The following is a 56223-nucleotide window of genomic DNA, read 5'->3' as shown; positions in this document are numbered from 1 at the left end:
GAACGCATTTATAAGAACATAACGCTCTATGTAAATGGCGACGCATGTCTATGGGTGTCTTGTTTGAATTGTTGTTTAGTTGGCTATATTTCTCAATTTATTTTTATCTATAAAAAACAGCACCTTATGTTAATTTCGTGATATCTAATGAGGCATTGAGATTAGGTTGTTAACTTTTTGAGATACCTGTGAAGTATGGAAAAGAACTCAAACGATATTGGTCTATTAATTGCTATGTGTTCGATATTAGTACCAACAAAACGAAACACTGTCTTTATGCCCTGGGCAGGTACATAGGCATCGTGCCGACATGAACTGCTGTAGTTGCCGTGTTGTAGTTGCCGGGTAAAAAAATCAACGATAAAAACTAGCAATAGGGTTTCACCATGACCGTTAAAATCTTTGATACACCCGAGGTCCAAGACTTTCTCACTGCCATCGCAGGCCTGGATCAAGCCGGTGGTAACGACCGTGCCAAGCAGATTGTCCATCGCCTGGTCGGCGACCTGTTCAAACTGATCGACGACTTCGATGTTACCGAGGAAGAGTACTGGGCCGCCGTGAACCTGCTGAACGCGCTCGGCAGCCAGACCCAGTTCGGCCTCTTGTCCCCTGGGCTCGGGTTTGACCATTTCCTCGATATGCGTCAGGACGCCATCGACGCCGAAGCCAAGCGCACCGGCGGCACTCCGCGCACCATCGAAGGCCCGCTCTACGTGGCCGGCGCCCCCGAGGCGGAAGGCTTTGCCCGTATGGACGACGGCCAGGACAACGAGGGCGACACCATGTGGCTCACCGGCCAGGTGCGCGACGTGGACGGCACGCCGATTGCCGGCGCCAAGGTGGAAATCTGGCACGCCAACTCGAAAGGCGGCTACTCCTTCTTTGACCAGACCCAGAGCGAGTACAACCTGCGCCGCACCATTTATACCGACAGCGAGGGCCGCTACACCGCCCGCAGCATTATTCCCTCCGGCTATGGCGTGCCGGAAGGGGCACCCACGGACGTGGTGCTGAAGGCATTGGGGCGTCATGGCCAACGTCCGGCCCATATCCACTACTTTGTCTCGGCGCCAGGCCATCAGCACCTGACCACCCAGATTAACCTGGCCGGCGACCCCTATACCTTCGACGACTTCGCCTTTGCCACCCGCGAAGAGCTGGTGGTGCCCGCCGAGCGGATTGAAGACCCGGCCGAGATCGCCCAGCGCGCGCTGGAGGGCCCCTTCGCCCAGGTGGTGTTCGACGTAGAACTAACGCCCACCGAACAGCCCGAGCTGCAAGTCCGCCACGCCCGTCCCCGGGCCAAGGAAGACGAGCACGACCTGGCCAGCCAGCTGGCCGGCACCGCCAAGGTATAACCCTCACGCCTGGCGTCAAGGCGGGCCTGGCCCCTTGGCCCGTTGACGCCCTAACAGCGCGACAGAATAACGACGAGGAGAACGATCATGACCACACAGCTTGATCAACTCGAAGCCCGCGTGCGCGGTGCGGTACAAGACGACCCTGACAACGGCGTGTTCCGTTGCCACCGCAGCATGTTCACCGACCCTGCCTTTTTCGAACTGGAGATGAAACACATCTTCGAAGGCAACTGGCTATTCCTTGCGCATGAGAGCCAGGTCGCTGAACCAGGCGACTACATGACCGTCACCATGGGCCGCCAGCCGGTGATCATCACCCGCGACAAGCAAGGTCAACTGCACGGCCTGATTAACGCCTGTGCCCACCGCGGCGCCACCCTGTGCCGTCGCAAGCGCGGCAACAAAGGCACCTTCACCTGCCCGTTCCACGGCTGGACCTTTAAAAACGACGGCCAACTGCTCAAGGCCAAAAACGAAAAGACCGGCGCCTACCCAGATAGCTTTAAGCAGGACGGCTCTCACAACCTCAAACGCCTACCGCGCTTTGAAAGCTACAAAGGCTTCCTGTTCGGCAGCCTGAGCGACGACGTAAAGCCCCTCCAAGAACACCTCGGCGAAACCACCAAAGTCATCGACAACATCGTTGACCAAGCCCCCGAAGGCCTCGAGATCCTGCGCGGCACCTCATCGTACACCTACACCGGCAACTGGAAGCTACAAGCCGAAAACGGTGCCGACGGCTACCACGTCAGCTCCGTACACTGGAACTACGCCTCCACCATGGAGCGTCGCAACTACGACGCCGGCGGCACCAAAGCCGTGGACGCCGACGGCTGGTCGAAGAGCAAAGGCGGCTTCTACTCCTACGAAAACGGCCACATGATGCTGTGGACCCGGCTGCTCAACCCCGAAGTCCGCCCGGTCTACCAAGAAAAGGAGTGGATCCAAGAGCAGTTAGGGGAAGCCCGCGCCGACTCGATTGTGAATCAAACGCGCAACCTGTGCCTCTACCCCAACGTCTACCTAATGGACCAGTTCTCCACGCAAATTCGTGTGCTGCGCCCCATCGACGTCAATAAAACGGAAGTCACGATCTACTGCTTCGCCCCCAAAGGCGAGTCAGCGGAAAACCGTCGTGTGCGTATCCGCCAATACGAAGACTTCTTCAACGTCTCCGGCATGGGCACACCGGATGACCTCGAAGAGTTCCGTGCATGCCAGGAAGGCTACAACGGCGCCCTGGCCGAATGGAATGACCTCTCCCGCGGGGCCAAGCAATGGATCGAAGGCGCGGACGAAAACGCCCAGGCCATCGACATGAAACCGCTGCTCAGCGGCGCCTCTCCCGAAGACGAAGGGCTCTACGTGCTGCACCACAAACACTGGGTGACAGAAATGCTGCGCGCCATCGACAAAGAGCGCAGCCAGTTTATCGCCACCGCGTCTGCCTAAGCGCCCGATGTCTAAAGAAAGGAGAGAAAGGCCATGAGTATCAGCTATCACGACATCCAAGCCTTTTTGTACCGCGAAGCCCGTCTGCTGGACGACCGCGAGTGGGACGAATGGCTCACGCTGTATCACAAAGACGCCGAGTTCTGGATGCCGGCCTGGGACGACGACGACCAGCTCACCCGCGACCCCCATAGCGAGATCTCCCTGATCTACTACCCCAACCGCGAAGGGTTAGAAGATCGGGTGTATCGCATCAAGACCGAGCGTAGCGGCGCCAGTACGCCGGAGCCGCGCACCACGCATCAGGTAACGAACCTTGAGGTCTTGTCGCAGGAAGGAGACACGGTCGCGCTGCGGTTTAACTGGCACACGTTAAGTCACCGCTACAAAAAGACCGACAGCTTTTTTGGCACCTCGTTTTACACCCTGGACGTGTCGGGCGAGCGCCCGCTGATCACACGAAAGGTCGTGCAGTTAAATAACGACTACATCCATCAAGTTATTGATGTGTATCACGTTTGAGAACTAGCGGTGAAGACAAGGATGTCGCTTATTGTGCTTTTTATAAAACAGAAGCACGTTGGAAATAACAATCTAAAACAAAACAATCCTGGTGAAAATATAATGAAAACTTTCAAAAAGACTTCCCTCATTACGTTGCTGGGTACTACAGCCGCTTTGTCAGCAATGAGCGTTTCAGCTAATGAAGACCCTGTAAAACTTGGCTTAATGCTACCTTATTCAGGTACCTATACCGCCCTTGGAGAAGCCATCACTAACGGCCTGAAGTTGGCCATTGAGCAAGAAGGTGGCCAGTTAGGTGGCCGTGATGTGGAGTACATTGAACTTGATTCAGAGGCTGACCCTTCCAAGGCACCTCAGAACATGAGCCGTTTGGTCAATGGAGATAATGTTGACTTCGTAATCGGCCCGGTTCACTCCGGGGTTGCAATGGGAATGTTGCGTGTTGCCAAACAGACTGGCGCTATCACCATCATTCCGAACGCAGGGTTGGGTGCCGCCACCAATGAGCTGTGCATGCCGAATGTGTTCCGCACTTCGTTCAGCATGTGGCAAGACAGCTATCCAATGGGCAAGGTGGCGTACAATCAAGGGCATCGAAAAATTGTCACCATTACATGGGATTACGCTGGGGGCAAAGAAGACCTGGCTGGCTTTGAAGAGGCTTTCACCGCTGAGGGTGGCGAAATCGTTCAGCAGATTTTGGTGCCATTCCCAAGCACCGAGTTTCAGAGCTACTTAACCCAGATCGCCAGCCTAGAGCCGGATGCCGTCTACACCTTCTTTGCTGGCGGCGGCGGTGTCAGCTTCGTTAGAGATTATGCTGCAGCAGGGTTAAAGGAGAGCATACCCCTGCTGGGTTCAGGTTTCCTGACTGAAGGTAACTTGGAAGCGCTGGGCGAGGCGGGTGAAGGGGTAATGACGACGCTGCATTACGCTGAAACCCTCGAAAATAACGCCAATCAGTCTTTCTTGACCGCCTACGAGAATGCTTACGGAGAAACGCCTGATACCTATGCCGTGCAAGGTTACGACACAGGTATGATGCTGGCACAGGCGCTTAGCGTGCTGGGTGGTGATACGTCTGATCGGGAGCGTTTGATCGATGTGTTGGCCAACGTGCAACTGGCTAGCCCTCGTGGGCCGCTCAGCTTCTCTGCTTCCCATCATCCTATCCAGAATGTCTATCTGCGCGAGATTCGCGACGGCAAACATGAGGTCGTCAGTATCGCTGCTGAGAATCTTGAAGTCCCTGATGACGCTTGCCAGATGTAACGGCTTATCGCATCACCTTGGGGCGGGTATAGCCCGCCCCTCACTCGGATTCTCGGAGGGATCGTATGGATCTCGCATTTTTTAGCGTACAGCTTTTGAATGGATTGCAGTACGGGTTGCTGCTGTTTTTGATCGCCAGTGGGTTAACACTGATTTTTGGCATTATGGGCATCATTAATCTCGCCCATGGTGCCATGTACATGATTGGTGCCTATTTGGTGTATGACCTGACTCTGCGCTTTGGCAATTTCTGGCTGGCCATGTTGGCGGCCATTCCCATCGCGATTGCCCTGGGGCTCATCATTGAGCGCTTGTTTCTCGATACGCTTTACAAGCGTGACCATCTGTACCAGGTCCTGCTGACCTTCGGGCTGATTTTAGTGCTTAACGAAGCACAGCGAATGATCTGGGGAGGCGATGTGCATCGAGTGCCGGTACCCGCACCATTTGACGCCAGCATCCCACTGACAGACAACCTTCAGTACTCGGTCTACCGACTCTTTGTGATGGGCGTCTGCTTGGCCTTGGCCGGGGTGATCTATGGGGTGATTCGGCATACGCGCCTGGGCATCATCATTCGTGCTGGGGCTGTCAATCGCGACATGGTGGAAGGGCTGGGGATCAATGTTCGTACTCTTTTTACGCTCATCTTCAGTGTTGGTGTGGCGCTGACAGCCTTTGCGGGCATGATCGCCGCACCACTCACCTCTATTGCGCCGGGCATGGGCGACAGCATTTTGATCACGTGTTTTGTGGTTGTGGTCATCGGCGGGATTGGTTCCATTAAAGGGGCATTTTGGGGCGCCATTATCATTGGCATGGCCACCACCTTTGGGGCGGTGCTCATCCCCAGTCTCGCCAGCATGGTGATCTATCTGATCATGGCGGCGGTTTTACTGGTGAAACCGCGCGGTCTTTTCGCGTGAGGAGAATAAGCAATGTTACATAGATACCCCAAGCGCGTTGCCTACATCATGCTGGCATTGACGGCGCTGGTAGCTACTTTCCCGCTTTGGGGAGTGGCCGTGTTCGGTAGCCAAGCTAACTTCATGTTAGAGAAGCTGACGTTGATGCTGATTCTGGCGCTGTTTGCGATGAGCCTGGATCTGTTAGTGGGCATCGTAGGCCTAGTAAGCCTCGGGCATGCGCTCTTTTTCGGTTTAGGAGCTTACACGCTGGCCTTGGCCAGTCCTGATTTTAGCCCAGCGTCTATGTGGTGGATGTTACCACTGGTCATAGGTGTCTCGGCCTGCGTTGGGCTAATAGTAGGCATCTTGGTCATTCGTACTAAAGGCATCTTCTTTATTATGACCACCCTGGCATTTGGCCAGATGCTTTACTACTTCATTAGTACTTCCCAGTTTGCGGGTGGAACCGACGGCGTCTTTATTATGTTCCGACCCAGCCTCGCAATAGGCGATACCACGTTGGTGGACCTGGATAACTCTTATAGCTTCTTTTACTTCTGCCTGGGAATGCTGCTGGTCGGGTATCTCTTTCTACGCTGGCTGACCCGTTCCTATTTCGGCCAGGTGCTGGACGGTATCCACGACAACGAGCACCGCATGCAGGCTCTAGGCTATGCCACCAGTGGCTACAAATTGATTGCCTTTGTGATTGCCGGGGTCATGGCAGCCATTGCTGGCATGTTGGCGGCGATGCAGTACGGCTTCGCCAACCCGGCTCAGCTTGGCTGGCACACCTCTGGCGAAGTGTTAATGATGCTGATTTTAGGCGGCATGGGTACCATTTTTGGCCCCATCCTAGGCGCTTTTGCTTACGAGATACTGCTGTTTGTCTATGAACACGCCACAACGCACTGGCCGATCCTGATGGGCTTGACGATTATCGTCGCTGTCTTGGTTCTCCCTCGAGGTATTGCAGGTGTGATGATAGCGCCCCCCTGGCAACGCAAACGCACTACGGTTTCTAGCAACGAGGACGAGACAAAACAAGCATCTTCAGTCTCCGCTCAACCCGCTGCACAGAGTAAGGGGGACTAAACCATGCGCAATGATATCGTCTTAGCCACCCAGGGCCTGACCCGTCGTTTTGGTGGTCTGGTCGCCGTCAACGACGTTGATTTTGATGTAAAAGCTCACGAGATACATGCCATCTTGGGGCCGAATGGAGCTGGAAAAAGCACGCTGATCAATTTGCTTTCTGGCGAGATTCCACCCTCGGAAGGCGAGGTGCTATATCAACAGCAACCGATTCAAGGCAAAAATGCGCGTCAGATCGCACGCCTAGGTATCGGTCGCAGCCATCAAAAGACCAATATATTCCCCCGCCTTACATGCCTGCAAAACTGTGAGCTCGCAGCGCGTATTCATCTGGGCGGTGTGTTTGGCAGTTGGCGTTCACGGCATACCGCTCGACAGGTGAGCGAGCGGGCTCAAGAGGTACTGGAGACCTGTCAGCTGAACCATCGGGCGCATACGACCGCCTCGGACATGAGCTACGGTGAACAGCGCCAGCTCCAAATTGCCATGGTACTAGCAACTGCTCCGACACTAATGCTGTTGGATGAGCCGATGGCAGGCATGGGGCGTGAAGAGACTGCCCAGGTCACGGAGCTGCTCGCCAGTTTGACCGACCGCTACACCCTGGTGCTGATTGAGCACGATATGGACTCGGTCTTCCGCTTGGCCGACCGAATCACGGTCATGGTCGATGGCTGTGTGCTAGAAAGTGGCCCAACGGAGCAGATACGTAACAGTGAGAAAGTCCGTGATGTCTACCTGGGACGCCATGATGAGGGGGCAACCGCATGACCACAAACGCTACAGAGACGCCCTTGATTGATGCCCGAGGGCTGCATACCTACTACGGCGAAAGCCATGTATTGCATGGGGTCGATTTGACCCTAATGCCCGGAGAGACCCTCAGCCTGCTGGGCCGTAATGGCATGGGCAAGACCACCACGTTGAAGTCTATCCTCGGCTTTGTACCGCCACGCCGGGGGGAAGTCTTTATCAAGGGTGTGTCAACCGCGAAGCGTCGTCCCTGGCAGCTGATGCGTCAAGGGATCGGATACGTGCCGGAAGGGCGTGGGATATTCCCCGGCATCAGCGTGCGTGAGCACCTCATCATGGCGGCGCGCCCCAATGAGCGGGGAGAGACCCCCTGGACCATGGAGCGAGTTTTGGACACGTTTCCGCGCTTGGGGCAGCGCATTAATCATGATGGAGCGCTGTTGTCAGGTGGAGAGCAGCAGATGCTCTCGATTGGTCGCGCACTGACGACGAACCCAGATCTGATGATTCTCGATGAGGCAACGGAAGGGTTAGCGCCGCTGATCCGTGATGAAATCTGGAAAATCATTCGTACGATCAAGGCGACGGGCATTTCGACCATCATTGTCGATAAGAATATCGATAACCTGCTGGAAGTGGCCGAAAAACAACTACTGCTAGTCAAGGGTGAAGTGATGTACAGCGGCGATTCTCAGGGGCTAAAAGACAACCCTGCGCTCCTGGAAACTCACCTAGGCGTTGCCTGAGAAGAGAGCCCGGCAAGCCAATACTTGTCGGGCTATTGATGGCAGGCAGTGCAATTCAATGGCACTAGGAAGTTTGTTGCATGCAATTACATAAGGATTGGTCGGTTCCCGCGATCACCGCAGGCTTTGTGGCAGTGCTGGTCTCGTACTCTGGCCCGCTGGCTATCTTTTTTCAGGCGGCTCAGAGCGCTGACATCTCAAACACGATGATGACCTCTTGGGTCTGGGCCATCTCTATTGGGGCTGCTGTCTCGGGTATCTTGCTGAGCCTGTGGCTGAAAGTACCGGTCGTGACTGCCTGGTCTGCTCCGGGCACTGCCTTGCTGGTCACCCTATTTCCGGGATTATCTCTCAATGAAGCAGTGGGGGCGTATCTGACGGCAGCGATGATCATTTTCGTGATCGGTATAACGGGCTCTTTTGACCGTATTATCCAGATGATTCCGCCCGGCATTGCCAGTGCCATGATGGCGGGCATCCTATTTCAATTCGGTATTGGCGTCTTCGTTTCATTGGAAAGTGTGCCAGCATTGGCGATTGGTATGTTGATTGCCTACTTGGTATTTAAACGGCTAACACCGCGTTACAGCCTAGTACTGCTATTGGTGGTCGGCGTTGCCTTGGCGGTCTTATTAGAAGGTGCAAGTTTGGAAGGGGTTGCAGTGGAGTTTGCGCAGCCGCAGTTCATCCGTCCGGAGTGGACGTGGAACGCTACCTTGAGCTTGGCTATACCTTTGGTCTTGGTCAGTCTAACGGGGCAGTTCTTGCCCGGCATGGCCATTCTGCGTACCTCAGGCTATTCAACACCAGCTAAGCCAATTGTTACTGTGGCTAGTCTAACATCTTTCGGGACGGCCTTTTTCGGCGGTATTACCACTGTGATCGCCGCGATTACAGCAGCTATCTGTACCAGTAAGGAGGCTCATGAAGACCCCGATAAGCGTTACGTCGCAGGTGTAGCAAATGGAGTGTTCTATCTAGTTGGTGGCATTTTTGCGGGCACCATTGTGGCGCTATTTACCTCCTTGCCTAGCGAATTTGTTGCGGTACTTGCAGGCTTAGCACTGATTGGCGCTATCAGTAGCAATATCAGCGCGTTCGCTGCCGAGAAAAGCCATTTAGAGGCCTCTGTGATGACGTTCATTGCCACGGCATCGGGAATCAGTTTTTTAGGTCTTGGTTCAGCTTTCTGGGGAGTGATCGTTGGAGCGCTGGCGTATAACTTGCTGCACCGGCGTTTCACCCTACTTAACCACAAGGCTTAATAACAATAAGGACTGCTTAAACAGTCTTTGGAGAATAACTATGCATAATATAGTGGTTGCTATTGATGACAGCGAGTACTCACTGAACGCTGTAGAGTTTGGACAACGTCTCGCATCGCAGCTGGGCATAGAGGTAAAGGCTATCTCTGTGGTGCCAGAGCAAGATGCGGTAGCTTCACGCCGTGCTACGCTGAAAACACGCTTTGAGGCCCACCAACTCCATAACATAGCTATTGATGTTGTCGTTCATGACAGCGCTAAAGCTTACCTTGGTCAGCTTGCCAGTCGCGAGGATACAGGAGTGTGCATGATGGCACACGGGCGGCGCCCTGTACCGGAGATGCTGATCGGCAGCGTAACGGCAGGCGTTGTGCGGCGCTCTCAGCGGCCGGTGTTTCTGTGCGGGCCGCGCTATAATAACCGTCTTCACCAGCAAGTTGACGTATTGGCTGTTTGCGTTGATGGTTCTACGCTATCCGAACAAATACTGCCCTATGCCGCAGCGCTGGTGAAGCGATTAGGAGCGCGCTTACAGCTGCTTCAGGTAATAGATACGTTTGCTGTTAGCAAACCAACGTCGTTAGGTCATACCGACGTGTTAGAGTCGGCCTATTTGGCTGGATTGGCACGCCGTGTTGAAAGCGAGCAAGCGCTTGAGGTTGACTGGGAAGTGCTCCATGGCGATCCGGCTGACTCTATCGTGAATTACTTAGCAGATAGCCACAATACCATGCTGGCCATGACCACCCATGGCCGTAGTGGTATCACTCAGGTAGTCACAGGAAGCGTTAGCCATGAGGTCGTCCATGAAGCTCCTTGTCCGGTCGCTGTGCTCCGACCTTAAAACAGAACATTTCCACAATTATGGATACCGGCCTGAGCGCCGGTTTTCAACCAGCACATCTAAAATAGCATTGGCTGTTTGCATGAGGTGAGAAGGCTTTTCACCACGACGGCGGCTACATATAACAGGTGATGTGATACTGCTATCCGCTAGCGGTACATAGGTAATACCATCTCGCTGAACACGCTTGACCTGTTCTGGTACGAGTGTAATGCCTATACCTGAAGCTACTAGGCTCAGAGCGGTTTGTACTTCATTCGCTTCCTGAACAACCTGTACTTTCAGCCCCCTTCTACGAAAAATACCCAGCACCATATCAGCTAAGCTCGGGCGTGGCTTGGCTGGGAAGAGAATGAGAGGGTAGCAGGCCAGCTCTTCACAGCTTGGGGCTGTGCCTTCAAGTGGGTGCCCGCTGGGTAAAGCAGCAATAATTGGCTCATCGAAAAGAATTTCTTGCTCTACGTCTGGGTCATCAATCCGTATACGGCCAAACCCCATATCGATCCGACCTGCCTTCAAAGCCTGAATTTGCTGAACTGTCGTAAGCTCTGCTAAAGATAACTCGACATTGTCCATTTGTCGCAAGTCGCGAACCAGCATCGGAAGCTGACCGTAAAAGACGGAAGGAACAAAGCCAATACCAAATAGTTGACGCTTGTTACGGGCCATATGCCGTGTAGCTTCAATGGTGACTTCGACCTTTTCGAGTATCTGGATGGCGTGTTGCTGGAAGAAGATTCCAGAAGGAGTTAACTGTAGCCCTCGTGAGTTACGTTCGAAAAGCTCTGTACCCACCTCTTGTTCTAGCTGCTTGATTTGGCGAGACAGCGGAGGCTGAGACATGTGCAGCCGTTCAGCGGCACAGGTGAAGTTGAGCTCTTCGGCAACAACGCAGAAGTATCTGAGGTGGCGTAGTTCCATGATACCTCCAGAGTATAGTCAGTTATTCAAATAATATTGGAATTGTTGTATGAGAGGCCACAAGCTATCGGCTGTATGGTTTTAATACATAACTGTTTGGAATACTTAAAAAGTATAGCCTACCAGTTTTAAGAAACAAAACGCCTAATGCTTTAGTTGAATAGGAGACGAGGCCCTTATGTATACACGTATTTTGGTTCCCATAGATGGCTCTGCTCATGCACAGCATGCCCTGCGGATTGCTTGCCAGTTATTAGATAGCAACGATGCAACACTCCATCTACTGCATGTGCCCGAATCACTGATGTATGCAGCCACCTTGGTATGGGGGCTTGGTGCCGTTAATGCGGAAGCTTCCAATGCTGAGCGGGAAAAGTTGGGCAACGAGCTTTTAGAGCAAGCAGCAAAATCAGCCAAAGAGCATGGTGCTCAGCATGTGGAAAAGCAGCTTATCAACGGCGATCCAGTACGGGTGATATTAGCGACTGCAGAGGAGTGTGGAGCTGATGCCATTGTTATGGGGAGCCGTGGGCTAAGCGATTTAGGCGGGGTTGTAATTGGTAGTGTTTCACACAAAGTGAGCCACCTCGCTAAGTGCCATGTCATTACCGCAAGCCAGTAGCGCGCAACAACCAAATTGCGTCAACACTAAAAAAGGGTGCCCAATGATAGGCACCCTTCCTTAAGTTTAGAGCATAAGGTTAACGCTCGAAGATAGCGGGTTAGGCGCTTTTCTTCTGGTTTTCCTTCTGATCAACGGTTTTACCTTTCTGGTCGCTCTGCTTGCTGTCACTGGCGTCGCTGGGTTGTGGCAGCGACGGCAGTGACTTAGCTAGCATATCCACGCTATGGCGATAGTAGAGCTGGCTCTTGTTGTGCTCGCCTAGGCTTGCGTAAAGGCGGGCAAGCTCGGCGCACACTTCGCCATTGGGGCGCTGACGCTGGCTGGCTTCAAAGTACTCCAGCGCTTTTTCCCACTGGCCCACACGTAGCGATAGGCGGCCACAGGCGAGCAGTAGCTCGGGGTCGTTGGGGCGCTCTTGTAGCCACTTTTCGGCTTTGGCGAGCTGGCGGGCAGCATCTACATTAAGCAGGCCGTAGCGCTTCACTAGGCGGGCGTCCCAGTGGCTATCCAGCGAGTGGTTGAGCAAACGCTCGGCAATCGGCTCTTCGTTAGCGTGCAGCAGTGCCTCGGTGTAGAGCACGATCAGCTCGGTATTGCCGCGCAGGTAGTCAGGCATATCCGCCCACAGCCCGCGAACCCGCTCGATATTGGTGGGGTTTTTCGCCTCGAAGATAATCAGCTCGCGATACGCTTTGAGTTCCAGCTGTTCGCGCTCTTGCTGGGTAATCAGCTTTTGCGCGGCCAGGCGGGGGATCAAGCGGCGCAGGCCTTCCCAATCGTTCACGCTCAGGTGCACCTGCTTGAGCATCTTCAGCACCTGCGGGTGGTTGGTAAGCTGCTTATCCAGACGGTTAAGGATCGCCAGCGCCTCTTCCGGCTGCTGACGGTCAATCATCAGCTGCGCCTGCATGAGGCCAATGGCGGTATCAGCACCGTCGGTGGTGAGCTGAGCTTGGTGCAGATGCTCCTGGGACTTCTCGTGATGCCCCTGGTAGTGGGCCGCCAGGGCCGCCGAGAGGTAGTTCACCAGCGGCGTGCTGGAGTCATCGGCAGCGCGCACCAGGGTTTTCTCGGCTTTTTTCCAGCGGCCCTCAGTGAGTGCCACCAAGCCACGCACGGTACGCTTCATGGCACGGCGGTTACGGGCGCGGCTGTTCCAGGTGCGGAAGCGGCCAACCGGACGAATAATGCCGGTAAGCAGGCGCAATGCAAAGTGCAGCACGATAAACGCGCCCAGCAGCAGGACGAGACCGAACCAAAACGAGGTTTGAACCGAGGTGTCACCAACCCGAATCAGCCAGTAACCGGGCACCGACATCATCAGGTGCCCAAAGAGCGCGCCAACCGCAAGGCCCGCAACGATCAGCAGGACGAGTTTTCTCATGCATCACCTCCGCCTTGGCGGCGTGACTCAAAGCGGTTGTCGATAAAGCTGGCCAGTGCCTGCTGGGAGGCACTGATATCCGGTAGCTCAGGCTGTACCTGAACCTGCTTCAGCTCTTGTAGACGGGCAATAACGCTTTGGGTCTCTTCACGCTCGGTATCGTAGTAGCCGTTGAGCAGCTCTAGCGCCTTATCAAGGCTGGCTGCGTACAGCTCCTGCTCCTCTTTGAGCAGGGCTAGCTGAGACTGCTCGAGGATTAGGCGCAGGCTCTGACGCAAGTAGGACTCTTGCTCAGGTGTAATCAGGGCTTCTAGCGCTTCGTCGTGCTGGCGAATGACCACTAGGTCTTTTAGCTCCTGACCAAAGCGTGCCAGCTGGCGCTGGAAGGTGCCGGTAGGTGGCTGTTCGATACCAGAGGTAACCGCACGTTCTTCAATTTCTTGGGATAGGCGCAGGCCAGCAATACGCTCTTGCTGAGCGTTCAGGGCAAGGTAAATGCCGGTGCGATCCACTTGAGGGACGGCGTCCAGCGCGGCGAGTTCATTGGCAATTTCCCGGCGCACGGGCGTTAGCGCTGGGTTGTCGGCATCCGCTAGGCGGGCATCAGCGGTACGCAGCAGTGCAGCGGCACCTTCCACATCGCCTTCCAACTGCAGGCGCTGATTAGCTAGGCGTAGCAGGTAGGCTGCTTCGGCGTGTAGCCAATCGCGCTCGTCGGTATCCTGCTCTTGAGAAAGCTGAGCCAACACGTCATCCAAAGTGCTGTTCACTTCGCTGCGGTAGCTATCTAGCTCGCTACGCAGTTCGCTCATGGTGCTATCCAGCGCTTGGCCGCGTTCGGCTTCGCTCTCTGCGATGCGCGACTCAAGAGCGCTCACGGCCTGCTGAGAAGCGCTGTTTTGGGCTTGCTGTGCTAGTTCATCTAAACGTTGCTGCTGGCTATCCAGGCGCTGCCAGCCTTGCCAAGCGACTAGCCCTAGGGCGAGTGCCAGAATAACGACCGAGGCGATGGCAACGCCGCTGCCTTTACCACCGCCACCGCTGGTGGACGCAGCTGGGGGCGTCGGCTTACCTGTGCTGCCAGCGGAAGAAGAGCTACCACTTTTAGCGTGGTTGGACTCTGCCGCAGGCTTGGCATCGGTGGAGGGTTTGGTATCCGCGGCTGGTTTAGTATCTGCGGCCGATGCTTTCTCATCTTTTTGAGAATGACTGGACGCAGTGCTGGCGTTCGCTGCACTGCTGTTGGAAGCACCGTTATTGGAAGTGCTGTTGTTAGTAGCGCTGTTGTTAGAAGCACCGTTGCTAGAAGCAATGGTGTTAGAAACACTGCTATGAGAATGGCTACCGCCTGTTTTGTTGCGGCGGCGTGAACGGCTGTTTTTGGCCGCATAAGACGAGGAGGCGCTGCCTGCGGCCGGCTCTGTCGAGGCTGATGCGGCAGCATCGCTCGGTTTTGCACCGCCCTGGGATGCATCGGCAGACGTGTTGTTAACGCCTTCCTGGTCGTTTGGTTGTTTGCTCATCTGTCGCTAGCCCTTATTAAGTTCCTTGATCGACATCGGCACCCTTTGGGTTGCAGGACCGATCCAACGCGGCTACTAGCGCAGCCGGCGTTGCTCCCGACGCCACCTTGAAGTCACAAAAACCCAGTTTACCGGCCAGTGTAGCTAAACGGTGACTGGAAACGATTAGCGGTTGGTTCAACGCTGCTTGACCACACCATTTTGCCAGATATTCAAGCAGTTCGCCGCTGGTCACGACTAACGCCTGATAAGCGCCTGTGGCAAGGCGCTCTTGCATGGCCGCCGAGGGCGGCTGATAAATACGCCGATAAACTGCTAGTCGGGTGACTTGGGCTCCACGCGCTTCTAGGGTGTCGGCGATCACCTGGCGGCCGCCTTCTCCTGCCACTAGCAGTACCCGCTGATGCGCTAAGTGGCTAAGCGAAGCAAGCGATAACAGCGCTTCGCTGGTGTCTTCACCCTGCTGGGGCGGTGGAACGCGCACCCGTACCCCTAACTGGTCAAACAGTATGCGGGCAGTGCTACGCCCAACGCTATAGTAATTAATGCCGACCGGCAGCTGCGGCCAGTAGCGGTCAATCGCTTCGCTTAAACAGTAAGCGGCAAAGGGGCTGACCACCACTATCTTATGGTACTGATCAAAATCTAACCAGACTTGCCGCTGTGCCGCCTCTTCAGGCAGCGCTGCCAGGCGCATAACGTCCAGCTGTTCGACCTGGCTGCCGTTTGCGCGTATCGCATCGGCCAGCGCTTCGCCCCGCTCGCCTGGGCGGCAAATCAGTACTGGCTGGTTCATACGTTGCGGCCGTAAACCTCTGCCAGGATATCGCCAGCGCCTTGATCCAGCAGCTCTTCGGCTATACGAATACCCAATGCTTCCGGCTCGTGAATCGAACCACGCCCCTCTGCACGTAGAACTTCGGTGCCCTCTGGATTGCCCACTAGCCCGCGCAGCCAAAGGGTATCATTGGCTTTATCCAGTACAGCGTGCCCGGCAATCGGCACTTGGCAGCCGCCTTCCAGGCGTGTGTTCATGGCCCGCTCCGCGCGAACACGGGTAGCGGTATCCTGGTCGTCCAGCGGTGCCAGCAGCGTGATCAGCTCAGGGTCGTGCAGGCGGCACTCAATGCCCAGCGCCCCTTGGCCGCAAGCGGGCAGGCACACTTCGGGCGGTAGCGCCTGGGCAATACGCGCTTCAAGCCCCAAGCGCTGCAGGCCGGAGGTGGCTAAAATAATAGCGTCAAACTCGCCATCGTCGAGCTTGCCAAGGCGGGTTTGCACGTTGCCGCGCAGGTTGAGGATTTGCAGATCGGGGCGTGCCTCGCGCATCTGCAAACCGCGTCGCAGGCTGGCGGTGCCAATCCGCGCGCCTTCGGGCAGCTCATCAATGCTGTTATAGTGATTGGAAACAAACGCATCAGTAGGGTCGGCACCCTCCAGAATCACCGATAGCCCCAACCCTTCTGGGAAGTGCATCGGCACATCTTTCATGGAGTGCACGGCAATATCGGCGCGTCCATCCAGCATAGCGTCTTCAAGTTCCTTGACGAAAAGCCCTTTGCCACCAATTTTGGAGAGGGGCGTGTCGAGGATTTTGTCCCCCTTCGTAGAGAGAGGGACAAGCTCGACCTCCAAGCCGCTGTGTTCCGCCATTAAGCGGTCGCGGACGTACTCGGCCTGCCACATGGCCAACTGACTTTTACGCGTGGCAATGCGCAATTTAGTGATGGATGACACCTTATTCTCCCTTTGCCGCTGACACGGCGCGTCGAACTGTGATAAGTCTCATCATAAAGCACCCGGCCACACAGTAAAAATAACTGGCTAAATTTAAGGCCAGCGCTGAATACACTTTCACCCTTTAGGAAATGCTATGCCCCCTGTTGAACCGCAAGGCAAGCTAGATCAATTCTTTCTGCTTTCGCAGGATTTGTTCTGCTGCATTGACTTTGCGGGCACGCTGCTCAGTGTCAACCCCACCTTTGCATCGCTGCTGGGTTACCAGACAGAAACACTGCTCGGTAGACCCTGTGGGGTCGTCGTTGAGCCACGGGATCATCCCGTTATTGAAGCGGCGTTGGCAAGTGTGTGCCGGGGTGAAAAAATTAATGCGTTCGATATCTGTGCATTAGCGGCGGATGGCAAGCGCGTTTGGTTGGAAGTGACCGCTTCCGCCGGTGAACAGGTGATTTACGTGATCGCCCGGGATATCTCTCGTCGCAAAGCGGTGGAAAAGCAGCTAAGGCGTAATCAGCGGTTGTTTCGTATTGCCGGTGAGACAGCGCACATAGGCGGCTGGTATATGGATTTAGCGGTGGGGCTGCCGATCTGGTCGGAGGAGGTGTGTCGCCTGCACGATATGCCTGTTGGCCACCAGCCCACGCTGCAGGAGGCGATTGCTTTTTACACGCCAAACTCCCGGCCGCGTATTCAAACAGTCTTTACCGCCTGCTGTGAGCAGGGGGTGAGCTTTGATGAAGAGCTGGAAATTATTACCCGACAGGGGCGGCGGCGTTGGGTGCGGGTCATTGGCCGCGCAGTGCGGGATAGCCAAGGCCACCTGATCCAAGTGCAGGGCTCTACCCAAGATATTACCGAGCGCAAGGATACCGAACGCCAGCTGACGCTGTTGGAGCGCAGCGTGGAGTCCAGTACCAACGGCGTGGTGATTGTGGATGCCCAGCGCCCCGACCTGCCCATGGTATACGTGAACGCTGCCTTTGAGCGCATTACTGGCTACTCGCGGGAGGCGGTGCTAGGCCGCAACTGCCGCTTTTTACAAGGCTCAGACACCGACCCCTCGGCCTTAGTGCAGTTACGCAAAGGCATCCAGGAGCAGCGCGATGTGCACGTGGTCATTCGGAACTACCGCCGTGACGGCGCACCGTTTTGGAATGACCTGTATATCTCCCCGGTGCGCGATGAAACCGGTGTGGTTACGCACTTTATTGGCGCGCAAAACGATATTACCGCCCAGCGCGAGTACCAGGCCCAGCTTAGCCATAACGCCAACCACGATGCGTTAACTGGGCTGCCCAACCGGTTGCTGCTGGATCAACGCCTTGCCCAAGGCTGTTTGCTAGCCAGGCGCTACCGGCGTTATTTAGCGGTGTTGTTTGTTGATCTGGACGACTTTAAACCGATCAATGACACGCTTGGCCATGAAGTGGGCGACTACATTCTGACGGAAGTGGCTAAACGGTTGGAGGAGGAGCTACGGCCCTGGGATACCGTGGCCCGCTTCGGCGGCGACGAGTTTATCGTACTACTGCCGGACTTAGCCCAGGAAGATGACGTGCTGCAGGTGGTCGAGCGGCTGCTGGCGCGAGTGTCGGCGCCTTACTGGTATCGCGACAGTGAACTGCGTATTACCGCCAGTATCGGAATTGCCACCAACGATGGCACCATCAAGGCACCGCGCCAGCTCATTCAGCAGGCGGACCTCGCCATGTATAAAGCCAAACGCCGGGGGCGTAACACTTTTCAATGGTATACCGACGAGCTTAACCGCAAGGTCACCGAGCGGGTGAGCCTACGCCACGCGCTGCAGCAGGCCATTGAGCAGGGGCAATTTGAGCTCCACTACCAGCCGCAAATACACCACAGCGGTCGCGTCGCTGGGATAGAGGCGCTGATTCGTTGGTATCACCCTGAGCGTGGCAACATACCACCCGGGCAGTTTATCTCGTTGGCCGAAGATACCGGGCAGATTATCCCCATTAGCGAATGGGTGTTAGAAACCGCCTGCCGCGATGCAGTCACGCTCAATGCCGAGAGTTCGACGCCTATCACCGTGGCGATCAACGTGTCCCCCATGCAGTTCCAGCGGCCAGGCTTTTTAGACTCTGTAGAGCGGGTGCTAGCGAGCAGTGGCTTGGCGCCTGAGCTACTAGAACTTGAGCTGACCGAAGGGGTGTTGATGGATAGCACTGAACACACAATTCGGGTTCTGCAGGCGATTCGCCAACTGGGCGTGCACATTGCCCTCGACGATTTCGGCACTGGCTTCTCAAGCCTGAGCTATCTAAAACGCCTACCCATCAATAAGCTGAAGGTCGACCGCTCTTTTGTACGAGATGTAGCCAGTGATGCCCGCGATGCAGCCATTGTGGAGGGGGTGGTGACCATGGCGGATAAGCTGGGGCTTGAGGTGTTAGTCGAAGGCGTTGAAACCGTCGAGCAGCTCCGCTTCCTCCGTACTCTGCAGTGTGACCACTTTCAGGGCTATTACTTTGCCCGCCCCATGCCCCTGAACGACTTGACGGTGTTTTTGCACACGCCCTTGACGTTTCATACAGAGCCTACCGCATAGGGATCGCGCTAAGTAACGGGAACGGCAAAACGGCATGCCGCTCGACGCAATGACTCTGGTACACTTTCCGGTAACGAATCCATTAGTTTTGTCAGCAGGATATGCCTCCGATGAGCCAAGCTACGAACCAGTCTTGGGGCGGTCGCTTTAGCGAGCCCACCGATGCCTTTGTTGCACGCTTTACCGCGTCCGTAAATTTTGACCAGCGCCTGGCGCGTCAGGATATTCAGGGCTCGATTGCCCACGCCACCATGCTGGCGAGGGTAGGCGTGCTTACTGAAGAAGAGCGCGATGCCATTATCAACGGCCTGACCGAGATTCAAGGCGAGATTGAGCGCGGCGAGTTCAACTGGTCGGTGCCGCTGGAAGACGTGCACATGAACATCGAAGCACGCCTGACCGACAAAATCGGCATTACCGGCAAGAAGCTGCACACCGGCCGCTCGCGCAATGACCAAGTGGCCACCGATATCCGCCTGTTCATGCGCGATGAAATCGACGTGATCGAAGCGGAGCTGACACGCCTGCGCGACGGCATGATTGCGCTTGCCGAGCGCGAAGCCGATACCATCATGCCGGGCTTCACCCACCTGCAAACCGCTCAGCCGGTCACCTTCGGCCACCACCTGCTGGCCTGGCAAGAGATGCTGGCCCGCGACCACGAGCGGCTGTTGGACTGCCGCAAGCGAGTGAACGTGATGCCGCTGGGTTCCGCCGCCCTGGCAGGCACCACCTACCCGATCGACCGCCACGTAACCGCCGAGCTGCTCGGCTTTGACCGCCCGGCGGAAAACTCCCTGGATGCGGTGTCGGATCGTGACTTTGCAATTGAATTCACCAGCTTTGCCAGCATCCTGCTGATGCACCTGTCGCGGATGAGCGAAGAGCTAGTGCTGTGGACCAGTGCGCAGTTCAACTTTATCGACCTGCCCGACCGCTTCTGCACCGGCTCCTCCATCATGCCGCAGAAGAAGAACCCCGACGTGCCCGAGCTGGTGCGCGGTAAAACCGGCCGCGTGTATGGCCACCTGATGGCGCTGCTGACGCTGATGAAGTCGCAGCCGCTGGCCTACAACAAGGATAACCAGGAAGACAAAGAACCGCTGTTCGATGCCGTCGACACCGTGCGTGACTGCCTGAAAGCCTTTGCGGACATGGTGCCCGCCATCGAGCCGAAGAAAGAGAGCATGTATGAAGCGGCGCGGCGCGGTTTCTCTACCGCGACCGACCTGGCGGATTACCTAGTGCGCAAAGGCGTGGCTTTCCGCGATGCCCACGAAATCGTTGGTTTGTCAGTCGCCTACGGCCTGAAAACCAAGAAAGACCTCTCTGAAATGACCCTGGAAGAGCTCCAGCAGTTCTCCGATATCATCGAGCAGGACGTGTTCGACGTGCTAACGCTAGAAGGCTCGGTGGCCGCCCGTAACCACATTGGTGGCACGGCACCTGACCAAGTGCGCGCGGCCGCCAGCCGTGCCCGTGAAGCGCTGGCGGCGCTCAAGGGTGCGTCATGAAGCGCCACACGTTTGCACTCAGCGCGTTACTACTGGCCGCGTTGCTGCTAACCGGCTGCGGCCAGAAAGGGCCGCTCTATCTGCCTGATGACACATCCGATTCGGCCGCCGAGCAGGAGGGGTAATGGATCACTTTAACTACCGTGACGGCGTGCTCTATGCTGAGGACGTTCCGCTAACGCAGCTGGCTGCCGAGCTGGGGACACCCTGCTACGTCTACTCCAAAGCCACCCTAGAGCGCCACTTTCGCGCCTACACCGAAGCCTTGGGCGGCCACCCGCACCTGATCTGCTATGCGGTGAAAGCCAACTCCAACCTCGCCGTGCTGGGCCTGCTGGCTCGCCTGGGCGCCGGGTTCGACATTGTTTCGGTGGGCGAGCTGGAGCGGGTACTGAAAGCCGGCGGCGACCCTGCCAAGGTGGTGTTTTCTGGCGTCGCCAAGCAGCCCCAGGAGATGGCCCGGGCGCTGGAGGTCGGCATCAAATGCTTCAACGTCGAATCGCGCCCGGAGCTTGAGCGCCTGAACGCTGTGGCAGGCAAACTGGGGAAAATCGCCCCTGTGTCGCTTCGCGTCAATCCCGACGTGGATGCGGGCACCCACCCGTATATTTCCACCGGCTTGAAAGACAACAAGTTTGGCATTCCGGTGGACGAGGCGCTGGAGGTGTACCAGCTAGCTGCCAGCCTGCCCAACCTACGGGTCACTGGGCTGGACTGCCATATCGGCTCGCAGCTGACCGAAACCGCCCCGTTCTTGGATGCCTTGGAGCGCCTACTGGTGCTGATGGAGCGCCTGCGCGAGCGCGGTATTGAGATCGACCACCTGGATTTAGGCGGCGGCCTGGGCGTGCCCTACCGCGACGAGCAGCCGCCCCAGCCGTTCGACTACGCCAGCCAGCTGCTAACACGACTCTCCCGTTGGAAAGGTGGCGAGAACCTCACGCTGCTGTTCGAGCCAGGCCGCTCCATTGCGGCCAATGCGGGGCTGATGCTCACCCGCGTAGAGTTCTTGAAACCCGGCGAGACCAAGAACTTTGCCATTGTCGATGCGGCCATGAACGACCTGATTCGTCCGGCGCTGTATCAAGCGTGGCAGGCGATTGTGCCGGTGGATACCCGCCAGCCTCGGGAAAAAGCAACCTACGACGTGGTGGGGCCGGTATGTGAAACCGGCGATTTCCTGGGCAAAGAGCGCGAGCTTGCCATTGCCGAAGGCGACCTGCTGGCAGTCCGCTCGGCAGGCGCCTACGGTTTTGTCATGTCGTCGAACTACAACAGCCGCCCGCGCCCGCCTGAGGTAATGGTGGATGGGAGTACGTACCACGTGGTGCGTGCCCGGGAAACGCTGGAAAGCCTGTGGGCCGGCGAGGCGCTGCTGCCGGAAGGGGCGCGCTGATGCTGCTGCACTTCACCAAAATGCACGGCCTGGGCAACGACTTTATGGTGGTGGATCTGGTCACCCAGCGGGCACGCCTGCGGGACGAGCAGATCCGCCAGCTGGCGGACCGGCGCTTCGGCGTTGGCTTTGACCAGCTGCTGATCGTCGAGCCGCCCCGCGACCCGGACATGGACTTTCGCTACCGCATCTACAACGCCGATGGCAGCGAAGTGGAGAATTGCGGTAACGGCGCACGCTGCTTTGCCCGCTTCGTGCGTGACCAGCGTTTGACCCACAAGCATGAAATCCACGTCGAAACCGCCGGCGGCCCGCTGGTGCTCACCGTTCAGCACGATGGCATGGTGCGAGTGGATATGGGTAGGCCGCGCTTTAATCCCGCCACGCTGCCGTTTGAAGCGCCAGGCGACCAGCCGTTGCACGAGGTAGAGGTAGACGGTGAAACGCTGCCGCTGGGCGTGGTATCCATGGGCAACCCCCACGCCGTCCTTCAGGTGGAGAGCGTCGATAGCGCCCCGGTGGAGCGTCTGGGGCCGCTGTTGGAATCGCACCCGCGTTTTCCCAAGCGGGTCAACGTGGGCTTTATGCAGGTGGTATCGCCCAGCGAAATTCGCCTGCGAGTATTTGAGCGCGGCAGTGGCGAAACCCTGGCCTGCGGCACCGGCGCCTGTGCGGCGGTGGCCAGCGGTATTCGCCAAGGGCTGTTGAAAAGCCCGGTGAAAGTCCATTTGCCCGGCGGCCAGCTCAGTATCGAGTGGCCCGACCCCGAAGCGTCGCTCGTCATGGTGGGGCCCGCTACCCGAGTGTTTGACGGACGGGTATCACTCAACTAATTCGAGGAGAACGGCGATGTCTCAAGCTCCCGAGCCGCGCAAAACGCTCGACCCTGACCAAGTGGCGTTTTGGTTGGCCCGCCATCCCGATTTTTTTATTGGCCGTGAAGGTCTGCTGCAGCAGCTCAAAGTCCCGCATCCCCATATCGATGGCGCGGTGTCTCTGCTAGAGCGGCTGGTGATCGACCTGCGTCAGCGGGCCGAAACGGCGGAAGGGCGGCTTGAGCATCTGCTGGAAACCGCGCGCCATAACGAGGCTCAGTATCGTCGTCTGCGTGAAACGCTACTCAATTTAGTTGAGGCAGAAGATCGAGATGCCCTAGTCCAAGCGCTGGCGACTCAGCTTAGCGAGCGCTTTCAAACCCCAGCGATGGCTCTGTGGTGCCCAGCATCGTTAAGCGATGAAGAGCCCACACCGCCCCAACCACCGCGCCATATACTCGACCAGCACGCCAGCGCCCGCCTAGCGGCGCTGCTGGATGGCCGCACTAGCCGCTGCGCCAAGCTAAGCGTTAGCGACTGGAAGTGCCTGCTACCCCATATCAATCCGCCCCGCAAAGCCGGCTCCTGCGCGATTACCCGCCTCTCTGCGGGGGAGCAGTTGGGCTATTTGCTGCTCGCCAGTCCTGATCCTGAATGCTACCGCGCCAGTATGGATACGCTGTTTACCGAATACCTTGGCGATATCGTTGCGCGGCTGCTGCTGCGATTAGGGCCGCACGGTGTGGAGCACCATGGGTAGCGAAAGCCGACTGGCAGACACGGTGAATAACTACCTAGCGCAGCTTGCCACCCACGCCAGCCCCGCTACGGTGGCCGCCTACCGCCAAGACTTAGCCGCTTTTTGCCGGTTTGCCGAGCAGCGTGGCATCACCCAGGCAAGCGCGCTGGATACGGCGCTGGCGAGGGCCTTTTTAGGCGCCGAACGTAGCCGAGGGTTGGCGCCGAGAAGCCTAGCTCGCCGCCGAGCGGCGCTGTCACGCTTTGCTGATGCGCTGGTGCAGCGCCACGTGCTGGTGGATAACCCGGTCAGCCTGCTGCGTACTCCTAAACAGCCCAGCCATCTACCTAAGCCGCTGGATGTGGATGCGCTGGCACGCTTTCTGGACACGCCCCACGACGGCTCGCCGCTGGCGCTGCGTGATCAGGCCATGCTTGAACTTTTTTACTCTAGCGGTCTGCGCTTGGCCGAGCTGGCGGCGCTGGACGTGGGTCACTTAGCGGCGAATTATGTGCGGGTGATGGGTAAGGGTAGCAAACCCCGCCAAGTGCCGGTGGGCAGGCGCGCCCAACAGGCATTGGCAGCTTGGCTAACCTGCCGGGCCAACTTGGCGGCTAGCGGTGAAACGGCGCTGTTTGTCGGGCAGCGGGGGCGGCGTCTGGGGCATCGGGCGATTCAGAAGCGCCTCGCCCAGCTCTCGGTAGTGCGTGGCCTGCCCGAACATCTTCATCCCCATCGCCTACGTCACTCTTTTGCCAGCCACTTGCTGGAGTCAAGCCAGGATCTGCGCGCGGTACAGGAGCTACTTGGCCACGCCAACCTATCGACCACCCAGGTTTACACGCGGCTGGATTGGCAGCACTTGGCGGAAAGTTATGATGCCGCCCATCCGCGCGCCAAACGCCGCCCCAACGAGAGTTAGCCATGGTCACCTTAGACGCCATTACCTTTGATCTAGATGACACCCTATGGGACAACCAGGGCGTGATGCTGAAAACCGAAGAGGGCCACTACCGCTGGCTGCTGGAAGCGTTGGCGGCGTGGCGCGCGGCCCGTCGGGAAGCGCCGCTTTCATTAGCGTATGAGACGGGCGTGGCGGACTACTTGCAGCGTCGCCAACAGTGGGCCAGCGATGTACCGGAGCGGCGTGGCGACTTTACCTGGCTGCGGTTGCGGGCGTTGGAGGATCAGCTGGAAGCACACGGCCTGCCGCGCAGCGCCGCGCTGTTGTGGGCGGCAGCGGCGATGAATGAGTTCCACCGCCTGCGGGTGCAGGTAACGCCGCATCCAGAAGCCGCAGGGCTGCTATCGGCGCTGGCCGAGCGCTATCGGCTCGCAGCGATTACCAATGGCAATATCCACCTCAAGCGCCAGCCGTTGGCGGCCCATTTTCCGGTAGCGATTGCCGCCGGAGAGCTGCTGGCTCCCAAGCCTGACCCCAAGCCTTTTCTGACTGCCCTAGAGCGGCTGAATACCGTGCCCCAGCGTGCCATGCACGTGGGCGACTCTTGGAATGAGGACGTGCTTCCCGCCCAGCAGCTTGGCATGCACGCCGCCTGGGTAGCTGAACGTGGCGACCAAACGCTGCCCGAGCGGGTTCACCGTGTTGCCCACGTCAAAGAGCTGCCAGAGCTGATTGAGTGGCTGGAAAAACGTGCCTAAAGCACCAGCTTACTGATTTACTTCTTCTGGGGTGTGTAGCCACTGGTCAAGCTTTTGGGAGAGGGTGTCCACGCCGTCACGTTTTAGCGACGAGAAGAGCTGTACCGACACCAAATCTTCCCACTCTTTCAGGCGTGAGCGGACTTTTTGCAACGCCGCACTGGCCGGGCCTTTTTTCAGCTTATCGGCCTTGGTGAGCAGGATATGTACCGGCATCCCGCGCTGGTCCGCATAGTCGAGCATCATTTGGTCGAACTCAGTCAGCGGGTGGCGCACGTCCATTAGCAGTACAAGACCGCGTAGGCTAAAACGCCCGCGAAGATAGTCAGAAAGGTGTTGTTGCCACTCAATTTTGACCGCTTCCGGCACCTTGGCGTAGCCGTAACCGGGTAGATCCACCAAGCGGCGCGACTCATCGTTCATCACAGTGAAGAAGTTGATGAGCTGGGTTCGGCCAGGGGTGCGCGAGGTGCGCGCCAGCGCATTTTGTTGGGTTAACGCGTTAATGGCGCTGGATTTACCGGCGTTTGAGCGTCCTGCAAAGGCCACTTCTGCACCGGTATCATTGGGGCATAGCGCCAGGGTCGGCGCGCTGATCATAAAACGCGCTGTCGGGTAATTCAGCCGAGGGGCTGGGCTATCATGGGGGGTAGACATGGAATTTATCCTGAAAAACAAACGTATAACACGGCCCGCTAGCTCACCCTAGCGTGGGAGAGAGCGGTACCGCGACGAATTACCCCAAAAGCAGACCTGGACTTGCATTCCCGCCGCTAGGGTGATTCGTTATAATGCAAGCGGTTTATAACTGCGACCTGGGGCGCTAGTGTACCATCGCGCTCTAGCCAGCAGCGACCAACGCGACATGTTGTTCGTTTTGGCGGAGCTGACCCTGGTAATGTGCTGAACCTGGGCAGCGCCCAGGGTGCGTACCAGTCAATAATCAAACGGCATAGTGGATTAGCAATGAGAAAGTTACTGGCAAGCCTGGCAATTACCATGGGTGCCGTTGGCACCGCCCACGCCCAAGCGGACCTTCAAGCCGATGCTGACGCAGCGGCAGGACGTGAACTCGCGCAAACCTGTGCAGCCTGTCACGGCCAGCAAGGCATCAGCGCAGTGGGTACTTTCCCCAATTTGGCAGGGCAGCAAATGTCCTACCTCGCCAAACAGATCATGGATATCCGTGACGGCAACCGTGTAGTCCCACAAATGGCCGGTCTGGTAGATAACTACTCTGACCAGGACGCCTGGGATGTCGCCGCTCACTTTGCGGGTCAAGATGCTAACCTCGGCCAAACCAGCGATGAAAATGCTGAGCTGCTGGCCCGCGGTGAAGAGCTTTACCGCGCGGGCGATATGTCCAAAGGCATTCCTGCCTGTAGCGCCTGCCATACGCCCACCGGGGTAGGCATTGGCAGTGCGGTGTATCCCGGCCTGTCCGGTCAGCACCCACAGTACACCGTTTCTACGCTGCAAGCGTTTGCTTCAGGTGAGCGTGCTAACAGCCCGAACAACATCATGGGCGATATCGCTTCCAAAATGAGCGACCAGGATATGGAAGCCGTGGCCAACTACGTGTTAGGCCTGCATTAACTTCCCTGCCGCTGGCCTCCCCATCCTGTGAAATATCAGCAGGATGGGGAACCTGTTCACCGCGCTAACGGTCACACGCTCACTTCTATTGGCCTGCTTTTTGGAGAGTTCTCGCTATGTTGAAAACGTTGATGGTCGCATTGGCCGGTCTTGGCTTGTCTGCCGCAGTAAGCGCCCAAGAGCTGGTAGAAGGCCAGCACTACACGCTGATTGAACCGCCAGTGGCTACTCAGGTAGACGAGGGGCAGGTTGAAGTGACCGAAGCGTTCTGGTTTGGTTGCCCGCATTGCTATCGGCTACAAACGCCGGTGAATGAGTGGTACGAAACCCTCGATGACGACGTCAGCATTGTCAAAATGCCAGCTACCATGGGCGGCGATTGGAATACCCACGCCACAGCTTTCTATGCGGCCCAGTCGCTGGGCATTGAAGAAGAGCTGCACCAAGATTTCTTCGATGCTATTCACCAGGACGACCGTTCGCTGACCGAGGCGGACGACATCGCCGAGTTTTTCTCTAATTATGGCGTTAGCGAAGAGGAGGCCAAGCAGGCGCTCACCGCCTTCAGCGTGCGTAGCGATGTCAACAAGGCCAACAGCCGTATGCGTGAAATGCGCCTGATGGGCGTGCCTGCGCTGATCGTAGATGGCCGCTACTTAGTATCGCCGCAGACGGCCGGCAGCCTGGAAAACATGCCGCAAATCGCCGACGCGCTGATCGAAAAAGTCCGCAGCGAGCGCGCACAGTAACGGTGCTTGAACACGGCCACACGGGCAGACAACCGCGTTCGCCTGCGTCCCAACCCACCTCCGCGTTAATGGAGCGCGGCCACATCCGGCTGTTAACGTTTAATCTACAGGTGGGTATTCAAACATCTGCCTACCATCACTACCTCACGCGGAGCTGGCAGCATGTGCTGCCGCACCCCCAGCGGCTGAAGCGTTTAGCGCTGGTGGGGAGTGTATTAGAGCAGTTCGACGTGGTGGGGCTACAAGAAGTGGATGGCGGTAGCTTTCGCTCCAGCCGTGTGAATCAAGTGGAGTACCTAGCCACTCAGGCTGGGTTTCCCCACTACTTCCAGCAGCTTAACCGTAATTTAGGCCAATTTGCCCAGCACAGTAACGGGCTACTTTCACGTTTAACCCCAAGCTATATTGAAGAGCATCGGTTACCTGGTATGTTGCCAGGGCGCGGTGCTATTCATGTGCGCTATGGTGAAGGCCCCGATGCACTACATATTTTTGTCGCCCACTTGGCGCTTAGCCACCGTGGCCGCGTGCGTCAGCTCAACTACCTAAGCGAGATTATTGAACCGCTGCGCCATGTGGTGGTCATGGGTGACTTAAACTGCACGCCTGAGCAGCTCCATGCCCACGAGCGGTTTAGCACCTCGTTACCGCTGCACCCCGTTAAACCACTGCTTAGCTACCCCTCCTGGCAGCCGCGCCGTGCGCTAGATCATATCTTGCTCTCGCAAACGCTTGAGGCAGCGGATGTACGCGTGTTAGATCACCTATTCTCCGACCATCTGCCCATTGCGGTAGATCTACCACTGCCTGCAGCGTGTCTCGCTGCGATTCGCTCAAACGTTTAACAATAAGCCCGCCAAACGCTCGCTGGACGCTGCATTGTCGGCGCATATGCGCTATTGTCTGGGGCGCTGACTCCCCTTAGCTGTTTTACACGAGACACTTCCATGTCGGATACAACACAACTACCTGCGTTTATCGGGGCGCTGGATCGCGCTTCGGAGTGGTTCGGGCGTACCCTTGCGTGGCTGATCATCATCATGATGTTGATTCAGTTCGCGATTGTACTGCTTCGCTATGCCTTCAGTGTGAATAGCATTTTTATGCAAGAGCTGGTGATGTATATGCACGCCAGTGTCTTTATGCTCGCCGCTGCTTACACTTTTCGCCACGATGGCCATGTGCGCGTCGATATCTTCTATCGCGGTATGACGCCTCGTCGGCAAGCATTGGTGAATATTCTAGGCATCGTATTGCTGCTGATCCCGGTGATGCTATTTATCATTGCCTCGAGTTTTGGCTATGTCGTCAACTCTTGGCGAATTATGGAAACCTCCTCAGATTACGGTGGCATTCCTGCTGTTTACGCACTGAAAACACTGATTCCGGTGTTCGCGGTCTTGATGATTATTCAAGGGCTGATCGAAGTCGTGCGCAATGGCTATGTATTCACCGGGCGGATAACGCCGCCATCCGCTGAAGATAATCATCTTGAGGAGCGTGTTTGATGCTCGAATTTATGCCACTGATTCTGTTTGCCGCCATCTGCGTTGTGCTGATGTTCGGCTTCCCTGTAGCGCTTTCGCTGGCGGGCACCGCGCTACTGTTTGCAGGCATGGGCATGGGCCTGGAAGCGATTGGTGTAGATGCCAACTTTGATAGTGGGTATCTCGCCGCCCTACCGAACCGGCTCTACGGCATTATGACCAACCAGACGCTCTTGGCGGTGCCGCTGTTTGTGTTGATGGGCGTGCTATTAGAGAAGTCCAAGGTAGCCGAGACACTTCTGGATGCCATGGCGCTGCTGTTTGGCTCCATGCGCGGCGGCCTGGGCATTTCCGTGACGCTAGTGGGCATGCTGATGGCGGCCTCTACAGGCATTGTGGGGGCCACGGTGGTCACTATGGGCCTGATGTCGTTACCGACAATGCTGAAGCGTGGCTATAGCACGTCACTGGCTACGGGTACCATCTGCGCCACCGGCACGCTCGGTCAGATTATTCCGCCTTCTATTGCGCTAGTACTGCTGGGAGACGTGCTCTCTTCCGCTTACCAGCAGGCGCAGCTGGATATGGGCATTTTCAGCCCAAAAACGGTTTCGGTTGGCGACCTGTTTATGGGCGCGCTGGTACCGGGTTTGATTCTCGTCGTCATGTACATGATCTACGTGGGCTTGGTGGCGTTTTTCCGTCCCAGTATGGCGCCAGCAGCGGACCGCGAAGAGTTAATGGCCGAGCTTGGCCACACCTCGGGGTTGGGTATCCTGCTGCTCAAAGGCTTGGTGCCGCCGGTGGTGCTGATTGTTGCCGTGCTTGGCTCGATTCTTAGCGGCTTTGCTACGCCCACCGAAGCCTCGGCCGTGGGGGCCTTTGGCGCGCTGGTGCTCGCATTAGCCTATCGCCAGTTGGATTGGGCTACCTTGAAAGAGGTGCTGCGCTCGACGACTCACGTCACCACCATGGTGTTTTTGATTCTGATCGGCGCGGCGCTGTTTTCGCTGGTCTTCCGCGCCTACGGCGGTGAGCACATGGTCACCGAGCTGTTTGAGGGCATGCCAGGGGGTGTGGTTGGCGCGACGATTATCGTTATGCTGGTGATCTTCCTGCTCGGCTTTATCCTCGACTTTATCGAAATCACCTTTGTCGTGGTGCCGATTGTCGGGCCGATTTTGCTAGCGATGGGGCTAGATCCAATCTGGCTGGGTATTATGATTGCCATTAACCTGCAGACGTCGTTCCTGACACCGCCGTTTGGCTTCGCACTGTTTTATCTGCGCGGAGTAGCGCCGCCATCTGTGCCCACCTCGGCCATTTACCGTGGCGTTATTCCGTTTATTTTGATGCAGTTAGGTATGTTGCTGATGCTGACATTCTTCCCCCAGCTGGCGACGTGGCTACCGACGCAGTTTTAGTGTTGCTGGGTTGAAAAATAACCCTGCTATCAACGCAAGGGAGTGGCAACCTTAACTAAAAGGAGCCAAGCTGCAGTCATACAAGCTTGTAACAAAACCGCCTGACTTCCCGTTAGGCGGTGATTCCCTACCCATAACAGCAATAACTGAAGCAAGAGGGTTAATGCATGAAAGCTAACGCCTTACCTGTCGCCATCGCCATGACGACCGCTCTTTCCGCCAGCTTGCTGGTGGTTTCAAGCTTTGATAACCAAGCCCAGGCGCAAGATAACTTCCGTTGGAAGATGGTTACCTCCTGGCCGAAAAACTTCCCTGGTGTGGGCCAAGGTCCTGAGCGGCTTTCCCAGCTAGTGGAAGAGATGTCAGACGGCCGCCTGACGATCGAAGTCTTTGGCGCAGGCCAGCTCGTACCTGGGTTTGAAGTCTTTGATGCCGTGGCTGACGGCACTGCCGAGCTAGGCCACTCCGCCTCCTATTACTGGAAAGGTAAAGCGCCTGCGGCACAGTTCTTTGCTGCTGTACCGTTTGGTATGAATGCTCAAGAAATGAATGCATGGCTCAGCTACGGCGGCGGTATGGAGCTGTGGAACGAGCTGTACGATGATTTCGGTGTCGATGTACTGGTCGCCGGGGCTTCCGGTGTGCAGATGGGCGGCTGGTACAACAAAGAGATCAACTCAGTAGCTGATCTTGAAGGCCTGAAAATGCGCATGCCGGGCTTAGGCGGCGAGGTAATGAACCGCATGGGCGTGGCGATTGTGAACATGCCGGGCGGTGAGATCTTCACCTCGCTGCAGTCTGGCGCCATTGACGCCACCGAGTGGATCGGCCCTTACAACGATTTAGCTTTTGGCTTGCACCAAGCCGCTGATTACTACTACTACCCCGGCTGGCACGAGCCGACGGTAATGTTTGAGGCGATCGTCAATGAAGAGGCCTGGGCCGAGCTGCCCGCTGACCTGCAAGCGATTCTGCGTACGGCGATCAGCGATGTGAACCAGAGCGTCTTGGACGAGTACACCGCCCGTAACAACGACGCGTTGGAAACGCTGGTCAACGAGCATGAGGTGGAGCTGCGCCGCATTCCTGACGACGTGCTGGCCCAAGCCCGCGAGCACTCTGCAGATGTTGTGGAAGAACTCGCCGCTTCCAGCGAGCTAGCGACCCGGATCTACGACTCTTACCGTGCCTTCCAGGATAAGGTTGAGGATTACCACGCGATCTCCGAGCAGGCGTACTACAACGCCCGTAACCCGGACGGTGATACCACTCAGTAAGGAGTGGGGTCCTACATGCCCTCTGTGCTACACCCTGGCCGCCTTCGGGCGGCCTTCTTGTTAAGAAAGACTGGCTCAGGCGATAGGGCTGCGATTAAATCAGCGTGAACACCGCTGCTTGGGTATCCTAGAGCAGATACTGTTCTGCCTCGTAAGGAACTCTATGTCTACAAGCCCCGTGTCTACAAGCCTCATGTCTAGCCCTAGCTCTACCGAGCCCCGCCTGCGTAATGTGCTCACCATTGCAGGCTCTGACCCCTCCGGTGGCGCAGGCATTCAAGCCGATCTCAAAACGTTTTCTGCGCTCGGTACTTATGGCACCAGCGTAATTACCGCGTTAACCGTGCAGAACACCTGCGGTGTGGCGGCCGTGTACCCTGTTTCACCCCAGGCGATTCGCCAGCAGCTTGAACACCTGTTAAGCGATGTCACTATTGATGCGGTGAAAATCGGCATGGTGGCCAGCCGCGACGTGGCCGAAGTGATCGCCGACGTGTTGCGCCAGCAGCGCCCCCGCTGGATTGTGCTGGACCCGGTGATGGTGGCGAAGAGCGGCGATATCCTGGTAGATGATGCCGGTATCCGCGCCGTGAAGGATATCCTGGTACCGCTAGCGGATGTGATTACCCCCAACCTGCCGGAAGCGGCCGTACTGCTCGATTCACCACCTCCCGCCAGCTTGGACGATATGGAGGCACTGCTGCCCAAGCTGGTGGCACTAGGCGCCCCCTATGTGGTGCTAAAAGGCGGCCACTTACGGGGCGATACCTGCCCGGATTTGCTGGCCACCCCACACGGCCACCAGTGGCTGCCCGCCTCGCGCATTGCCACCGAGAACCTGCATGGCACGGGCTGCGCGCTCTCGTCGGCGATTGCTGCTTGCTTAGCAAAGCTACCGGAAGCGGCCGATGCGGCCGCACCAGAGCAAGCCATCACCGAAGCGAAGCAGTGGCTCTATGATGCCCTAGCGGCCAGCCACCGCTTAAGCGTTGGCAAAGGGCGCGGCCCAGTACACCATTTCCATGCCTGGTGGTAAAACTGCTGCCGCCGTATTAGCAAAAGTTGGAAAAAAGTGGGGAAAGGGGATTGAAGGGCAGGGCGAAGAGTCTCCTTGCGGGATAAGCAGACGGGCACCATGCTGAAGGGTGCCTGTTTGTTTGCCGTCTAGGCTGAACTGTTCGGCCAAGGAGCTGCCCATGTCCCGCACGCTGCTGTTTGCCACGGATCTCTCCCAGGAAAACCGCGCGGCCTTTGCCCGCGCGCTGCGTTTAGCCCACCAGCAGGGCGTCCAGCTCGACACTATCCACGTGCTTGACCCCTACCTGCCGCACCGTATGCTTCATGACCTAGAGCGTGCGGTAAATGACGACATTAGCGCGACGCTCACCGACCTACGGGAAGATTACGCCCTGGAGCTGCCACCACTGATGATTCAAACGGTGGTGGGGGAACCCCATACGGAAATTGTGCGGGAAGCCCACGAGCGGCAGGCCTCGCTTATCGTGTTGGGAATGCACCGCAAGCGCGGCCAAAAAGACTTGCTTTACGGCACCACCCTGATGCGTGTGTTACGTAGCGCACCGTGCCCTGTGGTGGTAGCCTCCTATCTGCCGACCCAGGCGTGGGAGCATATCGTAGTGCCTATCGACTTCTCGCTCACCGCCCGGCAAACCCTGAAAGAAGCGCTGATTCGCTTTCCTGAGGCAAAACTCACGCTGCTGCACGCCTGGAGTTTGCCCGGTGAGCGAGAACTAGGGAGCCAGGCATTTTATGCCCAATGGCGCGACCATGAAGTCGCCCGCCTGCGGGAAGCGCTGGATAACGAAGTGGAAAGCCTGTTACGGACGCTGGACGGCGTGCCGGAGATCGAGCTGGTGCTCGAACCGGGCCAGCCTTGCGATGTGCTGCACGACTACATCAAGCGACACTCGCCGGAGTTGGTCATGCTGGGCAGCCGCAGTCGGCCGCACCAACCTAATCCGTTAACCGAAATGCTGCTGAGCGAACCCCATTGCGATCTTATGTTTTGTCGCCCTTGGTGAAGGATGAGTTACCGACCACCTTGTTGTACGGAACTTTTATAAATGGCTTGGGTATGTATAGCGAAGGCCCTTCTATCCAAGTCAACGTGGGAGGTATCCACCGTGCAACGACGCAACACAAGGACGCTGCTGGTGGCGGCGCTGCTGCTGAGTGCTGCGCTTTCTGCCACTAGCGCCACCGCCAGTAGCGTCACCGAACGGGGCGAGCGCTTTGACCGCGTAGTGGAAGGGAACGGCCAGCGCTATACCCTGCTGGGGAGCGGCGTGTTTCGCTATATGATCTGGACCGCCTATGCGGGCGCTTATTATCAACTGGAAGGAGAGCGAGAGCCCCAACCGCTCAGCGATGTGCCTCGCCGGTTGGAGCTGGCCTACTTCCATGAGATTGCCGCCGAAGACTTTGCCGAAGCGACGGAGAAAACCCTTAGCGACTCGTTAACGCTATACGAATTCAATCAGGTGAAAGAGAACCTGGAGCAGTTGAATCAGCAGTATCGGGATGTGGTGCCCGGCGACCGCTACCTGCTGAGTTGGGATGGCGAGCAGCTGCGTCTCGCACTCAATGGCGAAACGCTCTATGAAGATAACAGCGCCGAGTTTGCCAGCGCGATGTTTGGTATCTGGCTTGGCGAGCGCCCGCTAGGCGAAGATTTCCGCGATGCATTGTTGGGATTAAACTAGTTGGGGTGAAACTAGCTGGGAGTGAGCTTGTTGGGATTGAACTCGCTTGGGCCAGCGCCCCCCTGCGGTTACACTTTGCCTTTTCAGCAACGCCTAATGAACGGACGAAGGGGCAAGCGTGAAAGCACTGATTCAACGGGTTAAGAGCGCCAGTGTCACGGTGGAAGGCAGCAGCGTCGGTGCCATCGAGCATGGGCTGCTGGCACTGATAGGAGTAGAGAAAGGCGACAACGAGGCGGACGCCGATAAACTGCTCCACAAGCTGCTGCACTACCGCGTGTTTAGCGACGAGGCGGGTAAGATGAACCACAACCTGCAGCAGGCCGAAGGCGGGCTGCTGCTGGTGTCGCAGTTCACCTTGGCTGCCGATACCCGCAAGGGGCTGAGGCCCAGCTTCTCTAGTGCCGCCCCGCCTGCCGAAGGGGAGCGGCTGTTTAACTACCTGGTAGTCCAAGCCCGTGCCGCTTGGCCCCATATTGCCACCGGGCAGTTTGGCGCGGATATGCAGGTTGCCCTGGTCAACGATGGGCCGGTCACCTTCCTACTAGAGAGCTAGGGCCCATCAGGCGTTTTCGCTGGCCAGTAGCTCGGCTTCCATGGTCTCTAACGCCTCTTCTGCGGCGAGCCACGTCTGCTCGGCGGCATCCAGGCGCGCTTTAATCTCCGCCTGCCTGGCGAGTGCTTGGGTCAGCTCTGCCTTACGGGCGCTGTCGGTATAGAGTTCAGGGTCAGCGAGGACGGCTTCGACTTCCTCAAGCGCCTGCTGCGCTTTTTCCATGCTCTTTTCAGCCTGGTCGCGCTCTTTTTTCAGCGGGCGCAGCTTTTCGCGTAGCTCTGCAGCAGCTTTGCGGGTGGCTTTGCGGTCGCCGCTGGGCTGCTGACCTTGGCGCTCGTTTTTTTCACTACGGGCGTCCCGGCGGTTCTCTTCCAAGCGCGCTTTCAACCAGGCCCGGTAATCCTCCAGGTCGCCGTCGAAAGGCTCGACCCGGTGGTCGGCTACCCGCCAAAACTCATCCACCGTGGCACGCAGCAGGTGGCGGTCGTGGGAAACCAGAATGACTGTGCCCTCGAAGCCCGCCAGCGCTTCGGTAAGCGCCTCGCGCATCTCTAAATCCAGGTGGTTGGTTGGCTCATCCAACAGCAGCAGGTTGGGCTTTTGCCAGGCCACCAGCGCCAGCGCCAGCCGCGCTTTTTCACCGCCGGAGAAGGTGGCGACTTCACCGAAGGCATCGTCGCCTTTAAAGCCAAAGCCACCCAGAAAGTTGCGGATCTCCTGGTCGCTGGCGGTGGGAGAGAGCCGCTGTACGTGGACAAACGGCGTGGTGGTGACGTCCAACCCCTCCAACTGATGCTGGGCAAAGTAGCCGATGGCGAGGTGCTCGCCGGGCACCCGTTTGCCGTTCAGTAGCGCAAGTTCGCCGGTTAATGACTTGATCAGTGTTGACTTGCCCGCGCCGTTGGGGCCCAACAGGCCAATACGGCTACCGGGTAGCAGCGTAATGTTCACGTGATCGAGCTGTGCTACGTCGCCAGCCTCGCTGCGATAGCCCAGGGTGGCTTGGTCTAGTACCAGTAGCGGATGGGAGGTTTTATCGGCGGCAGGCAGGGTAAAGTGGAAGGGTGAATCCACGTGGGCCATGGCAATATCTTCCATGCGCTCCAGCATCTTCACGCGGCTTTGGGCTTGGCGGGCTTTGGTGGCTTTGGCTTTAAAGCGGGCGATAAAGCGCTCGATCTCTTCGCGTCGTGCCTGCTGTTTAGCGGCTTCCGCCTGCTGCAGGGCGAGCTTTTCCGCCCGGGTGCGCTCGAAACGGGAGTAGTTGCCCCGATACAGCTCCAGCGTTTGGTGGTGCATGTGCACGATGTGGTCGCATACTGCATCCAGGAAGTCCCTGTCGTGGGAGATCAGCAGCAGCGTGCCGGGGTAGCGGGTTAGCCACTGCTCCAGCCACAGCAGGGCATCCAAATCCAGGTGGTTGGTGGGCTCATCGAGCAGCAACAAGTCTGATGGCATAAACAGCGTGCGGGCGAGATTGACCCGCATCCGCCAGCCACCGGAGAAGTCAGAAAGCGGGCGGGTCAGATCCGCCTGCACAAAGCCCAGCCCCACCAGCAGCTGCGCCGCGCGGGACTCCGCGCTGTAGCCATCCAGCGTTTCGATCAGCCCATGCAGCTCCGCCTCCCGGTGGGCGTCCCCGGCATCGCGGGCGGCCTGTAGGTCCGCTTCGGCCTGGCGCAGGGCGTGGTCGCCATCTAGCACGTACTCCACAATCGGGCGGTCTAGCGCCTCCACTTCCTGGGCCATGTGGGCGATCCGCTGGCCACCGCTCATCTCCACATCGCCCTGGTCGGGGCCTAGCTCGCCCAATAGAAGCTTAAACAGGCTCGACTTACCGGCACCGTTAGCCCCGATAATGCCGGCCTTTACACCGTTATGTAGCGTAAGGTCGGCGCTTTCTAGGAGCGTTTGCGTTCCCCGTTGCAGGGCGACTTGGCGCAGTGCGATCATGTTTTCTCCCGAAAAAAGTGGGTAAACCAATGCGCGATTCTAACCGATTGCAGCGCTTGCAGCAGAGACCGCTGTGGGATTTTGCGCTGGCGCTCTATGCTCAGCCCGGCGTTGAGCAGGCCTGTCTTACCCTGCAGGATGACGCGGGGGTGGATGTTTGCGAGCTGCTGTTTCACTGTTGGCTCTACCACCACGGCTTGCAGGCGGAACCTGGCGCGCTGGCAGCGATTCGTGAGGAACGCCACCGCTGGCAACAGCAGGTGACGGCCACGCTGCGCCAACTGCGTCGAGACTTAAAATCTCAAGCTGCCCATAGCGAATCCATCAGCACACTGCGTAAAACGCTACAAACTGCTGAAATACAAGCCGAACGTGAAAACCTTCAACGTTGGCAACAGTGGGCGTTAACGCTTTCTGATCAGGAGGAGCGATTAATAAAAAGCGACATAAGTCAGCATAATGTTGCTCAGTGGCTGCAAGATATGCTGTTTTCACGACCACTTGCCCCCCTTCCTAAGCAGGTAAGAGGCGTAGACAAGGAGGCCCAGAGGGCATTGACCGTCTTATCTGGTCAGCTTGACCGCTGTGAATCACCACGCTAGCCTGCAGTTAGGCTGTTTTTGCATTGCCCGCGTTGGTGCTCACCCGCTAACCTGCAGCAATGAAAAACGTTTCTGAGTGTTAGCGGCTGAGCTCAAGAGCTACTCATCAAGAGCTACTCAGCACGGGATAGACAAAAATTAGATCCTTGCGCACCCGCAAGGCGCGCGTACCACAGCTAGGGGAACTCTGCATGAAGGCAAGCAAGTTTGTTTCGACTCGTTCAATGACCACTAAGTTAATGACAACAGCGAGCGTCGGTGCTCTGCTGTTGGGTCTGAGCGCTACCGCTCAAGCGGATAACTGGCGTTATGCTCACGAAGAGTATGAAGGCGATGTGCAGGATGTGTTCGCGTATGCGTTCAAAGAGTACATCGAAGAGAACTCCGACCACTCGGTGCAAGTGTATCGCTTTGGCGAGCTCGGTGAGTCTGACGACATCATGGAGCAGACGCAAAACGGCATCCTTCAGTTCGTTAACCAGTCGCCTGGCTTCACTGGCGCGCTGATTCCAGAAGCGCAAATCTTCTTTATCCCTTACCTGTTGCCGACCGACGAAGACACCGTACTGGAGTTCTTCGACGAGAGTAAGGCGATCAACGAAATGTTCCCGGAGCTGTACGCGGAGCAGGGTCTTGAGCTGCTGAAGATGTATCCAGAGGGTGAAATGGTAGTCACCACCGACGAGCCGATTAGCTCGCCGGCAGACCTGGATAACAAGAAAATCCGCACCATGACCAACCCGCTGCTGTCGGAAACCTACGATGCCTTCGGTGCAACGCCGACCCCGCTGCCCTGGGGCGAAGTGTATGGCGGCCTGCAAACCGGTATTATCGACGGCCAGGAAAACCCGATTTTCTGGATCGAATCCGGTGGTCTGTATGAAGTGTCTCCGCACCTGACATTCACTGGCCATGGTTGGTTTACGACTGCCATGATGGCCAACCAGGACTTCTACGAAGGCCTGTCTGACGAAGATAAAGAGCTGGTACAGGAAGCGGCCAACGCGGCTTACGACCACACGATTGAGCACATCAAAGGCCTCGCCAATGAGTCGCTGGCTAAGATTCAGGAAGCGTCGGATGAAGTAACTGTGACACGCCTGAACGAAGAGCAGATTCAAGCGTTCCGTGAGCGCGCTCCGCAGGTGGAAGATGCGTTCCTTGAAATGACAGGTGAGCGTGGTGAAGAGCTTCTGCAGCAGTTCAAGGCAGACCTTGAAGCCGTCAGTAACAAGTGATGCACGGGTTAGCAGCTTTGCTGTAATGAAGTGACATCACAAAAGGGGGCAGCCAGCGCTGCCCCCTTTTTATTTTCAAGTGCTCATGGCAAGACATATAAACTGAGGGTACTCCGCCGGTTACAAAAAAATGCGCTTTCCGGCGGCATAACACAGAAAAATCTACGTATATCCAGCGTTGAAGCGAAAAGAGTCATTACCCATTACGCTACAAAATGAGCAAGGCCGAACATACTCCGTTCGGTAGTCAGTGAAGGGAAGAGCGCTATGCTAAACAGCTAGCGGCTACGCTGCATTAAGAGGAGAACGGCCATGTCCGAAGAAGAGTCCGAAAAGAACTACCGCTCCGGTTTACCCGGTATTCTAGGGGTGGTCGACACTGTAATTAGCAAAATCGAGGCCGTCATACTGGCGATGGGGGTTTTGCTAATGGCGCTGAATACGGTCACCAATGTTATTGCTCGCTTCATATTTGGCAATAGCATTATGTTCTCGGGTGAGCTGAACCGTATTTTGATCATCATGATTACCTTTGCGGGAATTGGCTACGCTGCCCGCCATGGCCGACATATTCGAATGTCAGCTATTTACGATGCACTTCCGGTAGGTGGCCGCAAAGTGCTAATGATCGGCATTGCGTTCTTTACCTCGCTAGTGATGTTTTTCCTGCTGTATTACTCGGTGGTGTACATCCTTGATCTCTACAGCAAGGGGCGCGTACTGCCTGCCTTGGGCCTACCTGTGTGGATTATTTACATCTGGGTGCCCATGGGCTTTCTGATTACTGGCATTCAATACATGTTGACCGCAATTAAGAACCTCACTACCCGAGATGTGTATCTCTCAACTGGGGTAGTGGATGGTTATAAAGACACCGAAACTGAAGTGTAAGGCAGGGAATGCACCCTAGGGGAACGCTATGACAACGATAATGGTAGTCACCATGATTGCCCTGCTGCTGCTGGGCTTTCCAATGATGATCCCGCTGATCACTGCCGCAGTGATCGGCTTCTATATGATGTTTAACGGCTTTGGCCAGATGGATACGTTGATCCAGCAGATGATGGCAGGTATCCGCCCTGCGTCGTTGATTGCTGTGCCGATGTTTATTCTGGCCGCCGATATTATGACCCGCGGGCAGTCAGCTAACCGGTTGATTGATATGGTGATGTCATTTATCGGCCATATTAAAGGTGGGCTGGCAGTCAGTACGGCTGCCTCTTGTACTCTGTTTGGGGCAGTATCTGGCTCTACGCAGGCAACGGTGGTGGCCGTGGGTTCGCCGCTTCGCCCGAAGATGCTGAAAGCGGGCTACTCTGATCCCTTTACCCTGGCACTGATTATCAATGCCAGTGATATTGCCTTTTTGATCCCCCCAAGTATCGGCATGATTATCTATGGGGTTATCTCGGGCACCTCCATCGGTGAGCTGTTTATTGCTGGGATTGGTCCTGGACTGCTGATTCTGCTTATGTTTTCGGTCTACTGCATCATCTATGCGATCGTAAAAGATGTCCCCACCGAGGCGCGTGCTAGCTGGAGAGAGCGTGCCACCGCCGTGCAAAAAGCGCTCTGGCCGTTGGGGTTTCCCGTTATTATCGTGGGGGGTATTTACGGTGGTATCTTTAGCCCCACTGAAGCGGCAGCAGCCTGTGTACTTTACGCAATCTTGCTGGAGTTTGTGGTATTTCGCTCGCTGAAAATGAGCGATATCTATGCAATTGCCAAATCGACGGGTCTGATTACTGCCGTCGTCTTCATTCTGGTGGCCGTAGGTAACGGGTTCTCGTGGATTATCTCTTTTGCGCAGATTCCCCAGGCCATCTTAGAAGCCGTAGGCGTTAACGACGCTGGGCCAACCGGTGTACTGATTGCTATCTGCGTATCGTTCTTTGTGGCTTGTATGTTCGTTGACCCTATCGTTGTGATTCTGGTGTTAACGCCCATTTTTGCACCTGCCATCGCAGCGACCGGGTTAGACCCCGTGCTAGTGGGTATTTTGATTACGTTGCAGGTGGCGATAGGCTCTGCAACGCCACCGTTTGGCTGTGACATCTTCACTGCCATTGCGATCTTCAAGCGCCCCTACTGGGAGGTGATCAAAGGCACTCCGCCGTTTATCTTTATGCTAATCCTGGCGGCGGCGCTGCTGATTATGTTCCCGCAAATTGCGCTGTTCCTGCGTGATGTTGCCTTCCGTTAAGCAGTCACAAGGAGAACACAGATGTTTAATCGCATTTTGGTCCCGGTCGATGGCTCCAAGGGAGCCATCGACGCGCTGGAGAAAGCGGTTGGCCTGCACATGCTAACCGGTGCAGAGCTGTATTTGCTGTGCGTGTTTAAGCACCACAGCTTGCTGGAAGCGTCGCTCTCTATGGTGCGCCCCAACAGGCTCGATCTTCCTGATGATGCGCTCAAAGAGTACGCCACGGAAATTGCCGTGCATGCTAAAGCGCGTGCTATTGAGCTAGGTGCCGATAGCGTGCGGGTGCGCGCCTTTGTCAAAGGCGGGCGACCTTCCCGCACTATCGTGCGCTTTGCCCGCAAGCGTGAGTGCGACCTGATTGTGATTGGTGCCCAGGGCACCAATGGCGAGAAAAACCTGCTGTTGGGTAGCGTATCTCAGCGCGTGGCGGGGGCTGCCCACTGCCCCACCCTGGTGGTGTAGCGTTCGTTAAACCTCCAGGCTCCTTCGTGGTCTGAATAACACCCACCGTTTCAGGTAATGCAGCCTGAAGCGGTGGGTGTTAGTCTTTGAGACACTCAACAACATTTGGCGCGCTGCGCCGCTGGATAAGGTTTTTTCATGAAAGCACTACTCTCTTCTACCGCGCTCACCGGCCTTCTACTGGTGGCTCCGTTTGCCGCCGCTGCCCCAGAAACCGACGAGCAGCGTCTCGCTTACAGCCTGGGCGTCACGCTAGGCGAAAGTATGCAGGCGGACATTGAAGATTTGGATATTGATACCTTTACCGATGGTATGCGCGATGTCTTCGAAGGCAACGAGCTGGCGCTGAGTGAAGAGGAGATGATGGAAGCGCTGATGGCTTTCCAGCAGCGCTCCATGGAGGCTCGCGAGCAGCAGGCCGCTGAGCTTGCCCAGGCAAACCTGGAAGAGGGGCAGGCGTTTTTGGCTGAAAATGCCGAGCGCGATGAAGTCGAGGTGACCGAGTCTGGCTTGCAGTACGAAGTGCTTGAATCGGGTGACGGCGCGATGCCTGGGCCGGAAGACACCGTAGAGGTGAACTACGAAGGCATGCTGCTGGATGGTACCGTCTTTGATAGCTCCTTTGAGCGTGGTGAGCCGGTGAGCTTCCAGGTTAACCAAGTCATTGAAGGCTGGCAGGAAGCCCTACAGCTTATGAGCGTTGGCGATAGCTGGATGCTCTACATTCCCGCTGATCTTGCCTATGGCGAGCGCGGCCAAGGCCCGATTGGCCCCAATGAAATGCTCACGTTCCGTGTTGAACTGCTAGGCATCGAGTAAATCATGGGTATGGCTGTACGTCAGCGCCGCCTTATGGCCGCGCTTATCGTGTTGGGCAGCAGCGCTGCCCTCGCCCAGGAAGCGCCCCCGGGCCTGCCCGCGTTGGGGGCTGCTAGCGAGCAAGCCAGCGTGGTGGGTGTCTCCTCGGGGGGCTATATGGCAACCCAGTTGGCGGTCGCCTGGCCTGAGCGCTTTAGCGGAGTTGGCGTGCTGGCTGCAGGCCCCTGGAGCTGTGCCCAAGGGGCGCTAAGCCTAGCCCTTAACCAGTGCATGATGACGCGCCGTGGCCTGCCGTCCCCAGAGGAGCTGGAGCAGCGGCGTGAGCGTTACGCTGAACTGGGCCAGGTGGGCAGCCAGGAGGCGCTGGGTCAGCTACGCGCCTTTGTATGGCATGGCGATGCAGATGAGACGGTCTCACCCGCATTGGGCGACCTGCTTGCCCAGCAGTGGCAGCGCTGGCTGGCAAACCCAGAGCAGCAGCTGCGCTACGTGCAGCGGGAAAACACTGGGCACGGCTGGCCGGTTGCGATGCCAAAAGATGCCCCTATCGATCCACAGTCGCTGGGTGATTGCCACAACGGCGGCGGTAGCCATGTACTGGCCTGCGGCGAAGACGTGGCTGGAGAGATGCTGGCCTGGCTCTATCCCGAGCGCGAGGCTAACGCTAGTGAAGGGGAACTGCTGGCCTTCGACCAGTCCGACTTCGCAGTAAAGGGCTTTGCCGATACCGGCTACCTGTTTGTGCCCGAAGCCTGCGAAGCGGGCGGCTGCCCGGTAACGGTGGCGCTACATGGCTGCCAGATGAATGCGGATGCCATCGGTGAGACATTTGTGCGCTACAGTGGCTTAAACCGTTGGGCCTCTGAGCATGGCCAAGTGGTGCTTTACCCCCAGGCCGAAAGCAGCATGGCTAACCCGCAAGCGTGTTGGGACTGGTGGGGCTTCGCTGAAAGTACCTGGCAGCTCAATCCACTGCACGACACCCGAGAAGGCACCCAGGTAAAGGCATTTATGGCAATGCTGGATCAACTGCAAGCCACCCTCGACACAGGGGCGGCACGGGCAGAAATGGCCGAGTAACGCTAGCACCCTTTTGGGGATTAGCTGCCAAGCTCACTCTCCAGCGCCGACACTAAGCCGTGGGGCGTTGGAGAGTAGAGCACCCGCTGTAAAATCTCCCCTTTACGATTGACCAAAAACAGCGAGGCGCTGTGGTCGATGGTATACGCCATGGCGGATTCCGGCGCTTCTACCCGCCGCCAAATCACTCCATAGCGTTCGGCTACATCGGTGAGCTGCTCTTGGCTGCCCACTAAACCGATAAACTCACTGCCGAAGAACTGCATGTATTCGCTCATCCGGGCGAGCGTATCGCGCTCTGGGTCTACCGTAATCATGATGGGCACTACCCGATCACGTTGGGCATCGCTGAGTTGCGCTAGCGCTTGGCGCTTTACCGCTTGGTTCATTGGGCAGACATCGGGGCAGTAGGTGTAGCCAAAGGAAACAATGGCGATCTCGTCATTGCTTAGCTGGGTGAGGGAGAAGTCGCCCTGGGTAGAGGGCATGGCGATAGGGCCGCCTTCAGGCTCGCTGTCGCTTTGGCCGATGCCAAACCGGTAAAGGCCGATGGCGGTAACGCACAACAGTATGGCCAGCACCCCCAGGCCGAGCCATAGCGGTTTGCGTTTGGTGGATGCGGCCATGCGCTTAGCTCCTTGTAACGTCGAAATCGAACCAGCTACCCAGCTTGCCGTCGGGGGTATCCAGCACCACCCGTGCCCGCCAGGGCATAACCTCCTGGGTGCAAACCCCAACTTGGCCCTGGCCGTGGAAGTGCCCTGGTGCAGTGGCGGTTAGCGCAAAGCGGTTTAAACCCATATCCATGCCACGGCCAATAAAGTCCACCGTCACTTGGCTGGGGGTGACGCCTTCCACCTCGACATCTAAAGGCAGCACTTCAAGCGCTTCGATGCGGCCATCGGCATCAATGGCTAAGGTTAAACGACCCTTATCCCCCAGGGTTGCTGAACAAGGGCTAGTGTGCAAGTTGCATTCACCATTGGAGGAGAACCACACAATATCGCTATCGTCGCGTAGCCAGTTGGCAAACACGTACCATGTGCACGCGGCTAGCGCTAGGCCGGTGATAAGGATAAGCGCTTTCAACACTGGAAAACCCGTAACGTCGACAGGTTTAGGCAAATTCTTCATGGCAGAATAGTCGCTACGCAGGCCATTAGGCGGGAAAGTGTGTTTCAGGGTATCCGTTTTATGGTAACAGCTATCCCGCAGATGTCGCTGTGCTGGGATGTCGCACTTAATAAGGACGTATCATGGAGAGCATTACCGGAGCACTAGGGCCACTGTTTTTGCTGATTTTATTAGGCGCAGCCCTGGGCTATGGCCGCTGGCCAAGCGTCGATTTTTGGGCGCAGATGGAAAGGCTGATCTACTTTGCGCTGTTTCCTGCCATGCTGGTCGGTACCCTAGCTACCGCTGATGTGGGTCAAGTGCCCGTAGGCCGATTAGCGCTGGCGCTGCTGGGGGCAATGGCCCTGTTTGGTCTAGCCCTATGGCACTTCCGTGCAGGGTTACGGCTAAACCCAGCGGCCTTCACCTCGGTATTTCAAGGTGCTGTGCGCTTCAATACCTACGTCGGCGTGGCAGGGGCGGCAGCGCTGCATGGCTCGCTGGGGGCCACAACGGCTGCGGTCGCCGTGGCGCTGATGGTGCCCGTGGTGAACGTTATGTGCGTGGCCAGCTTTGTGGCGGCGGGCACGCTGGGTCGCGCAAGCCTGGGTAAAAGCGCGCTAGCGCTGGCGAAAAATCCGCTGATTTTGGCTTGCTTGGCAGGGATTGGGCTGAATCTTAGCGGCGTTGGCCTGCCCGGCTGGAGCGAAGATACCGTCACGTTACTGGGACGCGCAGCACTACCGCTGGGCCTAGTGGCCGTGGGGGTCGCGCTTAAGCCCATGGCGCTGCTGCGTATTGACCGAGGGGTGATTGCTACTAACGCCATTAAGCTACTGTGCATGCCAGCATGTGTACTGCTGTTAGCGTGGCTACTGGGGCTCGACCCCGTCAGCCGGGACGTCGCGCTGCTGTTTGCTGCGCTACCCACGGCCACCTCGGCATACATCCTTGCCCGCCAGCTGGGCGGCGATGCGGAATTAATGGCGGCCATTATCACCGGGCAAACACTGCTTGCCATGCTGACGCTGCCGTTTTGGCTCAAATTAGTCAGCTGATATAAAAATAAATAAAAAGTATTCGCATTTGTGTTGACGAGGTAAATGAGAATGATTATATTGTGTTTGTCAGCGTTTGATGAGCCGCTGGCAACCACGACAGCGACTAGGCAGTTCAGCGCCGGTACCCTGTCATGGTTTCTCCCTCTCATTGCTAGTCACGGTCTTTTGCCGCTCCCTTTGGAGCGGCTTTCTTTTTTCTAGAACGCCAAACACCTTTTGTTGATGCCAGCCAAGCTTTTTCCGCAAGATTTGTGCAGATAATAGGGGCTATTGCCTATTCTGATGACACTATTGCTGGGAGCCTTCGCCATGCGTATCGCTGTGTTTAGCGCTAAGCCTTACGACCAAACGTTTCTGACCCGCGCCAACGCTGCAGGGCGCCATTCGCTGAGTTTTTTTGACGCGCGGCTCACTGCCGATACCGCACCGCTAGCTTCAGGGTTTGAGTGCGTGTGCGCATTTGTGAATGACCACCTGGATGCGGCGGTGCTGGAGCAGCTTCACCAAGGCGGCACTCGGCTAGTGGCGCTGCGCTCGGCGGGGTTTAACCACGTGGATTTGGCCGCAGCAGAGCAGCTGGGAATCACCGTAGCGCGGGTGCCTGCCTACTCGCCCCACGCCGTGGCGGAGCACGCGGTGGCGCTAGTAATGAGCCTGAACCGTATGACCTTTCGGGCCTATAATCGGGTGCGGGAGGGCAACTTTGCCCTCGATGGCCTGCTTGGGGTTGTTCTGCACGGCAAAACCGTGGGGGTGGTGGGCACAGGCCATATTGGGCTCATCTTTGCCGATATCATGCACGGGTTTGGCTGTCGCATCGTGGCCTACGACCCTTACCCAAACCCTGAGGCTAAGCCGTTTGTGGAGTATGTATCGCTGGAGTCGCTCTACGCTCAGGCGGACATCATTTCCCTGCACTGCCCGCTCACGCCCGACACCGACCACCTGATTAACGCAAGCGCCATTGCCCAAATGAAGCAGGGCGTCATGCTGATTAATACGGGCCGTGGGCGGGTAGTGGATACCCAGGCGGTTATCGCGGGACTCAAAAGCGGCCATATTGGTTACTTAGGGCTGGATGTGTACGAAGAGGAGGAGCAGCTCTTCTTTGAAGATCTCTCCCATAAGGTGATCGACGATGATCAGTTTATGCGCCTGACCACCTTCCATAACGTGCTTATCACCGGCCATCAGGCGTTTTTTACCCAAGAAGCGCTGACTAATATCGCCGAGACGACCCTTGCCAACATCGACGCCTTCGAAAGTGGTAGCGGCACGCTGCATCGGGTGGTTTACGATAAGCGCACGTAACCGATCAGCGAGGCCTCTATGCAGCTCTATCTCAATACCTCTTCTCCCTACGCCCGCGTCGTCCGGGTGTGCTTGTATGAAAAAGAGCTAATGGAGCGCACCGAGCTGTGTTGGTGCGACCCGTGGGCAGCGGATAGCGAGCTTTTAAAGATTACCCCGCTGAGCCGTATTCCGACGCTAGTGACGGAAAGCGGTGAGGTGCTAACCGAATCGCTGCTGATTGCCCAGTATCTGGATGCCGTGGGCGAAGGCGCGAAGCTGCTACCGACGGATGGTTTAGCGGAAACCCTGGCGCTGGCGGGGTTGGGGCAGGGCTTAATGGAGGCGGCGTTCAACGTGGTGATTGGCCGTAAGCATGGCGGGCCAGACGTGGATGAGACGCTGTTAGGAAGCCGACGGTTAAAAGCGATTGAGCGCACGCTGGTCACGCTGGATGCGCACCCTAGCGTGCTGGCTGGTCATACCCAGCGCACGCTTGGGGCGATTGTGGTCGCTGTCGCCCTGGCTTACCTCAGCTTTCGCTTACCGGCCTTTGATTGGCCGAACCGCTTTCCACGGCTGCAGGCGTGGTGTGCGAAGGTGACCGAGTGCGACAGCTTTGTGCTAACGGCGTTTGAGTAAGCGTTACGCTTCCCGCCGGTAAATCAGATCCCACACGCCGTGGCCGAGCTTTTCGCCGCGGGCCTCAAACTTGGTGAGCGGGCGGAAGGCCGGGCGGGGCACGTAAGGCGCGGTCTCGGCGGTGGCGGTGTTGGCGTAGCCGGGGGCGGCTTCCATCACTTCCGCCATCCACTCAGCGTAGGCTTCCCAGTCGGTGGCCATGTGGAACGTGCCGCCTAGCTTTAGGCGCGTGCGAATCAGCTCCACGAACGCAGGCTGGACGATGCGCCGTTTATGGTGCTTCTTCTTCGGCCACGGGTCGGGGAAGAATAGCTGCAGGGTGGTCAGTGAGCCTTCGGGCAGGCACTGCTCCAGCACTGCCAGGGCGTCTTCCCGGTAAACGCGCAGGTTGGTCAGGCCGCGTTTATCCACTTCATCGAGCAGTTTGCCAACGCCGGGGGCGTGCACTTCGATTCCGATAAAGTCGGTATCCGGGTGGGTTTCGGCCTGCTTGATCAGCGAGTTGCCCATACCAAAGCCAATTTCCACCACGCGGGGGGCTTGGCGACCGAACAGGGCGTCTAAATCCTGGCGGCCATCGGCAATGGTCAGCCCAAGGCGCGGCCACACTTCTTCCAGGCCGCGTTGTTGGGCTTGGGTCATGCGTCCAGCGCGAATCACATAGCTTTTAATGCCACGGCGGTGCAGCGGTGCATCGGCACTTTCGGGGCCGGTGGTGTTGCTCTCGGGCGCGGTGTCGTTCGTATCGGTCATGGTGTCTCGGTATCAGCCGTTGATTCGGCCTGCAAAAGGCGAAGAGGGGTCGGCACTTTGGCGGCGCGGCATGCGGCCTGCCAAGAACGCATCGCGGCCAGCCTCCACAGCTAGCTTCATGGCGCTGGCCATGCGCAGCGGGTCGCGGGCGTGGGCAATAGCGCTGTTGAGCAGCACGCCGTCGCAGCCTAGCTCCATGGCCATGGCGGCATCGGAGGCCGTACCAATGCCTGCATCCACCAGTACCGGCACGCTGCTCTGCTCCACGATCAGGCGAACGTTATGCGGATTTTGAATGCCGTGGCCCGAGCCAATCAGCGAGCCCAGCGGCATGATGGCGCAGCAGCCCATGGCTTCCAGTTCTCGTGCCACAATCGGATCATCGCTGGTGTACACCATTACGTCGAAACCGTCGGCCAGCAGGGTCTCGGCTGCTTTGAGCGTCTCGACCACGTTAGGGTAGAGCGTGTGGTCATCGCCCAGCACCTCCAGCTTGACGAGGTTGTGGCCATCCAGCAGCTCGCGGGCTAAGCGGCAGGTGCGCACGGCATCTTTCGCGTTGTAGCAGCCAGCGGTATTGGGCAGCAGGGTGTACTGCGTGGGCGAGATAACGTCGAGCAGGTTCGGCGCGTCGGCATCTTGGCCAAGGTTGGTACGCCGCACGGCAAAGGTGACGATTTCGGCACCGCTCTGGGCAATGGCAGCACCGGTTTCGGTAAAGTCTTTGTACTTGCCGGTGCCTACGAGCAGGCGGGAGCTAAAATCACGTCCGGCAATGGTGAACGGTGTATCGGTCAGTTGCGTCATAGCGATTCCTTAAAAAAGCACCGGCAGCTAGCCGCCGCCAATAGCGTGGACCACTTCGATCTGGTCGCCTGCGGCCAGCGGGGTCGCGGCCAGTTGGCTCTTGGGCACAATCTGTTCGTTGATTTCGACAGCGATACGACGCCCGCCAAGGCCAAGCTGTTCCACTAAATCAGCAGCGGTGAGGCCAGCGGTCATGGCGTAGGGTTCGCCGTTGAGCGTAAGCTGTATCGACTCATTGGGGGTAGACATAAACAGTAAGCACCCTGGTGGATGAGGCAAAACGGCCCCTATTGTAGCGGTTTCGCCCCGTGCAAGGTATGCAACAGCATGAATATCTCAATGATTAACGGCGCGGCGATTCGTCGCCAACATGGGTAAAAAGGAGTAGAGCGTGCAGCGAAGCGACAGGCTGTGGTGGTGTGTGGTGGCGCTTTCAGGGGCAGTTATGGTGATGCTGGGGGCCTACGCCGCCCACGGGTTAGCGGCACGCACCAGTGCTGCCATGGTGGATATCGTGGAAACTGGCGTGCGCTACCAAGCGTGGCACACCCTAGCAATGCTCGCGGTGCTGGCTTGGCGCAGCCACCGCCCGCATCTTGGCCAGCAGGTCGTACTGGCACTATGGGCGTTGGGCATCATAGCCTTTGCCGGTTCGCTCTATCTGATGGCGCTGGCGGGGCTGAGTGTTGGCATCGTGACGCCGATCGGCGGGCTGCTGCTGATGGCCGGTTGGCTGGCCCTGGGCGTCACGGCGCTGCTTAGCCGCTCCTAATCGATGTTAGCCCAGTAGCATGCGCAGCGGCATCCACAGGCCCATGCCGATCATCACCAGGTTTTCGGTGAGCGAGACAAAGCCCAGCGGTACGTTGCTGTTGCCGCCCACGCAGGCGCACTTGAGTTCGCGCTTGTCGATGTATACCGCTTTGAACACCGACACCGCGCCCACGGTGCCGACGAATAGCGCCAGCGGCGCGGCCACCCAAATCAGCGTGCCGGCCAGCATCAAAAGACCGGCGGCCGTTTCGGCGTAGGGGTAAACGTAGCTGTAGGGTACATAGCGTTGGGAAAGCAGGTCATAGTTGAGAAACATGGTGCTGAAACTCTCGATATCCTGCAGTTTCTGCAGGCCCAGCAGCACCATGGCGGTGGCTACGGCGTACTCTGGCAAGCGTGGTGATACCAGCGTGCCCTGAGCCGCCCAGCTCACCGCCAAGCCGATCAGCAGCGCGACGGCAAAAATCGCCAGCACCGGGCGGTAGGTAGTCTCTTTGGCATTGGGAACACTCATCCCCAGGTGCTCGCGCAACGCTTCGTAGCCGCCGATCCGTTCCCCGCCGATATATACTTGAGGCGTGGTATCGACGCTTTCCCGCTCTTTAAATGCGTCGATCTCCTCGCGGGAGGTGAGGGTGTGGTCGTCAACCGCATAGCCTTTGCGCTTGAGCAGGTCGACAGTCTTCAAACCGAACGGACACATATGCTCGGCGGTTTTCATCCGGTAGACCTGTGCGTTGCGTTGGGTCGTCGATGCCATGATTCACCTCCTTATTCGTGAATTATTACTTGTCCTACACACAAGCCTAGAACCCAATGCCACCCATAGGTCAACTTTTTCGGTTTGCGAGGGTAGGTTGAGCGCTTGACCTATGGGTTACCCATAGGTTGTAAGCTTTTGTTCATCCAATCATGTGAAAGGAGATGGTTATGAAACGTAAAGCCACGGCCCTGCTAGTCTCTGGTGCATTAATGCTGGGCGCTTCTGCCGCGCAGGCAGCGCTGCCTGCCGAAGCGACACTCTATAAAAACCCTCAATGCGGCTGTTGTGACGAGTATGCTCGCCATTTGGAAGCGCTGGGCATTGATGTGACCATTATCGATAACGTTGAGCTGGGCGAGGTGAAGCAGCAGGCGGGTGTGCCTTACGGGCAGGGCTCCTGCCACACTATCGAAATTGGCCAATACTGGATTGAAGGGCATGTGCCGATGGAAGCGGTCGAGGCGCTGTTCGAGCAGCAGCCCGACATCGATGGCATTGGCTTAGCCGGTATGCCGATTGGTACGCCAGGAATGCCTGGGCCCCAAAGCGAACCCTACAACGTTTATGCGTTTAGCGATCAAGAAGCCCAGCCGTTTATGACGCTTTAATGAGATAGAGCGCAAGCGCTAAGCCTTATCCGGCAGCGCATAGCTAGCGGTGACATGCACCACGGGGCGCGTGTCATCGCTGGCGGAGAAAATCTGCACTTCGCCCACCGCCAAGCGGCGGCCCAGCTTAATCAGCTTGGCGTGGGCGATAATATCGTGATCGCCGGAGGCCGCCCTTAGAAAGTGGCAGTTGAGGTCGCTGGTCACGGCCATCGCTTCGGGGCCAATTTGGGCCAGTATCGCCACATACAGCGCCACATCGGCAAAGCCCATCATGGTAGGGCCCGAGACTCGGGGGCCAGGGCGCAGGTGCTCATGGCCAATGTTTAGACGCATGGTGGCACACATCTCTCCTACGCTCTCTACCCTGCCCATCCGCTGGGGAAAGACCTCGTCCAGGAAGTACTCAATCTGCTCGACGTTCATGACGGTCATTGTTGTTATTCCTCGCTATTTTCTTATAGGCACATTAGGGCCTTCAGCGCCACTTTGCTTTGACGTTAACGTAAACCAGCATAAATAAAAAAGCCCCAAGGCGCGAGCCTTAGGGCTGGGTGGCTTTAAGCGATTGGGCTTATTTAGCCTTGTGTACCTGGCGCCATGCGTGCAGGAGCGGCTCGGTGTAGCCAGACGGCTGTACGCGGCCCTTGAACACCAGGTCAGAGGCAGCTTTGAACGCGGTGGAGCTTTCAAAGTCGGCGCTCATGGCCGTGTAAGTGGGGTCGCCAGCGTTCTGCTCGTCAACTACTTTCGCCATGCGCTTGAGGGTTTCCTCTACGCGGGGTGCATCAACGATGCCGTGGTGCAGCCAGTTGGCAATGTGCTGGCTGGAGATACGCAGCGTGGCGCGGTCTTCCATTAGGCCGACGTTGTGAATATCCGGCACCTTGGAGCAGCCGACGCCGTGTTCCACCCAGCGCACGACGTAACCCAGAATACCCTGGCAGTTGTTATCCAGCTCTTGCTGAATCTCTTCATCCGACCAGTTGGGGTTTTCCGCTACCGGCACGGTGAGCAGGTCGTCCAGGAAGTCCGGCTCGCCTTGGGCTTCCAGCTCGCGCTGAACGTCGTTCACGTTTACTTGGTGGTAGTGCAGCGCGTGCAGGGTCGCCGCCGTGGGGGAAGGTACCCACGCAGTATTGGCACCGGCTTTCGGATGGCCAATCTTCTGCTCCAACATGCTGTGCATCAGGTCCGGCATGGCCCACATGCCTTTACCAATCTGGGCGCGGCCACGCAGGCCACAGGCCAAACCGACCTGCACGTTGTTCTTCTCATAGGCGGTAATCCACGCAGCGCTCTTCATATCGCCTTTGCGAACCATCGGGCCTGCTTCCATGGCGGTGTGCATCTCATCACCGGTGCGATCCAGGAAGCCGGTGTTGATAAACACCACGCGGGAGGCGGCTTCGGCAATACACGCCTTGAGGTTGACCGTGGTGCGGCGCTCCTCGTCCATGATGCCCATTTTCAGGGTGTCACGGCTCATGCCCAGGATGTCTTCCACGCGGCCAAACAGCTCGTTGGAGAACGCGACCTCTTTGGGGCCGTGCATCTTCGGCTTGACGATGTACACTGAGCCAGCACGGGAGTTGCGCGGCTGGTCGGCATCTTTTTTCAGGTCGTGCAGGGCCAGCAGCGAGGTTACCACCGCGTCCAGAATACCTTCCGGCAGCTCGTTGCCGTTCTCGTCCAGCACCGCAGGCGTGGTCATTAGGTGACCCACGTTGCGTACGAACATCAGCGAACGGCCCGGCAGCGTGACGGTGTTACCGTCGGTAGTTTGCCAGGTGCGGTCGGCGTGCAGTTTACGGGTGAAGGTTTTACCGCCCTTCTCGATGCTCTCTTCCAGGTCGCCTTTCATCAGGCCGAGCCAGTTGCGGTACACACCGACTTTATCCTCAGAATCCACCGCCGCAACGGAGTCTTCGCAATCCATGATAGCGGTCAGCGCGGCTTCAACCACCACGTCTTTGACGTGGGCCGGGTCGGTCTTGCCGATGGGGTGGTTGGCATCGATCTGGATTTCCAGATGCAGGCCGTTGTTAGCCAGCAGAATTGCCTCCGGCGCAGAGGCATCGCCGTTGAAGCCAATCAGCTTGCCGGCATCCTTCAGGCCGGTTTCACGGCCACCTTCCAGGCTGACGACCAAGTGGCCGTCGCGAATGGCGTACTTCACCGCATCCCGATGGGAGCCGGTGGCCAGCGGAGCCGCACGGTCTAGCACGCCACGGGCGTAAGCGATCACTTTCTCGCCGCGCTTCGGGTTGAAGCTGGTGCCTTTTTCCGCGCCGTCCTCTTCGGAGATGGCGTCGGTGCCGTATAGCGCATCGTACAGGCTGCCCCAGCGGGCGTTGGCGGCGTTCAGGGCGTAGCGGGCGTTGCTCACCGGTACGACCAGCTGCGGGCCGGCTTGAATCGCCACTTCACGGTCGACGTTAGCGGTGGTGGCTTTTACGCTGGACGGTGCATCGGCCAGGTAGCCGATCTCTTTCAAGAAGCTGCGGTAGGCGGGCATGTCACGAACCGGACCGGGGTTTTCCCGGTGCCAAGCGTCCAGCTTCTCTTGCAGCGCGTCGCGCTCTTCAAGCAGTTGGCGGTTTTTCGGGGTCAAATCGTGGAACAGAGCATCGACACCGGCCCAGAAGGCGCTTTCGTCGACGCCGGTGCCCGGCAGAGCCTGCTCGTTGATGAAACGGTCCAGGTCGGCTGCCACCTGTAAACGGTGACGCGTGATACGCTCGCTCATGGGGTTCTCCTGTGAAGGTGCCCGTGGTTGGTTTGAGTGCCACGGTCAGGGTAAAAGCTAATTTATGGAAAATACTTCCACACCTGCGCGGGCATGTAAACAGCGTAGACCCTAAAGCGGTAAAATGCTCGACCAAATGATGAGAGCGGGCACCACTGCCGCTGTCATTGTGTGCTGTTATTCAGCCCATGGAAGTGTGGCGTTCACGGAGAGACGTTGATGCATAATTTCCAGCACTTGGAAGGCCTGTTTCGGCAGGCGCAAGGTGAGTCGTCGCTCTCCCGCTTGACACCGGGCGATGCGCTAACGGAAGCGGTGCATGACTACTTTCGCCACTACGGCCTAGAGGCGCTGCTCAACGACACCAGCGACGTACACGCGGGGTTTATCGATACCGGGCGGTTCGCGCTGTGGTGCCAAGTGTGGAGCCCGCCTGCGCCCACCGGCACTGCGTTTGTGATTCATGGCTACTTTGATCACCTGGGCCTGTATCGCCACCTGCTGAAATGCCTGCTGGCCAAAGGCTGGCGCGTGGTGCTGTGGGATTTACCCGGCCACGGGCTTTCTAGTGGCCCCCGGGCGGAAATCGAAGACTTCGACGACTACCAGCACTGCCTAGCGCACTTGCAGGAGGCGCTGCAAACCCAGAAAATGGCGCCGAAACCGTGGCTAGGCGTGGGCCAAAGCACCGGCGCGGCGATTTTAGCCACCGATGCGCTCACCCGCCGCGATACCGCCGGTTGGGCAGGCATTGTGCTGCTGGCCCCGCTGGTACGCCCCTGGCGCTGGAGCCAGGCCAGCTGGCTGCATTTAATCGCCAGCCCCTTTGTCAAAGAGCTGCCGCGTAAGTATCGTCCCAACTCCACCGATGAGCAGTTCACTGCCTTTCTACGCGACCAAGACCCGCTACAGCCAGAGCGCCTAAGCGTGGCCTGGATTACCGCCATGCGCCGCTGGATGCCACGCCTGCTGGCGCGGGAACCCAACCCGCTGCCGACGCTGATTCTGCAGGGTGAGCAGGACCTGACCGTGGATTGGGAGTGGAACCTCGCCATTTTGGCGAATAAATTTCCCAATGCGGAGATTCACCGCCACCCAGAAGCGCGTCACCACCTAGTGAACGAAGCCGAGCCGATTCGCCAAGTGCTGTTTGAAGCGCTCGATCACTTTATCGAGAGCGTGCACTAAGCCCCCTTCAACAGCCGATCCAACTGCCGGTAGCCGATGGCTTCGATGAAATGCGGCTGGGAGGGTTTGGGTTCGCCCTGCAGGTCGGCCAGGGTGAGCGCGACGCGCAGCACGCGGTGGTAGGCGCGGGCGGAGAGCTTGAGCTTTTCCAGTACGCCTGCCAGCCAGACGCGCTCTTCATCGTTAAGAGCGCAGGCGGCTTCCAGCGCTTTGCCGCTAAGCTGGCTGTTGAGCGCGCCCCGGGCCATTTGCCGCTCCCGAGCGGCCATGACCCGCTCGCGCACTGCGCTGGAGGGTTCGCCCTGTGTTTGTGCGGTGAGCTGTTCCGGTGGCAGCGCGGGCACTTCCACTTGCAGGTCGATGCGATCCAGCAGCGGGCCAGAGAGGCGTGCTTGATAGCGCTGAATTTGGCTGGCGCTGCACTGGCAGCGCTGGCGCGGGTCGCCCAGGTGCCCGCAGGGGCAGGGGTTCATCGCGGCAACGAGCTGAAATTGAGCAGGATATCGGCGTTCATGGCTGGCACGGGATAGATGTATTTCCCCAGTTTCGAAAGGTAGGGGTTATTATCAAACAAGCAGGAAGGTAATATCCCAGTTGGGAAATGTTATGATGCTGTGCCAATTTCTGCTTGTGGCAACAGTTTCCGAGCTTCTTTTTGACTTTTTAAGGTGTATGACATTGAAACCCGTTCTTTTAAGTTTTTTTAGTGGTGCTATGGGCTTAGATATTGGCTTAGAAAAAGCTGGCTTTAAAACTGTTTTGTCCTCAGAAATAGATAGTTCTGCACGACAAACCATACAAAAGAATAAGCCGAACATCCCCTTACTAGGTGATATAAGGAATTACACAAAAAAAGATATATTGAGTGAAGCTGGTATAAATAATAGTGAGGACGTGGATTTGATAGCAGGGGGCCCCCCGTGCCAAGCATTTTCGACTGCTGGGAAAAGATTAGGACTTGAAGATGAACGAGGTAATGTTTTTTTAAAATATTTAGATTTATGTTTTGAAATCAGGCCAAAATATTTTGTTATTGAGAACGTTCGTGGTTTATTATCCGCTGCGTTAAAACATAGGCCTCATGATAAGAGAGGTGATCTGTATCCACCTCTTGAAAGCGAAGAACAACCGGGTGGTGTTCTACACTATATTATTAGAATGATAGAAGATGCAGGATACTCATATTCT

58 protein-coding genes and 1 pseudogene (1 of these 59 cut by a window edge) are annotated in these 56223 nt (G+C 57.3%); 43 read left to right on the top strand and 16 right to left on the bottom strand.

Translation table 11 applies throughout. The features are described from left to right. Window positions 1–386: 386 nt before the first annotated feature. The 10 genes from catA to LG300_RS15880 all read left to right on the top strand — a co-directional run bounded on the left by catA (window position 387) and on the right by LG300_RS15880 (window position 10224). Window positions 387–1361 (top strand): catechol 1,2-dioxygenase, encoded by a 975-nt coding sequence (gene catA / locus LG300_RS15925; protein WP_404376261.1) that lies wholly within the window; start codon window positions 387–389, stop codon window positions 1359–1361. A gap of 87 nt (window positions 1362–1448) precedes the next feature. Further along, on the top strand, window positions 1449–2816 hold the full coding sequence (locus LG300_RS15920) for a Rieske 2Fe-2S domain-containing protein (RefSeq protein WP_404376260.1): 1368 nt from the start codon (window positions 1449–1451) through the stop codon (window positions 2814–2816). Window positions 2817–2849: 33 nt separating this feature from the next. Beyond that, window positions 2850–3338: a benzoate 1,2-dioxygenase small subunit gene (gene benB, locus LG300_RS15915; RefSeq protein ID WP_062372975.1), complete on the top strand. Its 489-nt coding sequence runs from the start codon at window positions 2850–2852 to the stop codon at window positions 3336–3338. A 21-nt stretch (window positions 3339–3359) separates the two neighbouring features. Continuing rightward, window positions 3360–4613, top strand: a complete 1254-nt coding sequence (locus LG300_RS15910; protein WP_337954875.1) for an ABC transporter substrate-binding protein — start codon at window positions 3360–3362, stop codon at window positions 4611–4613. Between the two features lie 65 nt (window positions 4614–4678). Beyond that, a complete protein-coding gene (locus LG300_RS15905; protein ID WP_287836663.1) occupies window positions 4679–5539 on the top strand; it encodes a branched-chain amino acid ABC transporter permease in 861 nt (286 codons plus the stop codon). A 12-nt stretch (window positions 5540–5551) separates the two neighbouring features. Then, on the top strand, window positions 5552–6616 hold the full coding sequence (locus LG300_RS15900; RefSeq protein ID WP_404376259.1) for a branched-chain amino acid ABC transporter permease: 1065 nt from the start codon (window positions 5552–5554) through the stop codon (window positions 6614–6616). Between the two features lie 3 nt (window positions 6617–6619). After that, window positions 6620–7387, top strand: a complete 768-nt coding sequence (locus tag LG300_RS15895; protein WP_062372993.1) for an ABC transporter ATP-binding protein — start codon at window positions 6620–6622, stop codon at window positions 7385–7387. Further along, a complete protein-coding gene (locus tag LG300_RS15890; protein WP_287836664.1) occupies window positions 7384–8115 on the top strand; it encodes an ABC transporter ATP-binding protein in 732 nt (243 codons plus the stop codon). Before LG300_RS15895 ends, LG300_RS15890 begins: the two co-directional genes overlap by 4 nt. A gap of 80 nt (window positions 8116–8195) precedes the next feature. Continuing rightward, window positions 8196–9380 carry a benzoate/H(+) symporter BenE family transporter gene (locus LG300_RS15885; protein ID WP_062373001.1) on the top strand — a complete coding sequence of 395 codons (1185 nt, stop codon included), beginning with the start codon at window positions 8196–8198 and terminating at the stop codon, window positions 9378–9380. 40 nt (window positions 9381–9420) lie between these two features. Next, window positions 9421–10224, top strand: coding sequence for a universal stress protein (locus LG300_RS15880; protein WP_404376257.1), 804 nt, complete (start codon window positions 9421–9423; stop codon window positions 10222–10224). A gap of 18 nt (window positions 10225–10242) precedes the next feature. Here the strand turns inward: LG300_RS15880 and LG300_RS15875 are convergent, their stop codons facing one another. Next, a complete protein-coding gene (locus tag LG300_RS15875; RefSeq protein ID WP_062373006.1) occupies window positions 10243–11145 on the bottom strand; it encodes a LysR family transcriptional regulator in 903 nt (300 codons plus the stop codon). Window positions 11146–11323: 178 nt separating this feature from the next. Between LG300_RS15875 and LG300_RS15870 the strand changes: the two genes are divergently transcribed. After that, entirely contained in the window at window positions 11324–11767 is a 444-nt protein-coding gene (locus LG300_RS15870; RefSeq protein WP_062373007.1) for a universal stress protein, read from the top strand. Window positions 11768–11867: 100 nt separating this feature from the next. On the opposite strand, the gene LG300_RS15865 is transcribed toward LG300_RS15870, so the two are convergent. From LG300_RS15865 to hemC, 4 genes are read right to left on the bottom strand one after another with little or no spacing between them, the layout of a single operon-like run. Further along, on the bottom strand, window positions 11868–13154 hold the full coding sequence (locus tag LG300_RS15865) for a heme biosynthesis HemY N-terminal domain-containing protein (protein WP_404376256.1): 1287 nt from the start codon (window positions 13152–13154) through the stop codon (window positions 11868–11870). Next, window positions 13151–14677: a uroporphyrinogen-III C-methyltransferase gene (locus LG300_RS15860; RefSeq protein WP_404376255.1), complete on the bottom strand. Its 1527-nt coding sequence runs from the start codon at window positions 14675–14677 to the stop codon at window positions 13151–13153. The genes LG300_RS15865 and LG300_RS15860 overlap by 4 nt, the downstream gene beginning before the upstream one ends. Before the next feature lie 16 nt (window positions 14678–14693). After that, the gene (locus tag LG300_RS15855; protein ID WP_404376254.1) at window positions 14694–15473 is read right to left on the bottom strand and encodes a uroporphyrinogen-III synthase; all 780 of its coding nucleotides are present in this window, start codon (window positions 15471–15473) and stop codon (window positions 14694–14696) included. Continuing rightward, window positions 15470–16414 carry a hydroxymethylbilane synthase gene (gene hemC, locus LG300_RS15850; RefSeq protein ID WP_404376253.1) on the bottom strand — a complete coding sequence of 315 codons (945 nt, stop codon included), beginning with the start codon at window positions 16412–16414 and terminating at the stop codon, window positions 15470–15472. Before hemC ends, LG300_RS15855 begins: the two co-directional genes overlap by 4 nt. 136 nt (window positions 16415–16550) lie before the next feature. On the opposite strand from hemC, the gene LG300_RS15845 reads away from it, so the two are divergent. From LG300_RS15845 to LG300_RS15810, 8 genes are all read left to right on the top strand, one after another. Continuing rightward, window positions 16551–18989 (top strand): EAL domain-containing protein, encoded by a 2439-nt coding sequence (locus LG300_RS15845; RefSeq protein ID WP_404376252.1) that lies wholly within the window; start codon window positions 16551–16553, stop codon window positions 18987–18989. A 110-nt stretch (window positions 18990–19099) separates the two neighbouring features. Further along, window positions 19100–20503 carry an argininosuccinate lyase gene (gene argH / locus LG300_RS15840; RefSeq protein WP_404376251.1) on the top strand — a complete coding sequence of 468 codons (1404 nt, stop codon included), beginning with the start codon at window positions 19100–19102 and terminating at the stop codon, window positions 20501–20503. Beyond that, window positions 20500–20628 (top strand): lipoprotein, encoded by a 129-nt coding sequence (locus LG300_RS15835; protein ID WP_404376250.1) that lies wholly within the window; start codon window positions 20500–20502, stop codon window positions 20626–20628. The genes argH and LG300_RS15835 overlap by 4 nt, the downstream gene beginning before the upstream one ends. After that, complete coding sequence (lysA, locus tag LG300_RS15830) at window positions 20628–21899, top strand: diaminopimelate decarboxylase (protein WP_404376249.1); 1272 nt, start codon at window positions 20628–20630, stop codon at window positions 21897–21899. Before LG300_RS15835 ends, lysA begins: the two co-directional genes overlap by 1 nt. Then, window positions 21899–22732 (top strand): diaminopimelate epimerase, encoded by an 834-nt coding sequence (gene dapF / locus LG300_RS15825; protein ID WP_404376248.1) that lies wholly within the window; start codon window positions 21899–21901, stop codon window positions 22730–22732. The genes lysA and dapF overlap by 1 nt, the downstream gene beginning before the upstream one ends. A gap of 16 nt (window positions 22733–22748) precedes the next feature. Beyond that, on the top strand, window positions 22749–23474 hold the full coding sequence (locus tag LG300_RS15820; protein ID WP_404376247.1) for a DUF484 family protein: 726 nt from the start codon (window positions 22749–22751) through the stop codon (window positions 23472–23474). Further along, a complete protein-coding gene (locus LG300_RS15815) occupies window positions 23467–24375 on the top strand; it encodes a tyrosine recombinase XerC (RefSeq protein WP_404376246.1) in 909 nt (302 codons plus the stop codon). Before LG300_RS15820 ends, LG300_RS15815 begins: the two co-directional genes overlap by 8 nt. Before the next feature lie 2 nt (window positions 24376–24377). Beyond that, on the top strand, window positions 24378–25115 hold the full coding sequence (locus LG300_RS15810; RefSeq protein WP_404376245.1) for an HAD family hydrolase: 738 nt from the start codon (window positions 24378–24380) through the stop codon (window positions 25113–25115). A 9-nt stretch (window positions 25116–25124) separates the two neighbouring features. On the opposite strand, the gene yihA is transcribed toward LG300_RS15810, so the two are convergent. Beyond that, window positions 25125–25772: a ribosome biogenesis GTP-binding protein YihA/YsxC gene (yihA, locus tag LG300_RS15805; protein ID WP_404376244.1), complete on the bottom strand. Its 648-nt coding sequence runs from the start codon at window positions 25770–25772 to the stop codon at window positions 25125–25127. Between the two features lie 309 nt (window positions 25773–26081). On the opposite strand from yihA, the gene LG300_RS15800 reads away from it, so the two are divergent. The 10 genes from LG300_RS15800 to dtd all read left to right on the top strand — a co-directional run bounded on the left by LG300_RS15800 (window position 26082) and on the right by dtd (window position 34927). Beyond that, window positions 26082–26711 (top strand): c-type cytochrome, encoded by a 630-nt coding sequence (locus tag LG300_RS15800; RefSeq protein WP_404376243.1) that lies wholly within the window; start codon window positions 26082–26084, stop codon window positions 26709–26711. Between the two features lie 116 nt (window positions 26712–26827). Beyond that, window positions 26828–27460 (top strand): thiol:disulfide interchange protein DsbA/DsbL, encoded by a 633-nt coding sequence (locus LG300_RS15795; protein WP_404376242.1) that lies wholly within the window; start codon window positions 26828–26830, stop codon window positions 27458–27460. A gap of 2 nt (window positions 27461–27462) precedes the next feature. Further along, window positions 27463–28305, top strand: coding sequence for an endonuclease/exonuclease/phosphatase family protein (locus tag LG300_RS15790; protein ID WP_404376241.1), 843 nt, complete (start codon window positions 27463–27465; stop codon window positions 28303–28305). A 102-nt stretch (window positions 28306–28407) separates the two neighbouring features. Continuing rightward, window positions 28408–28968, top strand: coding sequence for a TRAP transporter small permease subunit (locus LG300_RS15785; RefSeq protein WP_404376240.1), 561 nt, complete (start codon window positions 28408–28410; stop codon window positions 28966–28968). Continuing rightward, window positions 28968–30371: a TRAP transporter large permease subunit gene (locus LG300_RS15780; protein WP_404376239.1), complete on the top strand. Its 1404-nt coding sequence runs from the start codon at window positions 28968–28970 to the stop codon at window positions 30369–30371. The genes LG300_RS15785 and LG300_RS15780 overlap by 1 nt, the downstream gene beginning before the upstream one ends. Before the next feature lie 167 nt (window positions 30372–30538). Further along, complete coding sequence (locus LG300_RS15775) at window positions 30539–31648, top strand: TRAP transporter substrate-binding protein (protein ID WP_404376238.1); 1110 nt, start codon at window positions 30539–30541, stop codon at window positions 31646–31648. Window positions 31649–31841: 193 nt separating this feature from the next. Continuing rightward, complete coding sequence (thiD, locus tag LG300_RS15770) at window positions 31842–32684, top strand: bifunctional hydroxymethylpyrimidine kinase/phosphomethylpyrimidine kinase (RefSeq protein WP_404378057.1); 843 nt, start codon at window positions 31842–31844, stop codon at window positions 32682–32684. Window positions 32685–32844: 160 nt separating this feature from the next. Beyond that, entirely contained in the window at window positions 32845–33690 is an 846-nt protein-coding gene (locus LG300_RS15765) for a universal stress protein (RefSeq protein WP_404376237.1), read from the top strand. Window positions 33691–33792: 102 nt separating this feature from the next. Further along, complete coding sequence (locus LG300_RS15760) at window positions 33793–34371, top strand: chalcone isomerase family protein (RefSeq protein ID WP_404376236.1); 579 nt, start codon at window positions 33793–33795, stop codon at window positions 34369–34371. Window positions 34372–34489: 118 nt separating this feature from the next. Then, entirely contained in the window at window positions 34490–34927 is a 438-nt protein-coding gene (dtd, locus tag LG300_RS15755; RefSeq protein ID WP_404376235.1) for a D-aminoacyl-tRNA deacylase, read from the top strand. Between the two features lie 6 nt (window positions 34928–34933). On the opposite strand, the gene LG300_RS15750 is transcribed toward dtd, so the two are convergent. Beyond that, a complete protein-coding gene (locus LG300_RS15750; protein WP_404376234.1) occupies window positions 34934–36880 on the bottom strand; it encodes an ATP-binding cassette domain-containing protein in 1947 nt (648 codons plus the stop codon). 29 nt (window positions 36881–36909) lie between these two features. Between LG300_RS15750 and LG300_RS15745 the strand changes: the two genes are divergently transcribed. The 7 genes from LG300_RS15745 (at window position 36910) to LG300_RS15715 (ending at window position 43287) form a co-directional block, all read left to right on the top strand. Beyond that, a complete protein-coding gene (locus LG300_RS15745) occupies window positions 36910–37482 on the top strand; it encodes a TIGR02444 family protein (protein WP_404376233.1) in 573 nt (190 codons plus the stop codon). 191 nt (window positions 37483–37673) lie between these two features. Beyond that, the gene (gene dctP / locus LG300_RS15740; protein WP_404376232.1) at window positions 37674–38720 is read left to right on the top strand and encodes a TRAP transporter substrate-binding protein DctP; all 1047 of its coding nucleotides are present in this window, start codon (window positions 37674–37676) and stop codon (window positions 38718–38720) included. A gap of 312 nt (window positions 38721–39032) precedes the next feature. Next, on the top strand, window positions 39033–39611 hold the full coding sequence (locus LG300_RS15735; RefSeq protein WP_404376231.1) for a TRAP transporter small permease: 579 nt from the start codon (window positions 39033–39035) through the stop codon (window positions 39609–39611). A 28-nt stretch (window positions 39612–39639) separates the two neighbouring features. Beyond that, window positions 39640–40923 carry a TRAP transporter large permease gene (locus tag LG300_RS15730; RefSeq protein ID WP_404376230.1) on the top strand — a complete coding sequence of 428 codons (1284 nt, stop codon included), beginning with the start codon at window positions 39640–39642 and terminating at the stop codon, window positions 40921–40923. 21 nt (window positions 40924–40944) lie between these two features. Continuing rightward, entirely contained in the window at window positions 40945–41388 is a 444-nt protein-coding gene (locus tag LG300_RS15725; RefSeq protein ID WP_404376229.1) for a universal stress protein, read from the top strand. Between the two features lie 138 nt (window positions 41389–41526). After that, window positions 41527–42207 (top strand): FKBP-type peptidyl-prolyl cis-trans isomerase, encoded by a 681-nt coding sequence (locus LG300_RS15720; RefSeq protein ID WP_404376228.1) that lies wholly within the window; start codon window positions 41527–41529, stop codon window positions 42205–42207. 3 nt (window positions 42208–42210) lie between these two features. Continuing rightward, on the top strand, window positions 42211–43287 hold the full coding sequence (locus LG300_RS15715; protein ID WP_404376227.1) for a poly(3-hydroxybutyrate) depolymerase: 1077 nt from the start codon (window positions 42211–42213) through the stop codon (window positions 43285–43287). A 20-nt stretch (window positions 43288–43307) separates the two neighbouring features. On the opposite strand, the gene LG300_RS15710 is transcribed toward LG300_RS15715, so the two are convergent. Together LG300_RS15710 and LG300_RS15705 are read right to left on the bottom strand one after the other, a co-directional pair. Beyond that, the gene (locus tag LG300_RS15710; protein ID WP_404376226.1) at window positions 43308–43913 is read right to left on the bottom strand and encodes an SCO family protein; all 606 of its coding nucleotides are present in this window, start codon (window positions 43911–43913) and stop codon (window positions 43308–43310) included. A gap of 4 nt (window positions 43914–43917) precedes the next feature. Then, a complete protein-coding gene (locus LG300_RS15705; RefSeq protein ID WP_404376225.1) occupies window positions 43918–44421 on the bottom strand; it encodes a hypothetical protein in 504 nt (167 codons plus the stop codon). 122 nt (window positions 44422–44543) lie between these two features. Here LG300_RS15705 and LG300_RS15700 point away from each other — a divergent pair, with 122 nt between their 5' ends. The 3 genes from LG300_RS15700 (at window position 44544) to LG300_RS15690 (ending at window position 47393) form a co-directional block, all read left to right on the top strand. Then, window positions 44544–45458: an AEC family transporter gene (locus LG300_RS15700; RefSeq protein ID WP_404376224.1), complete on the top strand. Its 915-nt coding sequence runs from the start codon at window positions 44544–44546 to the stop codon at window positions 45456–45458. 312 nt (window positions 45459–45770) lie between these two features. Beyond that, window positions 45771–46772: a 2-hydroxyacid dehydrogenase gene (locus LG300_RS15695; RefSeq protein ID WP_404376223.1), complete on the top strand. Its 1002-nt coding sequence runs from the start codon at window positions 45771–45773 to the stop codon at window positions 46770–46772. 18 nt (window positions 46773–46790) lie between these two features. Beyond that, the gene (locus LG300_RS15690) at window positions 46791–47393 is read left to right on the top strand and encodes a glutathione S-transferase family protein (RefSeq protein WP_404376222.1); all 603 of its coding nucleotides are present in this window, start codon (window positions 46791–46793) and stop codon (window positions 47391–47393) included. 3 nt (window positions 47394–47396) lie between these two features. Here the strand turns inward: LG300_RS15690 and trmB are convergent, their stop codons facing one another. From trmB to thiS, 3 genes are read right to left on the bottom strand one after another with little or no spacing between them, the layout of a single operon-like run. Beyond that, entirely contained in the window at window positions 47397–48146 is a 750-nt protein-coding gene (gene trmB, locus LG300_RS15685) for a tRNA (guanosine(46)-N7)-methyltransferase TrmB (RefSeq protein WP_404376221.1), read from the bottom strand. A 12-nt stretch (window positions 48147–48158) separates the two neighbouring features. Then, the gene (locus tag LG300_RS15680; RefSeq protein WP_404376220.1) at window positions 48159–48953 is read right to left on the bottom strand and encodes a thiazole synthase; all 795 of its coding nucleotides are present in this window, start codon (window positions 48951–48953) and stop codon (window positions 48159–48161) included. Window positions 48954–48980: 27 nt separating this feature from the next. Continuing rightward, window positions 48981–49202, bottom strand: coding sequence for a sulfur carrier protein ThiS (thiS, locus tag LG300_RS15675; protein ID WP_153843523.1), 222 nt, complete (start codon window positions 49200–49202; stop codon window positions 48981–48983). A gap of 142 nt (window positions 49203–49344) precedes the next feature. On the opposite strand from thiS, the gene LG300_RS15670 reads away from it, so the two are divergent. After that, the gene (locus tag LG300_RS15670; RefSeq protein ID WP_404376218.1) at window positions 49345–49725 is read left to right on the top strand and encodes a DUF423 domain-containing protein; all 381 of its coding nucleotides are present in this window, start codon (window positions 49345–49347) and stop codon (window positions 49723–49725) included. 6 nt (window positions 49726–49731) lie between these two features. Here the strand turns inward: LG300_RS15670 and LG300_RS15665 are convergent, their stop codons facing one another. Beyond that, on the bottom strand, window positions 49732–50487 hold the full coding sequence (locus tag LG300_RS15665; RefSeq protein WP_404376217.1) for a glutaredoxin: 756 nt from the start codon (window positions 50485–50487) through the stop codon (window positions 49732–49734). Window positions 50488–50657: 170 nt separating this feature from the next. Between LG300_RS15665 and LG300_RS15660 the strand changes: the two genes are divergently transcribed. Next, window positions 50658–51098: a DUF411 domain-containing protein gene (locus LG300_RS15660; protein ID WP_404376216.1), complete on the top strand. Its 441-nt coding sequence runs from the start codon at window positions 50658–50660 to the stop codon at window positions 51096–51098. Window positions 51099–51116: 18 nt separating this feature from the next. Here the strand turns inward: LG300_RS15660 and LG300_RS15655 are convergent, their stop codons facing one another. Both LG300_RS15655 and LG300_RS15650 read right to left on the bottom strand, forming a co-directional pair. Further along, entirely contained in the window at window positions 51117–51533 is a 417-nt protein-coding gene (locus LG300_RS15655; RefSeq protein ID WP_404376215.1) for a PaaI family thioesterase, read from the bottom strand. A 139-nt stretch (window positions 51534–51672) separates the two neighbouring features. Further along, entirely contained in the window at window positions 51673–53847 is a 2175-nt protein-coding gene (locus LG300_RS15650) for a malate synthase G (protein WP_404376214.1), read from the bottom strand. Between the two features lie 219 nt (window positions 53848–54066). Between LG300_RS15650 and LG300_RS15645 the strand changes: the two genes are divergently transcribed. Next, window positions 54067–55035 (top strand): alpha/beta hydrolase, encoded by a 969-nt coding sequence (locus LG300_RS15645; protein WP_404376213.1) that lies wholly within the window; start codon window positions 54067–54069, stop codon window positions 55033–55035. Here the strand turns inward: LG300_RS15645 and LG300_RS15640 are convergent. Next, window positions 55032–55589: pseudogene (locus tag LG300_RS15640) on the bottom strand (ATP-binding protein); the annotation flags it as partial. The gene LG300_RS15645 and the pseudogene LG300_RS15640 overlap by 4 nt on opposite strands. A gap of 52 nt (window positions 55590–55641) precedes the next feature. Between LG300_RS15640 and LG300_RS15635 the strand changes: the two are divergent. Further along, window positions 55642–56223, top strand: the 5' portion of a protein-coding gene (locus LG300_RS15635) for a DNA cytosine methyltransferase (protein WP_404376212.1). Its footprint extends 681 nt past the window's final position; the window shows 582 of its 1263 coding nt (coding positions 1–582); it begins with the start codon at window positions 55642–55644; its stop codon lies beyond the right edge, outside the window.

Origin of the sequence: Vreelandella aquamarina, assembly GCF_044805175.1 — a bacterium.
GTDB lineage: Bacteria > Pseudomonadota > Gammaproteobacteria > Pseudomonadales > Halomonadaceae > Vreelandella > Vreelandella aquamarina_B.
The sequence above is the reverse complement of the archived record's forward strand: the minus strand, read 5'-3'. Positions and strand labels throughout refer to the sequence as shown.

Coding starts and splice junctions, on each gene's coding strand:
- LG300_RS15660 (WP_404376216.1), top strand. CDS start 50,658: ATGAAACGTAAAGCCACGGCCCTGCTAGTCTCTGGTGCATTAATGCTG.
- LG300_RS15910 (WP_337954875.1), top strand. CDS start 3,360: ATGTCGCTTATTGTGCTTTTTATAAAACAGAAGCACGTTGGAAATAAC.
- LG300_RS15645 (WP_404376213.1), top strand. CDS start 54,067: ATGCATAATTTCCAGCACTTGGAAGGCCTGTTTCGGCAGGCGCAAGGT.
- LG300_RS15765 (WP_404376237.1), top strand. CDS start 32,845: ATGTCCCGCACGCTGCTGTTTGCCACGGATCTCTCCCAGGAAAACCGC.
- LG300_RS15705 (WP_404376225.1), bottom strand. CDS start 44,421: ATGAAGAATTTGCCTAAACCTGTCGACGTTACGGGTTTTCCAGTGTTG.
- yihA (WP_404376244.1), bottom strand. CDS start 25,772: ATGTCTACCCCCCATGATAGCCCAGCCCCTCGGCTGAATTACCCGACA.
- catA (WP_404376261.1), top strand. CDS start 387: ATGACCGTTAAAATCTTTGATACACCCGAGGTCCAAGACTTTCTCACT.
- LG300_RS15820 (WP_404376247.1), top strand. CDS start 22,749: ATGTCTCAAGCTCCCGAGCCGCGCAAAACGCTCGACCCTGACCAAGTG.
- thiD (WP_404378057.1), top strand. CDS start 31,842: ATGTCTAGCCCTAGCTCTACCGAGCCCCGCCTGCGTAATGTGCTCACC.
- LG300_RS15855 (WP_404376254.1), bottom strand. CDS start 15,473: ATGAACCAGCCAGTACTGATTTGCCGCCCAGGCGAGCGGGGCGAAGCG.
- LG300_RS15690 (WP_404376222.1), top strand. CDS start 46,791: ATGCAGCTCTATCTCAATACCTCTTCTCCCTACGCCCGCGTCGTCCGG.
- LG300_RS15880 (WP_404376257.1), top strand. CDS start 9,421: ATGCATAATATAGTGGTTGCTATTGATGACAGCGAGTACTCACTGAAC.
- LG300_RS15865 (WP_404376256.1), bottom strand. CDS start 13,154: ATGAGAAAACTCGTCCTGCTGATCGTTGCGGGCCTTGCGGTTGGCGCG.
- LG300_RS15665 (WP_404376217.1), bottom strand. CDS start 50,487: ATGGCATCGACGACCCAACGCAACGCACAGGTCTACCGGATGAAAACC.
- argH (WP_404376251.1), top strand. CDS start 19,100: ATGAGCCAAGCTACGAACCAGTCTTGGGGCGGTCGCTTTAGCGAGCCC.
- LG300_RS15810 (WP_404376245.1), top strand. CDS start 24,378: ATGGTCACCTTAGACGCCATTACCTTTGATCTAGATGACACCCTATGG.
- LG300_RS15870 (WP_062373007.1), top strand. CDS start 11,324: ATGTATACACGTATTTTGGTTCCCATAGATGGCTCTGCTCATGCACAG.
- LG300_RS15900 (WP_404376259.1), top strand. CDS start 5,552: ATGTTACATAGATACCCCAAGCGCGTTGCCTACATCATGCTGGCATTG.
- LG300_RS15750 (WP_404376234.1), bottom strand. CDS start 36,880: ATGATCGCACTGCGCCAAGTCGCCCTGCAACGGGGAACGCAAACGCTC.
- LG300_RS15800 (WP_404376243.1), top strand. CDS start 26,082: ATGAGAAAGTTACTGGCAAGCCTGGCAATTACCATGGGTGCCGTTGGC.
- trmB (WP_404376221.1), bottom strand. CDS start 48,146: ATGACCGATACGAACGACACCGCGCCCGAGAGCAACACCACCGGCCCC.
- LG300_RS15680 (WP_404376220.1), bottom strand. CDS start 48,953: ATGACGCAACTGACCGATACACCGTTCACCATTGCCGGACGTGATTTT.
- LG300_RS15695 (WP_404376223.1), top strand. CDS start 45,771: ATGCGTATCGCTGTGTTTAGCGCTAAGCCTTACGACCAAACGTTTCTG.
- LG300_RS15815 (WP_404376246.1), top strand. CDS start 23,467: ATGGGTAGCGAAAGCCGACTGGCAGACACGGTGAATAACTACCTAGCG.
- dctP (WP_404376232.1), top strand. CDS start 37,674: ATGAAGGCAAGCAAGTTTGTTTCGACTCGTTCAATGACCACTAAGTTA.
- LG300_RS15700 (WP_404376224.1), top strand. CDS start 44,544: ATGGAGAGCATTACCGGAGCACTAGGGCCACTGTTTTTGCTGATTTTA.
- LG300_RS15725 (WP_404376229.1), top strand. CDS start 40,945: ATGTTTAATCGCATTTTGGTCCCGGTCGATGGCTCCAAGGGAGCCATC.
- LG300_RS15920 (WP_404376260.1), top strand. CDS start 1,449: ATGACCACACAGCTTGATCAACTCGAAGCCCGCGTGCGCGGTGCGGTA.
- LG300_RS15890 (WP_287836664.1), top strand. CDS start 7,384: ATGACCACAAACGCTACAGAGACGCCCTTGATTGATGCCCGAGGGCTG.
- LG300_RS15860 (WP_404376255.1), bottom strand. CDS start 14,677: ATGAGCAAACAACCAAACGACCAGGAAGGCGTTAACAACACGTCTGCC.
- LG300_RS15745 (WP_404376233.1), top strand. CDS start 36,910: ATGCGCGATTCTAACCGATTGCAGCGCTTGCAGCAGAGACCGCTGTGG.
- LG300_RS15775 (WP_404376238.1), top strand. CDS start 30,539: ATGAAAGCTAACGCCTTACCTGTCGCCATCGCCATGACGACCGCTCTT.
- LG300_RS15885 (WP_062373001.1), top strand. CDS start 8,196: ATGCAATTACATAAGGATTGGTCGGTTCCCGCGATCACCGCAGGCTTT.
- LG300_RS15735 (WP_404376231.1), top strand. CDS start 39,033: ATGTCCGAAGAAGAGTCCGAAAAGAACTACCGCTCCGGTTTACCCGGT.
- LG300_RS15730 (WP_404376230.1), top strand. CDS start 39,640: ATGACAACGATAATGGTAGTCACCATGATTGCCCTGCTGCTGCTGGGC.
- LG300_RS15845 (WP_404376252.1), top strand. CDS start 16,551: ATGCCCCCTGTTGAACCGCAAGGCAAGCTAGATCAATTCTTTCTGCTT.
- lysA (WP_404376249.1), top strand. CDS start 20,628: ATGGATCACTTTAACTACCGTGACGGCGTGCTCTATGCTGAGGACGTT.
- LG300_RS15715 (WP_404376227.1), top strand. CDS start 42,211: ATGGGTATGGCTGTACGTCAGCGCCGCCTTATGGCCGCGCTTATCGTG.
- LG300_RS15780 (WP_404376239.1), top strand. CDS start 28,968: ATGCTCGAATTTATGCCACTGATTCTGTTTGCCGCCATCTGCGTTGTG.
- LG300_RS15835 (WP_404376250.1), top strand. CDS start 20,500: ATGAAGCGCCACACGTTTGCACTCAGCGCGTTACTACTGGCCGCGTTG.
- dapF (WP_404376248.1), top strand. CDS start 21,899: ATGCTGCTGCACTTCACCAAAATGCACGGCCTGGGCAACGACTTTATG.
- LG300_RS15875 (WP_062373006.1), bottom strand. CDS start 11,145: ATGGAACTACGCCACCTCAGATACTTCTGCGTTGTTGCCGAAGAGCTC.
- LG300_RS15795 (WP_404376242.1), top strand. CDS start 26,828: ATGTTGAAAACGTTGATGGTCGCATTGGCCGGTCTTGGCTTGTCTGCC.
- LG300_RS15655 (WP_404376215.1), bottom strand. CDS start 51,533: ATGACCGTCATGAACGTCGAGCAGATTGAGTACTTCCTGGACGAGGTC.
- benB (WP_062372975.1), top strand. CDS start 2,850: ATGAGTATCAGCTATCACGACATCCAAGCCTTTTTGTACCGCGAAGCC.
- LG300_RS15905 (WP_287836663.1), top strand. CDS start 4,679: ATGGATCTCGCATTTTTTAGCGTACAGCTTTTGAATGGATTGCAGTAC.
- LG300_RS15720 (WP_404376228.1), top strand. CDS start 41,527: ATGAAAGCACTACTCTCTTCTACCGCGCTCACCGGCCTTCTACTGGTG.
- thiS (WP_153843523.1), bottom strand. CDS start 49,202: ATGTCTACCCCCAATGAGTCGATACAGCTTACGCTCAACGGCGAACCC.
- LG300_RS15785 (WP_404376240.1), top strand. CDS start 28,408: ATGTCGGATACAACACAACTACCTGCGTTTATCGGGGCGCTGGATCGC.
- LG300_RS15710 (WP_404376226.1), bottom strand. CDS start 43,913: ATGGCCGCATCCACCAAACGCAAACCGCTATGGCTCGGCCTGGGGGTG.
- LG300_RS15650 (WP_404376214.1), bottom strand. CDS start 53,847: ATGAGCGAGCGTATCACGCGTCACCGTTTACAGGTGGCAGCCGACCTG.
- LG300_RS15895 (WP_062372993.1), top strand. CDS start 6,620: ATGCGCAATGATATCGTCTTAGCCACCCAGGGCCTGACCCGTCGTTTT.